The sequence below is a fragment of the Pseudoalteromonas sp. 20-92 genome, assembly GCF_030847595.1.
Taxonomy (GTDB): Bacteria; Pseudomonadota; Gammaproteobacteria; order Enterobacterales; family Alteromonadaceae; genus Pseudoalteromonas; species Pseudoalteromonas fuliginea.
This window is the reverse complement of the sequence record NZ_JANJGQ010000002.1, coordinates 230,687-288,357: the sequence shown is the minus strand read 5'-3', so window position 1 is coordinate 288,357 and position 57,671 is coordinate 230,687. Positions and strand designations below refer to the sequence as shown.

Genomic DNA, 57,671 nt, shown 5'->3' with positions numbered 1-57,671 from the left:
CAACTAAAAGGCAAACAATAATAAGCAAAAAGCGCATTATTGCTGCTCCTCACCGTCATCCTTTTCGTCTTTTTTCTCATCACTTTTAAGCTCAGTTTTAATATCTTGCATGATATCGCGACTCACTTTAGCTTTACTCTTTTCCTTTTTAAACACTTCAATACGTGAAGGAATAATACGGCGAGGGTAATTGTTGTTTTCAACATCTACATCAGCTGTTTCCCAACCTGGATCGACAGTCACTGATACAAGCGGCTTGTTTTTATCGGTAACAATCAGCTTTTGAACGTTTTTATAATTACGACGCCAAATTTCAGCAGGAATATAACGCTCTTCGGTTGTGCCATCTTCATATGTTAGCTCAAGTAATATAGGCATTACCAAACCACCTAGGTTTGAAAATTCCATTACATAATAGTTTTTATCTTCTTCTAAAGCGCGCTCAAGCGTTTTACGCTCCCACGGCTCTAAGCCTTTTAAAAACTTATTGTACGAGTTACGTTCTTTATTGGTTACAGTAAAGCGGTCGTTTTCGTCATAAAAGTCGGTAACATCAGGGTTTTGCTCAACCCATGTTTTTTTACCTTCGGCGCGGTTACGCTCAACAAATAATGACGTAGGCTTATCTGCTTCAATATCACGTAAACGGCTGTAATCAATATCAGGGTTTTTAGTGTCTAAACGTAGTTGATATACTTTATCTAAAGAGATATCAACATGGTCTGTGGTGTAAAACCAGCCACGCCAAAACCAATCTAAATCAACACCAGAGGCTTCTTCCATTGTGCGGAAAAAATCAGCTGGGGTAGGGCGCTTGTATTTCCAGCGCTGAGCATACTCTTTAAATGCAAAGTCGAATAAGTCACGGCCTAAAATCACTTCACGTAAAATATTAAGGGCTGCGGCAGGTTTAGTATAAGCATTAGGGCCTAAACGTAATACACTGTCTGACTGAGTCATAACAGGTACTTGGTTTTCAGACTTCATATAGCTCACTATATCGCGAGGCTCAACACCCCAAGGAATAGTAGGATCCCATTCACGACCAGCAACACCATCTAAAAAGCTGTTTAAGCCTTCATCCATCCACGTCCATTGGCGCTCATCCGAATTTACAATCATCGGAAAGTAAATATGGCCAACTTCATGAATAACTACGCCAAGTAAAAAGCGCTTTTCAGCTTGAGAATAAGTACGAGTACCATCATCTTGTAACTTAGTACGTGGACCGTTAAAGGTGATCATTGGGTATTCCATACCACCAACGGGGCCATTAACCGACTGTGCAGTTGGGTACGGGTAATCAAAAGAATACTTAGAGTACACTTCCATTGTGTGTACAACCGCTTCAGTTGAGTACTTTTTCCATAAGTCACCACCTTCTTTAGGGAAGAACGACATTGCCATAACTAAAGGCTGAACGTCACCACCTTGTTGATAACCTTTTGCATCCCACATAAACTTACGAGAAGACGCCCAAGCAAAGTCGCGTACGTTTTGCGCTTTAAAGTGCCACGTTTTAGTTTTGTCGGTGCCTTCTTTTTCGTTTTCTAGCGCTTCTTCTGCGTTAACAATAAACACAGGACGCTTAGATGTTTCAGCTTGCTTTAAACGTTTGCGCTGCGTACTTGTTAGTACTTTGCTCGCGTTATCAAGCTTACCTGTTGCCGATACAATGTGATCAGCAGGAACAGTAATCTCAACATCGTAATCACCAAACTCAAGCGTAAACTCACCAGAACCTAAAAATGCCTTGTTTGTCCATGCTTCGTAATCGGTATAAGCGGCTAAGCGAGGGAACCACTGAGCAATTAAGAATATGTCGTTGCCGTCTTCTTCAAAATGCTCGTAACCAGAACGTGCACCTACAGCATCTTCTTCAACAATGTTGAAGGCGAAGTTCATGCTAAATTCTACTTCTTTACCTGGTTTTAATGGCTCGTTTAAATCAACGCGCATTAAAGTATCAACAACAGTTACGCGCAGCTCTTTGCCGTCTTCGTCTTTAACACCACTAATAGTGTAACCAAGTTCGTTGTCGCTCATAAATTGCTGACGACGTAGCTCACCTAAACTTAATTTAGCAGGCTTTTGAGCTGGTAGGCTTTTTAAAGTGCTTTTAAATGTTTTTGTTGTTTCGGCAATAGAGTCACTTTTAAAAATATTTTGATCTAGCTGTAACCACAAATATTTAAGCGTATGTGGTGAGTTATTTTTATATTCAATACTTTGGCTACCCGTAATACGGTGCTTTTTTTCATCTAGCTTTACATCAATATCGTAATTAACACGTTGCTGCCAGTATTTTTCTCCTGGTTCGCCAGCCGCACTACGGTAAACATTTGGTGTTGGCAGAGCTTCGTCTAATTGACGAAACTTATCAACATAAGAACCTTTTGTTTGCTCAACTGAAGACGCCATAACAACACTCGACATTGCCAGTGGCAATACAAAAGCGCTCAGCGTAAGACCTATTTTTTTCATTGTTAGTCCTGATAAATTTTAGTAAGGGTACTTTGACAAAATAACAGCTTAGCTTCAATAAATTAGCGATAAAGTGCAGCTTTTATAAGGTGGTATTCACTAACGTTTTACAGCTTTTTATTATGTATAAAACTATGACTAAAATAAACGGGAGCAAAACTGTAAAGGGGGTTTACAAAAAACACAATTACTTAGTATTAAAACAGGAACAAACAACTCAATTTATAGAGTTCATCCCTAATTCATTACAACAAACTACAGTGTAGGTATATTTGTTAACTTACATTAACTTCAAATTACATTAGTAAAAACGGAGACTGCTATGAAATTTTATATTGTTAAAAAAGATCAGCAGCTCGAAGCTATTCCAGCTGAAGAAGAATTGCTTGAAAGTTACCAAAATAATAACTACAAATACGTAAATATAGTGTCGGCATGTAACAAACAGGATGCGCTAAAAAGGTTCCCATCCATACAAAAAAGTAATAAGAAACGCATTATTATTGGCGTAAATATTGCTGCAATCTCAATAATATTGGCTATTTATACGATAAATTAAAAATAGTTAATATTTTTATTGATCTTTAATGCTGTTTGTATTTAAAATCGCCCACCCTTTTATTTGAGGCAAATAAATTCGTCACATTTATCCTCAAATAAATATAGATTAGTAGCAATAAATGCGGTGGACTCATGGATTTTTATATCCTAAAAAAACAACAAGAACTAATTGCTATCCCGGCAAATGAGAACAACTGTAAACAGTATCTCGATTCTGGTTATTTTTACATTGATAAAGTAGCAGCATGTAACGAAGTTAATGCTTTAAAAGTGCTACAAACTAAGCAAACTAAAACACTAAAGTACCCACTAATTATGGCATTGCTAGCATTACCGATTATTTTTGTAGGCTGGTATAGTTTAACCTAATCTTAAAATGGTCCTTAGGCTTGCATCTTTAACTGCCTTGGGTATATTGGCGCTCTTACTGGTTTTTTAAGAGCGTGACATGAAAGTCCTCCACACCTCAGATTGGCACCTTGGCCAACAATTTTACGAACACGACCGCCGTGTTGAACATCAAGCCTTTTTTACATGGTTATTAGCCACTCTTGTTGAACAACAAATAGACTTACTTTTAGTTGCTGGCGATATTTATCATACCGCAACTCCAAGCGCTAGCGCCGAAAATCAGCTTTACCAATTTATTAAAGACGCCAAAAAGGCATCCCCACAATTACACATAGTCATTATTGCGGGTAATCACGACTCTGCGAATCGTATTTTGGCAGCTCAGCCATTACTAGCGCAATTTGATACACACGTAGTAGGGCGCTTTGATGTCGCAATACCCGATGAAACGGTTATTACCATAAATACCAATGGTAAACGCGCTGTAATCGTCGCTATGCCATTTTTACGTGCAAGCGATGTAAGTTTACTTAGCCAAACTGAAAGCGGTCCTAGTTATTCTCAAGGCGTTGCAAAAGCTTACGAGCTTGCACTAGAACACGCTACTAATATAAACGAGCAAAACTCACCATTAATAGTTATGGGGCATTTACACGCAAAAGGCGGGGATATCTCAAGTGATTCTGAGCGTAACTTAGTAATAGGTGGTGAGGAGTCTATTTCAGCCAATGTATTTGGTAAACAAGCCAACTATGTTGCCCTTGGGCATTTACACAAAGCGCAACAAGTCGCTAAAAGCGATATTATTCGCTACAGCGGCACACCTATCCCTATGTCGTTTTCAGAGCGTAACTACACGCACCAAGTAAACGTTGTTGAGTTTATTATTGATGAAAAACAACACATTAGTACAACTGTAAACCCCCTTTACATTCCGCGCTCTGCCGATGTAATTATTTTACCAAAAGGGGAGTGTGTACCATTGAGCGAACTATGCGAGCAAATTAAAGCGCTCGACACTGCACAAAATACAATAGCGCCTTATTTACGTGTAAAGCTTAAATCAAGCGATATCGACACCACCTTCAGAGAACAAATAGAACAAGCACTTGAAGGCAAACATATTAAATTTTGTGGTATTGAACGTGTACGTGAACAATCAGCGCAAAATGACAATAACACCGTATTTGAAGATTTAAGCGAAGTTGAAATGCTCAACCCACTAAACCTATTAGAACAAGCATTTGCAAACGATAAAGACATGGCAGGGCAAAGCGTACCCGATGAGCTAAAAGCACTTTTAAGTGACGTGATAAACGAGCTTACGGAGCAAGAAAAACTATGAAAATAACCGCAGTTCGTATTCATAATTTAGCCTCAATAGTTGACGCTGAAATAGACTTTACTAAAGCCCCATTAAAAGATGCAGGCTTATTTGCGATAACAGGCGATACCGGCGCTGGTAAAAGTACTTTTTTAGATGCGATATGTTTAGCCCTTTATACAAAAACAGCGAGGCTACGCGGCGATAAAGGTAACTTAATTGAGTTTAATGGCGACAGCATAAAGCTCAATGACGCGCGTAATTTACTGCGCAGAGGTACCTGGGAAGGCTACGCCGAGGTTGACTTTTTAGGACAAGATAAACAGCTTTATCGCGCGCGCTATACAATTTCACGCACTCATAAAAAAGTAACAGGCAAACTTAAAGTAGCAGAGCACACATTAGTTACCCTGCCAGACGAAACTTTAATAGCTGACAAAAGCCACACAATAAAAGAAGTTGAGAGCAAAATAGGGCTTAACTTTGAGCAGTTCTCCCGTGCCGTACTTTTAGCACAACATGAGTTTGCTGCATTTTTAAAAGCCACTGGCGATGAGCGAGCGCAGCTTTTAGAGTGTTTAACAGGCACCGATAAATTTAGCCGTATTGGCGTGCGTATTTTTGAGCGCCATAAAGAGCAAGTAGCAAAGCTTGAAGCGCTTAAAGCAGGCCTTCAAAGCTATACTCTGTTAACGCGCGATGAACTTGAGCTACAACAAACCAAGTTAACCGATTTAAAAGTGCAAACAGAACACACTAAAAAAGAGCTATCCAAAACCGAAAAAGCACTTAACTGGTATCAGCAAGCTACAGTGCTTGAGCAAAACTTACTGCAAGCACAGCAAACCCAGCAACAAGCAAGCTCAGCGCTTGAAAGTATCGTTGAGCAAAGCGAGCAGGCAAAACAAGCTAAACAAGCGCTTGAAATAAAAGATAACCGCAGCCGTTTTAATTTGTTAACCGATCAAAATACGGCGTTGGTTCAGCAAATAACATCACTTAAAAGTGTTGATCATTTAGCGGTAATTAACGAGCGTAATACCGCGCTTGCTAAGCATACCGAGCTACTTAATAACGCCAATGAGCAAAAACAAAATGCAGCGCCTATTATAGCTAAAGCGAGAGAGCTCGACAGCAGCATTGCTTTGCAAACTCAAGCTGTAAAAGGCACAGAGTCGCAAATAACCAAAGAGCAATCTCAATTAGATGAGTTCACACAGCAGCTTAAACAAAGCAATAACGAACTTGAATTTGCTAATACCGACTCAACTAAAGGCCAGCAATGGCTTAATGAGCATGCACAGCTGCATGTTTTAGCAAAAGACTGGAGCTACTATCAGCAAAGCTTCAATACCTACTTAAATGCACAGCAGCAATTAACCGCAAACGCTGCGCAAAGCCAAACTCTTAATAGCGAGCTTGCAGGTCAGAACGATCTTTTAAATGCGCAAAATAATAAAGTGCAGCAGTGCGAGGTGGCACTTAGTGGTGAGCAATCAACTTTACAGGCATTAAATACTCAGCTTAATGAATTTAATGCAGAGCACTGCGACGCGCAGTTAAAAAGTATTGATTACTTAAAAGAGCAGCGCGAGCGTTACGGGCAATTTAACGCAGAACTAAAACAAAGCACTCAACGCCAACAAGTACTTAATCAGCAGTTAAATGAAAGCCAGCAAGCCCATACTTTACTTAATCAGCATTTAATAACCAGCGAGCAAGCGCTTAAAGGTAGCGAGTACGCACTTAACCAAGCGCGCTTAAGAGCCAGCGAAAACGTAGAACATTTACGCACTGAGCTTCGCCCTAATGAGCCTTGTTTAGTGTGCGGTGCAACTGAGCACCCTGCGGTAAATCAAAATCAGCAATTAAATAACTTAATTACTGATTTTGAAAATGCTTTTAATATAGCTAAAAAGCAATTTGACCATGCACAAAGCGAGCTGCATAAGCATCAAACTCAACATGCCGTATTAACTGCTGAACACGGACAACTTGAGCAAATAATACAAACAGCAAAAGCCAAACAGCTCGACATTAAAAATACCATGCAAGGCGCACGCACAGAGCTTAACGACTTAACGCCTGAACAGCTTGAAGTAACTTATAAGCAATTAAACGATCAGAAAGCGCAATACTTTGAGCAACAAAAACGTCAACGTACACTGCAAACTAAAGTAAATGAGCTACAAGCAGCACTTAAAGCAGAGCAGCAAGTACAGCAGCAACTGAGTAATAAACACCTTGAGCTTACACACCAGCAAAACCAGTTAACGAGTAAGCATAGCGAGCTAAGTACGCAAATTAACGAGCTTGGTACAACGCTCAATAGCCAATTTGAAAACAGTGATTTTTGGCAACAACTTCAAGCCAATACACTTGAACTTAGCGAGCTGCACGAGCAGGTTACGCAGTACCAGCACACTCAAACGCAACTTGAGCAAAGCCAAAAATGCCAACACACAGCTAATGAGCAAATAAAGCAGCTTACCCCGCTTGTAAGCAAAAGCGAGCAATCGTTAAAAGTACTTAATGAAGAGTTTGTAAAAGCTAAAGCGCTATTAAACGCGGTACAAAGTGAGCGCTCAGCTTTATTTAATAATGAGCAAATAAGCGCAGACGACTACCAAGCAAAACTCACAAGTGAGCAAGAGCAAAAACAATCGCAGGTTCAAGCGAGCCAAAAAGCCTATGACGACGCTATAAAACAACGAGATGAGCACGCTATAACGCTTAAAAATGTGGAGCAACGCTTACTTGAAAACAGCCAAGAACTAGCAACACTTGAGGCACGTTATAACCAGTGGTTTACTGACTTTAAAGCGCAATATAGCAATGCAACGCACGAACAGGTCAAAATTTTACTAACGCTAAGTAGCGATACTATTAAAGCGCATTTAAATCAGCACGAGCAGTTAACTCAAGCGTTAACAGATGCAAACGCCGCATTAAAACAGCAGCAACTTACGCTTGAAAAACACAACAGTAGCGATAAACCAACGCAAAGTGCAGAGGCTTTAAGTACGCAATTAAGCAGCTTACACGAGCAACAAACGCAGCTGCAAAATTCATTACTAGCAACTAATACCGCTATTGAGCAACACAACCAAAACGCAAAGGCGCTTGAAGGTAAGCAAGTTGAGTTAACTACGCTTAAAACACAGGTAAAGCAGTGGCACTTGCTTAATAAAGTATTGGGCGATGCAACGGGTAAAACCATGCGTAACTTAGCGCAAACACAAACGTTAAAAATATTACTGCACTATGCCAACAGCCATTTAAAAACACTCAACAAACGTTACGAATTAACCGCCATAGCGCAAACGCTTGATATTGCGATTATTGACCGCGACATGGCCGACGAGCAACGCTCTGTAAATACGCTCTCGGGCGGTGAGTCATTTTTAGTATCGCTAGCGCTTGCACTTGGTTTAGCATCGCTTTCATCTAACAAAGTACAAATCAATTCTTTGTTTATTGACGAAGGGTTTGGTACGTTAGACAGCGAAACCCTAAGCATTGCAATGGACGCTTTGGATTCTTTGCAAGCACAAGGCAGAAAAGTAGGCGTTATATCGCACGTAACACAAATGAGCGAGCGTGTGGCCACTCAAGTGCATGTAGCCAAAAAGCCAGGTGGATATTCCACAGTTGAAGTTTTATAAGCAACATTACTGAAAACAAGGAGATACAATGCCAACGTTTACAGGCGAGCAAGCAACACAATACGATAGCCGCATAACCCGTGTAGTTCCTGGTTATGAATTATTACATCAGCTCACTAATGCGCAACTACAAGCAACGCTAAGCGACAATGCACATATTTTGGTAGTAGGGGCAGGCACAGGCAAAGAAGTGCTTGCACTGGCTGCACTAAACCCTACATGGCAATTTACTGCGCAAGATACATCAGCCGATATGCTTGCTATCGCACAGCAGCAATTTGATGAGCAAGGCATAACAAGCCGCGTAGATGTACATAATGGCCCAGTTGATAAGTTATCGGTTAAAGCCGATGCCGTTTTATGTTTATTAGTAATGCATTTTTTACAAGATAACGGCGATAAAAAAGAGTTATTAAAAGCAATTAAAGGAAGGCTTAAAAAAGACGCAAACCTTTATATTGCGGATTTAATGCGCCCCGAAACTTCATTTGAGCGCGAAGCCCAGCTTACAACGTGCGCGCAATTGGGTTTAACCGAAACCGGTAAAACACAAACAGGGCATGACTTAGAAAATGAGTTTTACCCGCTTGATAGAATGCGCTTTAGCGAACTGCTAAATGAGTGCAAATTTGGCATTCCGAAGCTGTATTTTAAAGCCCTAGGTTTTAGCGGATACGTTGTTTAGTTTGTACAAAACCAAACTCGCTATTAAGAACTATTAAACACCGAGTAAACTAGCTCGGTGTTTTTGTACAAATTTCACTACGACCTAGCACCGCGTTTGTGGGCAAAATATACAGTGAAATAGCGATTCAAAGTTAATAATAACCTGTAAAGTAAGCTCAGCCTTGCCTACAAAGGCAATCTCAATTAAAAGTTCAACTGTCTAAAATCGAACACACCCAATTTGTGAAGCCTATTTAGGTTACTTTTTAAAATGGTTTGGTATAAGCTCAAATACTCTATCTTTATTTTATCAAAGGATCGTTATGAAGTTTGAGCAATTATTAAATAATTTTGATATGGGTATCTGTGTCGAACAACTACAAAAAGAATCACTTTTAGACCTTGCTTTACTTTTTGTTACCGTGGATGGTTCTATCGCTGATGAAGAGCTAAATGTTGTTGAAGCATGGGCACATAAGATCGAGTGGAACTCAGCCATTGAGCTTGATAATTATATTGTAGATATGACCAGAAAATGTGTTTTAGCCGTGCAGAGCGGTGAAATAGATTCATTTATTCAACATCGGATGACACATATTATTGATCAACCAATGAGGGTATTTGTATTAGAACTTCTCAAACAAGTGATTGAAGCTGATGGCATTACCGATGAAAACGAGCTTAAAGCATTAAAAATTGTTGAATCGATAGTTTAATCAATCTTAATTATCAAAAAATCTCTCAGAGGCTGGGCTAAGTTCATAACCTCAGTTATGAGTGATTTAGTCATTAACATTCAAACTTCTCATAAAAAATAAGTTTTAATGATTAAAATCTGCAACCACTTCACACTCTAACTTATTATGGTTGTAGAATTAAATCGAATCTAATTACATTAAATAGCTTCAAATGTTACAGGCCGAATAGCAAACTATTCGGCCTGTAACATGTATCAATTAAGCTTGGTTTCTGGCCTACAATGCTTAATATGTGTTTTATGCCTAAGTACCCTTTTACACGTTTTATTTGTATTAGTAGGGCTTTCAACAGTACTATTTACACCACTTACTGGCACGCTACTGCAGCCAGAAAGAGCGATAGAAATTAATATTAATATCAGTACATGACTTTTCATTAGGTTACTCTCAATAACAGGCTACTAATTAGGCTTTATGCGTCTACAAAAATAACTTCACCAGTAATGAAGCCATCAACCGAGCGCTCAAACGCTTTACCTACAAGTTTGCCTGGTACTGGCTGAAAACCTGGCATCATTTCGCCGTAAACGCCCCATGCTTCTTCAAGTACGGTAGGGTTTACCACATTAATACGTGTGCCTCGTGGCATTTCTAGTGATACGCATTTTGCAAAGGTATCTATTGCGCCGCTGGTTGTTGCATCAGCAATCGCAAACGGAATCGGCTTAACGTTTAAAATACCGCTAATTAAAGTAAATGAACCGCCATCAGCAATGTACTTTTGACCAATGCGTACAAGGTTAATTTGCCCCATCATTTTGCTCATAATAGTGCTCATCCACTGGGCTTCGCTCATATCTGCAAATGTTTCGTACTCGCATAAACCTACGGTATTAACTACGGCATCAAAATGGCCTACTTTTTCATACAGCTCAGTAATTGACTGCTCACTGGTAATATCAACAATATGATCAACATCGCCAGAGCGACCCGCCGTAATTACTTTGTGCTTAGTTAAACCAGTTAATGCCGCTTGACCCATTTTACCTCGTGCGCCTATTAAAATTACTGTTTTCATTGTTTGCTCCAATCATTCAAATTAGTGTGTAGGGGCATAGTAAGGGGGCAGCTCAACAATTTGAAACAACCATTTTATGTAAGTGATACAAGAAAATTTGGTAATATGTTAAATTAAGCACCACTGCTTAAACGGTAAAGACAATTGCATGAACAAATTAGACAGGTTAGATATAAAACAACTACGTATATTTCAAGCGCTAATACGTGAAAAAAACGCATCAAAGGCGGCAAGTAAATTGGGCTTAACCCAGCAAGCAGTGAGTGAGCAACTTAAAAAGCTACGTGATGTGTTTAACGATCAGTTGTTTTTAAGAAAAACTACCGGTTTTGTGCCTACGCCATATGCTGAGGAGCTATCGGTAGATATAGACAAATTACTAAACGATTTCCAGACATTACTGGCCCCTAAAATATTTGACCCACAAACGGTTAATGGTGCGTTTGTAATAGCCGCTACAGACTACGCACAACAAGTTGTTTTGCCTACACTTGTAAAAGAGCTAAGAGAACATGCGCCCAATTTAAAGCTAATAATAAGAGACTTTGAACTCGATAGTCTGCACGATTTAATGGAAAGCGGTAAAGTCGATTTAGCGATAGCTTTCCCCGACTACATTCCAAGTACTTACCCCATTGTTAAGCTATTTGAAGAGCAACATATTTGCGTTACCTCACCTAACTCATCAATAGCAGGGACTAAACCAACGCTTGCACAAATAGCCAGTTACCCAAGCATTATTGCCTCGCCTTCGCGTCCAAATTTTAAAGGCTCTATTGACGATTGGTTTAAAAGCTTTGATTTAACACGCAATGTTGTTGTGTCGGCACCGTGTTTTTCTATTGTACCAATGTATCTAGAAACTACAGACTCCATCGCATTTTTACCCTCACGCGCAGTAAGCTCAGAGCTGGTAAAAATTGATTTACAACAGTTACCAGCCCCGTTTGACGTAATAGCCGCATGGCATCCGCGTTACAGTAAAAATCCACTGCATAAATGGGTGGTATCAAAGCTGGTTGTTGAGTGATACAAAAACTATTATTTGTAATAAAAATAAAGCGGATATTAGACAATTTAATAAAAATTTTAAGCCATGAGCATCATGAAATGTAGGTCGGTTAAGCGAAGCACCACCCGACGCTCCAATATCCACATCAATCAGATTGTTGCTGTGCCAGCAATTCTAACCAATCTCTCTAAGTGCTTTCATCGCGGCCTGTGCTTTGTCTGTTTGTACAAAAATATGGTCATGATAAAACGCAGCTACCACATTAGCGCTAATGCCATGCTCAGTCAGCTTTGCAGATACCGCAGCGGTTAAACCGACTGCCTCTAAGCTTGAATGTACATTAAGAGTAATTAAATTATATTTACCCTCGTAAGTAATACCTGCTTTATCGGCAGTTTCAGCTTTTAAAATAAGGGTTAGCCCTTCCTCTTCAACATAAGTGGCAAGTGGCTCTAAATGAACATAATCAGCCAATTTACCTGCTAAGCAGCAAAATATGTATTCACCTTGTTTTAGTTCTGGCTGCATTGATTTTAATAATTCGTTTAACTCTAAAATTCCGGCCATGGTCGTTCCCTACAATGTGTTATTTAACCTGAACTCTGGTTAAGAAAGTTACTAACGTATTGAATCATAATGATATTTAAATTTATTTCTCTAGCCAGAGATTTTCAGTGAAAGCAAGGCGAATTTACGCGTCAATAGCTGGCCTATTGCAAGTAAATTCAACACAGTTAGCGCTGAAAATAGCTGCTTGAGATAGATTTATTATCCAGAGTTTAGGTTATTTAGTCATTTTTAGCTGCGCGACTAGCTCGCTTAATCTCGCAATTTTTATATTACTTAGCTGCCTGTAATCAAAATACGGGCAAACAATAATGTTGTTACTGGTATCGATTGCAAACTCGTCGTCGAGCCAATCAAATTGTGCATGTAACTTACCTTGTTGTAATAAGTTTTTAGCGTGCGTACGCCCTGCAATTATGTGTAACTGGTTTTTATTGCTAGTAGCTTTATCTGCACACGTAATAGTAATGTTGGGCGCGCTAAATAGCAGGGCGGTTTTACTGTTTTTTTGCAGTAAAAACTCATCGCGATATTGTTGCCAAGTAGAGGCTTGTTTGGCAAATGAGTAATGCTCACTTGGCAGGGCAAATAGCACTTTTGCGTACACGTTAAACACTTTGCACCAACCATTACCGCAGTGCTGGTTTATGGTATTTATTTGCTCATTTATAACCGGCTCTAGGCATTCAAGTGTTTCAAAAAACGGCATTGGCGGCGCTTTTGCTACGTATACCGCCACGCTAAATTGCGTATCACCTAAGCCAACTAATTGGGTATTCAAGTTAGTTAGCCTTGTTTTGTGCTAAAATACGGTCGAGGTTATTTGCAAAGTTTTGGCGATCGGTTTGGCTAAGTGGCGGTGGCCCACCACTCATTTCTACGCCACTTGAGCGCATGGTATCCATAAAGTCGCGCACGTTAAGTATTGAGCGGATATTCTCGGTGGTATAAAGCTCGCCACGCGGGTTGAGTGCTTGCCCGCCGTTATCAATTACTTCACTTGCTAGCGGAATATCGCCAGTAATAACTAAATCGCCTTTTTCAATACGTTTTACTATTTCGTCGTCGGCTACATCAAACCCCGACGATACTTGAACGCGGCTTATGTATTTTGACGGCGGAATACGCATTGCGTGATTAGCCACTAAAATAGTCTCGATTTTCATACGCTCTGCAGCTCTAAAAAGTATTTCTTTTATAACAACAGGACACGCGTCTGCATCTACCCAAATTTTCATGCTATGGTCATTTTTATTGCTTTAGAATTAATATGATCCTATAGCAAATTTTTTTAATCGGCTAGCAAACTTTATACTCATCTATATTTAGATAATACGTACTATTTATGTAATTTAAAAAGGAGCTTACATGAAGGCTATTAAATACGGTTTACTTATTACGGGGTTGTTTTTTCTTAGTGCCTGCACCAGCCCTCCTGAGGGAATAACACCTGTTAAAAACTTTGATATACAAAAATATAAAGGCAAGTGGTTTGAAATAGCGCGTCTTAATCACTCATTCGAAGAAGGTATGGAGCAAGTTACCGCGACTTATTCAATTAACGACGACGGCACAGTAAAGGTCCTTAACAAAGGGTATTTAACGGATGATAAAAAATGGGATAACGCCGAAGGCTTAGCCAAGTTTGTTGAAGGCACTGACACCGGACATTTTAAAGTCTCGTTTTTTGGTCCATTTTATGGGGCTTACGTGATTTTTGAGCTTGACCAACCCGATTATCAATATGCATTTATAACCAGTTACAACAAAGATTACTTGTGGTTTCTGTCGCGTACGCCAACGGTTAGCAAAGAGCTTAAAGAACACTTTTTAACTAAAGCTAAAGAGTTGGGCTTTGCTACCGATGAAATAATTTGGGTTAAGCAATAAACAATGTAAAGCCCCTTTACAGTAGTAATAAAAGAGTCATCTAACTGTAAAGTAACTTAAATATATTATGGTTATATTGTGTGTACTTGTCGTGAGACAGCAAGTATTAGAAACACTGAATATCCCCTATTGTTGGCAAGCTATATAGCTTGCCATTTTTTTTGCCTAGGGCGTGTTGATCTTTGTGGATTGAAATCTGTTCAATCTAGGGGCGATTAAATCGCAGCGCGAGGTTTGTAACCTAGTGGGCTAAGTAAAAACCGAGCAACAAAGAGTTAATCGTCCCTAGAAAGAACCCTTTGGGCAGCGCATGTTTGGTATTTATGCTGCGTTATCGCCTATTTATGGGGAATAACCACACTACATAGGCTCTGCCTTGCCTAAATACCAAACAGTCTGCTGCAAATTCACCCACCAAAGATCAACACGCCCTAATATATAGGAAAATAACGGATCACGTTTTTACTAACTAAGGCTAGTTTAATGCTAAAAACAACCCACTTAGTACAATTAACACGCTATTTAAAACACTAAACCACTTTACGTAGCCTACTAAAAAATTATAAAAAACCATTATAATTAAAGCACTTAGGCTCATAAACCCGCAAAATAGTAATGCTCCATATCCATCTTGAGTAACTATACAAAGCACCAAGCTTAGTAAAATACTGATCCAAGCAGCTAATAGCAGCTTTTTACGTTGGGATTCTGTAGGGCGTTTTTTAAATACGTCTTTAAAATGATTATACTTAGCCAGCGCAAAACAGTTAAAACTGAGCAGGCATAGGCTAAAACCGAGTAAATCAATCATGGTTTTTGCCTTTTAAGGTTATTAGATTGACTAGGGCTGATTGTTTTTGAGTTGCTTTTAGCAGTACGTAATTTTTCGGTTTGTATAAAAAACAATATACTAAATAACAAAAACAGTGCATCAAAAGTAAATAAAGCCCACTGTTTGTGCATCAAATAGCTAACTATATTACCGTTAGTTGTAAGTGCATTAATAACCGGTACGCTTAAACATGCAACAGCATTTATAGCTGCCATAACTCGCCATTGCAGTGTGTCGCGCTTTATAAGTGCTAAAAGAGCAATCGCTAGCCATGTTAAAAAGAACGCGAGTATTTCTTTATCGGCGCGCTCTGCGGTAGTTGGGCTAAGTAGTCTGTTAGCAATAAAAAATGCACACGTTGCCAGTGGAAGTCCCATAATAGTGGCTAGGTTTAACCCTTCAACTAGTTTTAAACCAAACGAAGGTTTAACGTTATTTTTAGTTCGCTCGCGAATTCGCTTAGCCCACATAATACAGCCAGAGCCAATCATTACACAGCCTGCAATACCGCCTAATACGTATAACCAGCGCAACAACCACGTAGCTAAACGCCCTGTATGCATAGAATTAAGCGATTCGTAAAGCGCTTTGCTGCTAGTTAGCTCGTCATCAGTTTTAGCGACCATTTGCCCTGTAGCACCACTAAATATTAAGCGTGGTGCTTGGTCACGTAGTGTTTTACCTGCACTTATCAATACGGTAATTGTTGAAGCTGCCATATTTGGTTGGTTAACTTGTACGCGAGTAATATCTGCATGAGGCCACTTAGTATAAACCTGATCCAAAATACGTTGTATTGGCACCATTGGCAATTCGCCTTGGGCTTTATCGGTCATGGTGTTGCGAGGGGTTACATCGTTAAAAAAGCCACGTATGCCGTTATCGTAAGTTACTTTTGCAGGGTAGGGAAACAACATAAATATGAGCGTAATCATGCCAGTGTAGGTAATCATTAAATGAAAAGGCAGGGCTAGCACAGAGCTTAAGTTATGGGCATCTAACCACGTACGGCTACCTTTGTTACGCCTAAAGCTAAACATATCTTTAAAAATACGCTTATGAATAACCACGCCCGATATAATGGCAATCAGCATAAAAAAGCTAGCAAAGCATACAATCCAGCGTGCTGTTATTGCATCCATGTAATGTAAATCATAGTGCAACCGATAAAAAAAGTTACCACCTTTAGTATCTACAAAGGGCTCAAGCTCTTGCATGGTATTAGGGTTAAGCTGCGTGTTTTCAAACTTACTGCGGCGCTGACCTGGTTCTTTTGGCTTTGCATAACCATAAATTAAATAAGGAATACGCGGCTCAGGTAATGTAATACGCCAGCTTGATGAGTTAGCCCCATGGTTAGCTAAGTAATCAAATCCGGTAATTATTTGTTGTTTTTGCGCTTCTATACGCTGTGTTTGGGCTTGCACATTATGTATGGCTGGTTGATTCCACAACGTTATTTCGTCTCTAAAGAAGCTAAGAGTCCCTGCAAAAAATATTAAATATAATAACCAACAAACGAGTAACCCTACCCACGTATGTAGCCAGGTCATTGAGCGGAAAAAACTGTCTTTCATAGCCAACCCTTCAATACAGCTAATAAACAAATTTGCGCACTAGTCGTTAGTAAAATACTGATCCAAACTGTTTTTAATGATTTAATATAAAACGCATAAATAAAAACTAATGCATAAATTAGAATACTTAATGATACACACAGCAGTACCGCATCTGATTTGGTCAGCGGTAATAAAAAACTCAGCAAAGCGGTACTCGCAGCCGTAAAAGAATAGCCGCCAACAATGGCAATTAAAAAGCGTAAAAACACTGAAAAACGATAGCTAAAAATAGGTGATAGTTTAAAAAATTGCGATAACAACTCAATAACGCGTAGTTTAGTGGGCTGCGCACTCAGAGGGTGTGCCTGCATAATGAATTAATCTCTTATAAATACAGCGGGTGAAAAAATAAAGCATTATTATATAGCCTACAAATACAAAAGATAGTTATTATCATTCGTGATATTTAAGTTTGTCCAACCAAAAAATTTATTACTCACCTGCTCTCTGATAAAGTAATTTTTTAACATATTGAACCATAATGATATTTAAACTCACCGCAGTTAACGTTGAAAGTAACTGCTTGAGATAGATTTATTATCCAATAATTCAGGCTACTTAGTAAAATAGCGATCTCAAATAACATCAGTATATTTGATTAGCAACTAACTAAGGTTTAAGGTTGTTTATTAAACTTTAATAAGAGCTTTAATAACGATGAGCGATCACGAAAAACTAAATTATGTCGAGTTACCTGCTTATGATTTACCTGCTACTAAAACCTTTTTTAGCAATGTATTTAATTGGCAATTTACAGACTACGGCCCCGAATACATGGCGTTTAGTGGCCAAGGGCTTGATGGTGGCTTTTTTAATGCGCCGCTTAAATCGCTAACTCAAAACGGTGCTGCGCTATTGGTTTTTTATAGTAACGACATTCACGCCACGTATAAAAAAGTACAACTCCATGGTGGCACAATATTAAAACCTATTTTTGAATTTCCGGGTGGTTGCCGGTTTCATTTTGCAGAGCCGAGCGGCAATGAATTTGCTGTATGGGCAGAGAAACATTAGGTTTTAAAGGGCCTGTAGAGCGAATGAGCTTAAAGATCACGATTTTACTAACTAACGCTCGTTTTAATTAAAATAAACCGATTTTTTACCAACTCATTTATCCTAAATGGCCATTTAGGATAAATATTAAGCATTTAAGGCCAAGTAGACATGAATAGTCACCAATTAATAGAGCAAGTTAGTAAATGCGTGATCTGTGAACCTGATTTACCTTTAGGGGCTCGCCCTGTTATACAATTTAACCCAAACGCACGTATTTTAATTGCAGGCCAAGCACCTGGAATAAAAGTTCACGAAACAGGCGTGCCATTTAACGATGCAAGCGGTAATCGCCTACGAGAATGGCTTGGGCTAACAAAAGATGAATTTTACGATGCCAATAATATAGCCATTTTACCTATGGGCTTTTGTTATCCTGGTAGGGGGAAGTCGGGTGATTTACCACCTCGAAAAGAATGCGCACCTACATGGCGCGAGCAATTATTGGCTGCACTACCAAATATTGAGCTGACAATAGTGCTTGGTAAATACGCACAGGCGTATCACTTACCGGACACTAAAAAAACGCCACTTACGGAGTTAGTAAAATCGTGGCGTGAGTATTGGCCAAACTATTTAGTGCTTCCTCATCCCAGTCCGCGCAATAATATATGGCTTAAAAAGAATCCATGGTTTGAGCAAGATGTACTTCCAGAACTAGATAAGCACGTTGCTGCTATTTTAAATAAGTAATACTTCTAGTTATTGTAAAGGGGCGTTATACCAATCCGCAATAATACTTAATCATTTTGCGGGGCTAAACGTGTCGCTACCTGTGTTAAAAAATTCTCATTTACGACTGCATGGATGCAGAAGGTAGAGCAATGCAGGAGCAATTGCCGAGAACAACTAAATAGCGAATTTTTTGCCTAGCTATCAACACGTTTTTACATCCTCAAAATAGATCACTTAATTAAGCGAATTGGTATACAGTTAACTTAAAAATTAACACTCTAATTAAAAACAATAACAAACGAGGTTACCTAATTTGAATGCATCTATATTAACTGAAGTAATACTTCCGCTCGCCCTTGCACTTATTATGTTTGGCATGGGACTTGGGCTCACTACAAACGACTTTACCCGGTTATTTAAAAGCCCACTCGCCATCGTTATGGGTTTAATTGGCCAACTTGTAGCAATGCCTTTATTGGCATTAGGCCTATGCTATTTACTTAACTTATCAACACCTATAGCCATTGGTTTAATGATATTAGCCGCTTGTCCCGGCGGCACCATGTCAAATGTAGTAAGCCAGCTCGCTAAAGCTAACTTAGCACTTTCGGTAAGCTTAACAGCCGCTTCCACCGCTATTAGTATAATAACAACACCGTTTATTATCGGCTTTGCTATGAGCCAGTTTGCGCCAGCAGATAACGCTAGTTTTTCTATTTTGACGACATCACTTGGGTTGTTTTTTATTACCTTAGTGCCTGTTGCTGTAGGTATTTGGTTACGCCATTTTAAAAATGATTTTGCTATTAAAACAGAACCGTTTTTTAGACGCTTTTCATTGTTTTTTATGCTCATTATGATTGCCGCATTGGTAATAAAAGAGCGCGCTTTATTAGTTAGCTCATTTAACGATGTATTTTGGGCATGTATAGCACTGAATATAGGCTCGATGATTGTAGGTTGGTTAATTGCTAAGTGTTCAAAATTAAATTTAACCGATTCACTAACGCTTTCTATTGAGGTTGGGATTCAAAATGCATCACTGGCTATTTTAATTGCGATTAGTTTTTTAAATAAACCAGAATACGCAGTTACTGGCGGTATTTATGGCCTGGCAATGTTTATAGGGCCGCTGCTGTTAATTGGCGATTAAAGCTTAAAAACAAACGCACAATGTAGTTATAGCTAAAAAGCAGGGCTTATTATTGCTTGTGTAAGCTCTGTTTATTCTTAGAATTTACTTTACACGGACACATTTCACTCTCCAAGCTTGGACCTGTTAACCTTTGCGGATTAAAGTTTACTCTATCTAGGGATTATTTAATCACGAGACTCGGTAACTGCTCCTGCGTCATGATCATATCCTTTACAACATCCATATAGGCAACAGGTCGCCCCCAAGGACGCTCCCAAAGAGCAGCCGCATATTTGACATTTATGTTGCATTATTGCCTATATAAGCAGATTAGTGTAAACATGCCCTAGACATCTACAAATATAAATTCATTATTAAACTTTGCTGTAGACTTAAAACAAATCCACTTGAGAATGATTTTTAAGTGTCGTTATAAGCTGCACTTAACGCTTAAATATACTTTCTACTTGGCTGCGTAGCCATATTAATGCATCGTCTTTATCTGTATTTTGGTGCCAATATAAGTGCTTATAAATAGTAGGCATAGTGGTTGGTACTGGACGCGCAATTAAAGTTTCATCAAGTAGCTGACTTGCCACCATGGAGGGCAAAGTCAGTAAAAATGGTGAATTTTTTATTACCTCTTTTGCTGAAAAATACGTTTGACAACGTATAGCAACCTCACGATTTAAGCTTAACTGTAATAATGCTATATCCTCAATAACCGTACCCGTTGGTCTGTTAGATACAGCTACATGTTTGGCAGTTAAGTAATTATCTATATTTAATTGGTTTTTAAGTGAGTGATCTTTTTTCATTAATACACAAAAGTGATCGCTCGAAAGTACGGCATGGCTAATAGGTGATTTAATTGCTCTGGCTACATCTATTGCTATATCAATTTGATGATTAGCCAATTGTTTGTGCATATCATCACGGTTCAATTTTACGCTGGCAAGCGTTGCCTTTGGCGCGTGTTCAGCAAGTATTAGTTGTAGTTTAGGCAGTACTATTGGCTCAATAGCATCGTGCAGCGCTATTTTAAAAGTTTGAGCGGTAGTGGCTAAATCAAACTCACCACACGCTTGTAATACTTGGCGTAACTTTTCGAGTAAATCTATTAGCGCAGGCGCCATGCGTTGACACGCAGGTGTTGGCAGCATTAATTGCCCTTGGCGTTCAAATAAAGGATCGTTCAATACGCTGCGCAGGCGTTTAATCGCATGGCTTACCGCTGAAGGGGTTATATATAAAACCTTGGCTGTTTCGCTCATGTTTTTCTCAAAGTACAAACTCTCAAATATTTTAAGAAGATTTAAATCGAGCTGCTGAATATTTTTAGCTTCTATCATTCGAGTTTACGCCCTTTAATTTATGAATATAATTCACATTTGATTGGTAATATATTTCATTTAATTCATTGGATCGAATGTTTTATGCTGAATTTAGGTTTTAAATAAACAGAGCAACCGTATGAACTTTGAGCCAAGCCAAAAGAGCCAAGATTACTTAAATCGTGTTAAAGCATTTATGCAAGATCACGTACTCCCTGTTGAGCAAACAGTCGTTGCGCACAACCACGCAAAAAATAGCACAAACGACTGGACAAGCTGGCAATTAGCACCTCAGATTGATCTATTAAAAGCAAGAGCAAAACAAGCTGGGCTTTGGAATTTATTTTTACCCGATAGCACGTTAGCACAAGGTTTGAGTTGCCTTGAATATGCTCCCATTGCAGAGCAAATGGGGCATTGTTTATTTGCATCAGACGTTTTTAATTGCAACGCCCCCGACACCGGCAATATGGAAGTGCTATATCACTTTGCAAACGATGAGCAAAAACAGCAATGGCTAACACCATTACTAAACGGTGAAATACGCTCTGTATTTGCCATGACCGAACCCGATATAGCTTCCTCAGACGCAACAAATATGCAGGCAACAATAGATGTTGATGGCGACGACCTAATTTTAAATGGTAAAAAGTGGTGGACTACAGGACTTGGCCACCCTAATGCGCAAGTGGCTATTTTTATGGGGCTTTCTAACCCCGAAAACGATAAACACAGTCAGCACTCAATGGTACTTGTGCCGCTAAATACGTCGGGTGTAAATATTAAACGTATGCTAAGTGCTTGTGGTGATTTTGACCCTCCATACGGGCACGGCGAAATGGAATTTAATAACGTACGCGTACCAAAACAAAATCTTATTTTAGGCTTAGGTAAAGGCTTTGCTATTGCACAAGGACGTTTAGGGCCTGGGCGTATTCATCATTGCATGCGCGCTATTGGCGCAGCAGAGCGCTGTTTAGAAATGATGATTAAGCGAGGTATGTCGCGCAGTGCTTTTGGTAAGCAGCTTATAAAGCTCGGTGGTAACTTAGAGCGAGTAGCACAAGCGCGTATGGCAATCGATCAAGCTCGGCTACTTACTTTACATGCAGCATGGAAAATAGACACCGTTGGTGTTAAACACGCCATGACCGAAATATCGAGCATAAAAGTAGTGGTACCAAACATGTTGCAAATGGTGTCTGATATGGCTATGCAAATATTTGGGGGGGCAGGGGTGTCGAGCGATTTCCCTATCGCATCGTTTAATGCAATGGGGCGTATTTTACGCCTTGCTGATGGCCCCGATGAAGTACATATGGGTATGGTTTCTCGCCTCGAAATAAACAAATACCGCTAAGGCTACCACATGAAAACAAGACTCATAATAACAGGTGGAGCAACAGGGCTTGGTAAAGCATTAGCACTAAGTTATGCAAATAACTTAGGCGCCAACTTACAAATTTGTATTGCCGATATAAACGCCGAGCGCGCAGCAGCGACAATTGCCGAGCTGAAAACATTAAAAGCCGATGCGTTTTATTACGCCTGCGATATAACTAAGCAAGCTGATATAGAGAGCTTGCGCGATATAATACAAACCAAATGGCAAGGCGTAGATATTGTTATTAATAACGCCGGCGTTGCTACCGGCGGTTCACTTGAGGGCGAGACAATTGAGCAATGGCAGTGGATCATGGATATTAATCTGCTTTCGGTGGTGCGTGTTTGTAAAACCTTTTATCCCGTATTTAAACAACAAGGTAAAGGTTACTTTATTAACATTGCCTCACAGGCTGGTCTTACGCCTATTCCGTTTATGAGTAGTTACAATGCAGTAAAAGCTGCCGTGGTTAGCTTTAGCGAAACCTTAAAGCTTGAATTAGTTCACGACAACATTGATGTGAGCGTTGTGTGCCCCAGCTTTTTTAAAACCAACTTAAACGAATTAATGCGCACAAGCGAGCCTGCTATGCGAACCATGCTTAACCATGCGTTTGAACGCTCCCCAATTAATGCCCAGCAAGTGGCTGATATTATTTACACGCAATCACTCAAACGGCCATTTTTAATTTTGACCCATAAATTAGGTAAACAGGCGTTTTTAATGAAAAAGCTCTTACCTGTTGAGTGCTACATTAAAAACATGCTGAAAAAAACACGTTCTATGCAGCGCTTAAAATCAAAATAATAAAAGGCCAACGATGAACACACAATTATTAGATCAAGCCAAAAGCGTACGCCAAGGCGAAGAGCTCGATATACAAAAAGTAAATGTCTGGCTTAAGCTGCACATGAGTAATTTAAGCGGTGAGCCAAGTGTTACGCAATATGCCGGTGGCGCGTCAAATTGGACCTACAGCCTTGACTACCCAGAGCAGTCGCTTATTTTACGCCGTGCCCCAAAAGGCACTAAAGCCAAAGGCGCTCACAATATGGGCCGTGAGTTTAAACTACAACAAGCACTAAAACCGGTTTACAGCTACGTGCCAACAATGAAAGTATTTTGCGAAGATCAGCGCATACTCGGCACCGACTTTTATGTAATGGAAAAGCTAACCGGCATTATTGCGCGTAGAAATTTCCCGCGCGAACTAACTACAACACCTGAGCGCACAAAACAGCTTTGCGAAAATGTACTCGACTGCTTAATAGAACTACACAAAGTTGATTACAAACACGCTAATTTAAGTCACTTAGGTAAAGGCGAAGGATATACACAACGCCAAATTAGCGGTTGGAGTGAGCGCTTTATAAAAGCAAAAACATGGAATGTCCCCAGTGGTAAAAAAGTCATTAAGTGGCTTCATAATAATATGCCTGCCACTGAGCATATTTGTATTACTCATAACGATTTTAGATTTGATAACGTTGTGCTTGATGTCAACGACTACACCAAAGTACGGGGTATTTTAGATTGGGAACTCGCCACACTTGGCGATCCATTAATGGATTTGGGTAACACACTCGCGTATTGGGTAGAGCCTGGGGATGACTTTTTAGCGCAAGCTACACGCCGACAACCAACACATTTAAAAGGCATGCTGACACGAAAAGAAGTTGTGGCTTATTACTGTAAAAAAATGAATATTACAGTCGACGATTTCACTTTTTACGAAGTGTACGGCTTGTTTAGATTAGCAGGCATAGTTCAGCAAATTTATTATCGTTATCATCATGGGCAAACAACAAATCCGGCATTTAAAAACTTTTGGGTATTTGTGCATTACCTTTTATGGCGCTGTAAAAAAGCCATTAACAATCAAGGAAACGCCTAATGTGTATTTTATATTTAGTACGCCATGGGCAGGCAAGCTTTGGCGCAGATGATTACGATAACCTTTCGGTAAAAGGGCAACAACAAGCTACATTAGTGGGCGAGTATTTAGCGCAAAAACAACTCATACCCGATGTAGTAATTACAGGCACTATGCAGCGCCACAATCAAACCGCAGAACTCAGTTTAGCTTCACTTAATAATACGTCCGCTGTAATTAATGATGCGCGCTTAAATGAGTACGACCACGAGCATATTTTAGCGGTTTCTAATCCTGAGCTTACCACTCCAAGCCAAATACGTGCCGTGCTTAGTAAGCAAGCCGACCCAATGGAGTATTTTAAAACAGTATTTATTAACGCCATAGAGCAGTGGATGTTTAATCCTGACAGCACGATCTATAAAGAGTGCTTTAATGCTTTTTGTGCTCGAGTATTGGGTGCGCTTGAAAAAATAGCCAAAGAACATGATGGTAAAAAAGTCATTATTTATACGTCAGGCGGGCCTATTAGTATTATTACCAGTCATTTAATAGGATTAAAGCTTGAGCGCTTTATTGATATTAATTGGGGTTTAGTTAACGCAGGTGTTACTAAAGTTGTGGCGCGAGGCAGAGGATCAAGCCGTAAGTTAGGTATAAGCAGCTTAAACGAGCATCACTTTTTAGAGCAATACCCACAACAAAAATTAATTACCTATACCTAAGGAGCAAATATAATGCGCAAAAATATACTAATAACAGGTGCAAGTTCCGGCTTAGGAAAAGGCATGGCAAAAGAGTTTGCTAAAAAAGGCTGTAACCTTGCTCTATGCGCTCGCCGATATGAATTATTAGAGCTGTTAAAAGCCGAACTTGAGCAAGTAAATCCTAACATTGCCGTCAGCATCAAAGTGCTTGATGTAAACAACCACGAGCAAGTGTTTTGCGTGTTTAAAGCCTTTAATGAAGAGTTTAACGGGCTTGACCGCATCATTATAAATGCAGGAATGGGTAAGGGCGCATCTATTGGTACAGGCTATTTTACTGCCAATAAACAAACCGCTGAGACCAACTTTGTAGCAGCATTGGCGCAGGCCGAAGCTGCAATGGAGATTTTTAGAGCGCAAAACCACGGGCACTTAGTGACTATTTCGTCAATTAGCGCAGTGCGTGGTTTTAGACGCGCTATGACGGTATATGCAGCGACCAAAGCTGCAATAACATCACTGAGCGAAGGCATTCGCATAGACGTAATAAATACACCAATAAAGGTAAGTTGTGTGCACCCCGGTTTTATTAGAAGTGAAATAAACGAAAAAGTAAAAACAGTGCCCTTTATTGTCGCTACTGAAACAGGCTGTAAAGCACTTGTAACAGCTATAAATAAAGAAAAAGCCAACAGCTTTATACCAACGTGGCCGTGGGCATTTTTACATTGGATTTTACGTATAGCCCCGCTGACTACACTTCGTAAAATGTCTTAAATAAACTTAAGCCCACAAATTGTTGTGGGCTTAAGTTTATAATTGCAAATAACCTAGCAATATATTAACAAAAAGAAATCCTCTTGCCTTACACCTGCAATAAAAACATACGTTTTTTGCTTTAAAAACAACCACAAATAAATTAACTAACTTTTATTGCTAATGATTTTTTCTTATTTACCATCCTTAAAGTTGCATTTGTTAATAAAACATTTAAAAAATGCACTTCCTGTGTTTAAATTGGCGCCAACGGATTACGAGTTCTTAGAAAATGAGATTAAACAAGGACGTAATACAATAATAATTATTTAAATACGGAAAAATTATGAATAAAAAAATTTTTGCAGCAACCGCTTTACTTGCTATGACTTCGACTTCTTTACTTGCATCTAGCGAAACATTACAAGCAAGTGTAAATGGTTGGAGCGAACCAACTTTTTTAGAAAATAACAAAGTACATTTTGGTAAAATTCGTTTAGCTACAGGTTCTACTTGTACAATGGATAATGCTGGCGCAGTAACGGGCGATTGTGATGCTTCAGACGCAAACATTCAATTAGGTGGCGTAACTGTTTCAGGTTTGGCTCCAAATTCAGCAATGAACATCACTGTATCAGGCAGTACAAGTGCCAACCTTACTTTCGCTCCAGTAACGACTGCCACTGATGGTACTTCAACTGTAACAACGGCTAATACTGTTGCTTCTGCATTTACAACTGATGCAAGCGCAACTGATATCGTAATCGGTGTTTATGGTGATATGACAGTAGCTGCCGATCTTACAGCTGGCGATGCTTATGAAGTAGACTACACTGTCGATGTATCTTTTCAGTAATATTATTTCTTATATTATTATAGCCCTAGGCTACTAATAATATAAATTGTGTGGAGCTTAATGCTCCTCATTTTTTGCTTTATCATGTTGTTGAGTTGTCTCATGAGTTTTAAATTTTTTCGCTGGGCAACACTTTGCCTGACTCTTCTATTACCTCAAATTTGCAGTGCTAATCTTTCTCTATCTGAATATCGTTTATATTTTGATGGACGAACTAAAAATAATTCATTAATGATCAGAAATACATCTGATAAAAACCTCGACTTTAAGCTTAGTATCACGCACAAAGACATGACCGAAGAAGGGTCACTAATAGATGCAACACCTAAGCAAGTAGAGGGTCGTTCTGCTGCTGGCATGTTACGCTTTTCTCCACGCCGAGGTTCTATAGCGCCCAAAGGCATGCAAGCGATAAGAATGACGGTACGAAAAAAAGCAGAATTACCCGCAGGAGAATACAGAGCGGTACTTAAAATAGTTGCGTCAGAAGCACCAGCCCCTAATTCAGAAGGAATAACAATACGCCCTAAAATATCTTACAGCGTTCCGGTAATTGTGCGCCATGGGCAGTTAGAAGCTGATTCACAACTAATCAACCCGCAACTAATTAGCCAAAATGGTCGACCAACCGTTACGTTTTGGCAAACGCTAACGGGAAATCGTTCGTTATATGGCAATTTTGAACTGCTAGATAGTAATAACTTGTCTGTTGGGGAAGTAACAAACGTAGCCGTTTATACGCCTTTATCGCGTCGTAAAGTCTATATTTCGTTGCAACAGCCTGTTGTCGGTCCGCTTACACTTAAATACAAAGAAAATCCCCAATATGGTGGCAATATTGAGTTAGAAATACCCGTTAATATTCAATAACACGTGTTTAAGCTAAACGCATTGCGTTATGGCGCTTTAATTAGTTTGTTGCTCATTGTTATTGCGCCTCAAACATTAGTCGCTAATGAGCTAACGCCTCTTCATCAATGGGCTATTGATGAAGAGGCGTTCGTGATCGTAAATGTAAAAGTAAATGGCCGATCGGTTGTATCCGACTTAGAAGCTTACTACACGCCATCAAATAAGCTGTTGCTACCAATAAGTGTTCTTAAATCAACGATGGGCATTAACTTTAGCGTTACCGAAAATAGCTTAACTGCAACAGTTGACGCAACTGAGCTAACGCTAAGTTCAACTTTGCTAACAAAACAACCGGTAACACCAACAGCATCTTTTTGGGCTAAAGATGATTACGACTACTACATAGACTTATCCGTTATTAATACGCTTTTAGAAACCGACTCAATATTTGATTACTCGCTCATGCAAGTCACCTTTATGAGCGATTTATTAAGCACCACAAATGATAAAAAAAGCATAACTGTCACACATAAGCAGGTTATAGCCCCGCAATATGATCACTTTATTGAAGATCAATACCGTTTACTAACATACCCAATTTCTGAGTACACGGTTTCATCAAGTGCCACATCTAAGCAAGCACGTTATAAGGGTTTAATTAGGCTCAACAGCTATTTTGATTTATTTCACCATCGAGCAGAGGTTCGGTTTAATAAAAATGAAAACAGCGATAATACGTTTTTTAAAATTAGCAAAGATTTTAGTTTGACCGAGCAAGATCATTCATTAGCTCGCATTCATTATCAATTGGGTGATATTCAATCTCAATCAGATCAGCTGACGACAGCTTCAAGCCAAGGCAGAGGTATTTATATCTCGAATGCCGATCCACGCTCAGCACAAAATTTTTCGTCAATAACCATTGAAGAACCCGCTTTACCCGGTTGGCAAGCTGAGCTATATCGCAATGGGCAATTTTTAGCGACCACACAAGCAAATGACGATAATTTAGTTAAGTTTATCGATATAGAAACATTTTATGGCAATAATATTTTTGAAATAAAGCTTTTTGGCCCCCAAGGTGAGCAAATTACACGCACTCAAAAATACACGATAGGGCAGGATGCCCTATCACCAGGGAAAATAAGCTATCAAGTTGAGTTAATTGAAACAGATAAAAGCGTATTTGATAACAACCAAAATACCCAAAATACATTTAGTGACACGTTTAAAGCCAGTGTTTCATATGGGATCAGTGAAAATTTAACCTATGATGCACAAATCACCCAACTAGCATCTGATGAGCGCTCTCGCTATATATCATCAGGATTAAATATACTTACGGAGCATGGCAGCTATCGATTTTTATCTAGCAAACAACTCAATGCTGGCAGCGCTTATTATGCAGGCTTTAGGGGCTTGTTCTCTAATGATTTTTATAACGACGTAAACGTCAATTTAGAATATACCGCCTTAGATGATTTCTCGAGCGCATTGTTTTTACCACAAAATAATGTGCTTAAAAATAAATTATCAATTAGTTTAAATGGTCGTTCTGATTCGTTTGACTCTTTAAACTGGAATATGAAATGGCTTAACGAAAATCGTGAAAATAAATCAAACAACAATACATTTTCATTAGGTATCAATAAAAATCACATTGGTGGTACATGGGCTGGACGCCTGTTTTATGATGAGCAAGAAGATGAATTAACCAATCAACTTTATTCATCTATTGATATCGCTTCTTGGAAGTGGACAAATACACTCGATTGGCTGCCTATAAATGGGGGAAAGCTTGTTAGCCTGCGTAGTAATTTACGTTGGCCGCAAACACAACAGACCTTTAACCAAACCCAGTTATCGTATAACCCTGATTCATCAGCGACCGCGCAACTAAGCCATCAGTATACTTATCGCTATGATATTTTTAATGTTCAAGTCTCAGGCCAATACGATAGTCGTGGTGATTGGCGCGTGTCATTAGGTTTAAACGGCACATTTAGCTTTGATCATCTTGAGTTAGATATGATATTTGACACCCCACGAGCTCTTAGCGGCGGACAGCTTGAAGCATCTGCTTTTATTGACTGGAACGAAAATCGAGTATTTGATCAAGGTGATGAAGCATTAGAAGACGTTCGCTTTACCGGTAATTATTTATGGCGAAATAAATTCACCAACAATACAGGTAAAGCGCTACTGCCAAGTAGTCACGGCGGGCAAATTTTAGAGGTCGATTTACGCACTTTACCTAATCCATATTTGCAACCTGTACTTGGAAAAATAAAAACCTACGCTCACCGAGGAGGTCAGACTAAAGTTGATGTACCAATGGTTATTTTTAATGAAGTAGAAGGGACTGTTTATTTTGAAAATAACGATAAAAGTAAGCCTGTTTCAGGCGTAACCGTTTTTTTAAAGCAAATTAATGGCGACAAAGAATACACAACAACTACCGAGTACGACGGGTATTATTATTTTTCTAATGTGAGTCAAGGAAACTACAAAATTGAAGTTGAAGCAAATACATTAAATATAAAAAACCTCGTTACTAAAAACTTACCAGAGCGCGTTGTTACCTCAAAAACAGGTGATACTATTATTCTAAAAGATATCGTTCTGCAACCTAAAAACAATGCAATAGACTCAATAGAGTTAGTTGATAAGTTATCAGAAAAGTCTTTTTTTGTTCAGCTTGGTGTATTTAAAAAATTTGAATCGGCAGTAATAGTAGCAAAGGAAATTGACTCAAAAGCGCATCCTTTAAAATTATATAAACATCAAACCCGCAACAGTTACTATTTAGTAACAGGCCCTTATGCAAACGCCCAAGACGCGCAAACAACAATTAACGATGTCTACTCAACGCCTGCATTACATGGCAGCTTTATGGTCGACGCTAGACGTTATACATCTACAGATTGGCAACTAATGCACGCATGGGGAGAGCAAAAAAGTGATACGAAAGAGCTCTATTATTGTCAATATGCCGCGTATACCTCTAAAAAAACAATAAAACCTCAATTGATAAAAGCTGATTTTCCACTGTTCACTATCAACAGAAATATTAATGGTAAAAAATATTTTTTATTACTCTCAGGCCCACATATTGAGCAACCACAGAGCGCATGTAGCGCTTTAACTAGTCGGCAAATAAACGAAGGCTCTACACCAATAAAAAAATCCTGGAGCGACTTATACAAATAACCTTAAATTAATGAGTTATTTGGCGCTTAAAATACTCATATATTAATTAAAATTAGTATTATTGAGCTGTAAAGTATGTCGTTTGTGAGAGGCCATTTTTGTCAAGATGCGTTATACACCTTATTTCGCAGCGTGCACCCGCCGATTCTGCAATCCAATTGGATTGAGACTGTTTTTTTATATAACAAGCAGAATAAAATGCATCTTCTTTTTGTGCAGAAACAACAGCACAACGCGCATAATTACCAAGCTGCAATACTTTTATTGGAAATATTTGCTCCTGAGCAATAACTCCAGCACTAAAAGCTTGGGTTGATTTTGCGTACGTGGATACCGAAAAATACCCAGTAAAAATAAAGAATAAACCAATAACCACATGCCATTGCTTCATACATTACACCTAAAAATACAGATAATTAAATTGTAGAAGTAAATAAACTTTATGCATCTGTTTATAAATTATTTTAGGCATTAAAAAAGGTGGCAAAAGCCACCTTTTTATAAAACAAAAACTTATAGAAGTGCAAAAAGCTTTTTAAGTTGTGGCATGTACTCGCTCACAAGCTCAAGGTTACTTTCGCTAACGACTGGCTCACTTGATTTAGCGGCACTTGATGCGTTACCTAATGAGCCCATTAGCGAGCTAGCGCCTTTGTCTTTAACACTTTTCATACTTTGAAAACCACCCATTAGTTTATCTGCTGTTTCTTTATTTTCAGTAGATAAGCCAGATTTAAGGTTTTCGATGTAAGCCATAGACACTTCAGAACCGACAGTAATTAACTGCTCTGGAGTAAAACCGTAACGACTCGTTACGCCTTCAAAACTTTTGTATAAGTCTTGCTCTTTAATCATGCTAAGCGCGCTGTTAGCTAGTGAACCTTGCTCTGATGTTGTTTGGTCAGCCGACGCACCTAACATGCTTCCTAGGTCCAGCCCTTTTAGAGAATCTTGAGCGCTCGCCCAACTTGTTACCGCTGGTAGTGCTTTCATGTAGCTTTGTAAATCACCTTCAGTGATATCTTTTGCAACACCAGAGAAGCTCATTGCTAACAAACTAAGTGATACGAGTATTTTTTTCATGCAGGCATTTCCTATTATCGTGGAGCTATTATTATATGAAGCCCTAAATAGATAGGGCAGTGCAATTAGAAACTAAATAATTGCATATGCCAATACATAATAATGTATTGGCGAATTTTACAGTACAATTCATGGGAGTTGACCTAAAGTACTACGATTTTAGTTGATTCACCCTAAGTCAATGTACAAATGATATAATGCATTTTTGACAACGAGAGCTGAACACAATGTTAACAATTTCAAATACAGTCACAATTGATGAGTGGGAACTAGAGCTTACAGCTATTCGCTCTCAAGGTGCCGGTGGTCAAAATGTTAACAAAGTAGCAAGTGCTATACACTTACGTTTTGACATTAACCGCTCTAAATTACCTGACTTTTACAAAGAACGCTTACTCGCTTTAAAAGATTCTAGAATCACTAAAGATGGCGTTTTAATAATTAAAGCCCAAAGCCACCGAACCCAAGAGTTGAACAGAGATGATGCACTTAAGCGTTTAAAAGATCTTATTTTAAGTGCAACCGTGGTGAACAAGGCTCGAAGAGCCACCAAGCCAAGTAGAAATTCTCAGCGCAAACGCATGGATAAAAAAACCAAGCACGGCCAAAACAAAGCATTGCGTGGCAGTGTGAAAATTTAACTGCTAGGCGCACAGCTTGCTGGCGTGTAAAAACGCAGTTTTTAAAATGGCTTAATAATTAAAATTTATTTAATCAAAGGTATGATGGCGCGTTGCACTAAAGCGATTAAGTAAATGATGCATAACATATACAGCACATAAACTTAAAATAATCGCCACCGATACCGAACTAAATCGATACAATGCACTGTAAATTAAGTCTTGTCCTGGGCCCAACGACTGCCCAAATAAAATACCAAATGTGGTTAATACACCAAACCCTATACCTGGTATACCGCCGCCTAAAATATGGAATCGTGCAAATACAAACGATAAAATCCACAATATAGCCACCGGAAACAGTAAAAAATCGCTATGGTTGTACAAAAACAACTGTGATAACAGCGCTGCATTGCAACCAATCAATGTACCAATTGCACGTTGCCAGCCTGCCATACCTGCTGCTTTCCAACACAATGAAAATAAAATAAGTACTGAGGCCGCTTGTGCTGAAATTGAATCTTGTAAATCAAGCACCTGAAAAACCACAAACGAAAGCGTTGCCACACTGGCGCAAAGTAGCACCTCATGGCGAATGCTTTCTTTAGGTTTAGCTGGCATTACTCGACTGGGCCTTGCCGTTACATCAGGAAACACCCCATGCATTATCGCGGCAATAATCACAGTTAATAGGATAGCCAAACCGTTACTTAAAATCAGCGGATAAATACTACTACCTTGATCAACATAGCTCGAAAAATGCAGTTGAATTGAAAGGCTAACCACGCCTAAAGCACCAAATAAAAAGGCGCTACCGCTACTCATTTTATGAAATAAAAAACAAAATATGCCAAATACAAGTAGCGTCATAACGACAGGAAAATGAGAAAATAGCCCCTGTATTACAAGTACTATAAATGCACTAAAAGCCGCCGACGCTATAAATTGATTGATAACACCTCGGCTTAATGTAGGCACCATACCGAGTAACAACATAGGATAAACAGTAAAAAATATACCGTTTGGCCAATTCATTAACTTACTAATGGCAAAACCGATAGTACATCCGCCGGCTATACGCAGTGCTTGGCGAAGGCCATTAGAATCTAATTGTGGTCCTTGGCTAACAACTTGAGTCATACCTCCTCCATTAATAAATGTAGTGTAACCAACTAATAAACCTAATTTGCGCTGCGCCAAACCACTGCCCAATAGTTGACTCTGGCAATAATTGCACTGTAGCACGTGCACCACTTGGCATATTTTCAATTAAATTTTGGTTGTTAACTAATTTTAGATGAATACGTTGTCGCTGCGCATCGCGCACCCAGCGGTTACTGATCTCTGTAGTACTGAGCAAACCATTGGCACTTAACTGACCATTGCTTACACCGGCCTCAAACGCCTCAAGTGTCGCGTCATAAACCTCTCCAGGGCGACTATCAAAAACGACTTTTGCTAGGCTACCGCGCTTCATGTGCAGCAGTGACTTTTCTCTAAAATCGGCAACTAAGTCGGCTTTTTTAGCCACAATCGCTAATAACGGTTTACCTGCAACGGCATATGCACCATCAAGCAATTGTAAGTTAGCAACTATGCCATCACTCAATGCACGCACTTGCGTATACGATAAATTCAACTCAGCTTGCGCTAACTGATTTGCAGCATGGCGCATTGCTAAGTTTTTATCACCTGACTCGCCACGGGCTAAAATAGCTTCCGATAATTGCGCCTCATACGCTGCTACATTTGCTTTGCTTGCTTGATAATTAGCACGAATACTTTCAAGCTCTTGCTCTGATATGGAGTTTTGTTTATAGAGCTTTTCGCCTCGGCTTTTTAATAATTTTTGCTCATGTTGTTTGGCTTTTGCAGCACTTATTTGCGCCTCAAGCGCTTTTACATTTGTATCGAGTCGTTTGTTTTGTAATTTAGCATCGTCAAGTGCCAGCTTAGCTTGTTCGTACGCTAAGTTGTAAGGTCCTTGGTCAATATGAAACAAAATATCGCCTGCTTTCACAGGTTTGTTATTACTTACTAATACACTAGTTACTCGGCCACTTATTTGTGGCGATATTTGCACAACAGGATGATACACGCGCGCTTGAGGCGTTACAGGTAAAAAAATATCAGCCATTAAATAGTAAATAAACACTAAAACAAACCCAATGAGGGAGAGTCTTACATAGCGGGCAAATTTTTGATCAGGTGTCATTTTTAGCCTTTGTTTGAGATTTAATGCAATTGAGTGCGTTTTCTTCCATTTTTACCAAGCCGTATGCCATTGCATCTAATTGTGCATGACTAAAACCATTATATAACTGCGCTTTAATATCTGTTATTCGCTCATTTAAGGTGTGTAAAATGCTGCGACCTTGCTCGGTAAAATAAAGCTTTTTACTGCGTTTATCGTGCTCATCTACGCGGCGCACAATCAGCGATTGCTCTTCTAACTGTTTGAGCGTGCGCGTAAGCGACGGCATCTCTATGCCTAAGCTCTGTGAAAGCGCTAACTGGGTAACGCCCTCTTTGAGCATATTTATATGCATTAAGGCAGTCCAGCGCGACTGTGTTAACCCTAAAGGCTCAACAGCAATAGTTACCGCTTCACGGCATAAGCGATGCACACGGCCCATATTGCCGCAAAGTGTTAAATCAAGAGTTTCATAAAATGGAATGTTTTTAACCATAGCGCACTTAATTAGTTAGCAGGCTAACTATAATATCACTACTTAATAAACAACGTAAATATATTAGTTAAAAATGGATTAAAGATGTGCAGTAAGGCATAAAGCGAGGTGTCTCAAAATAAAAGCCGAATTTGTAGGTGCGAATTCACTTCGCGCTTGCCTCCCAATAAAAATATAAGCGAGGTATAAAACCTCACCTACCTAAAAATAAAAGCCGAACTTATAGATGCGATTTTACATCACGTTTGCCTGCAAATAAAAAATATAAGCGAGGTATAAAACCTCACCAACATAAATAAACGCCGAGCTTGTAGGTGCGAATTCACTTCGCGCTTGCCTTTCAATAAAATATAAGCGAGGTATAAAACCTCACCTACATACATAAACGCAGTGCCTGTAGGTGCGAATTTACTTCGCGCTCAAGTAACTTATCTATTACTTAGCGCTTTATAAAAGCACCTTAAAAATTAAGTAAATTAGCGGGAGAATATTGGTCGGTAAGCACTTTCGTATCAGCAGGCCAATCTTGACCGTCTTTTGTAAAATGCATAAATTCGCTAATTGCTTTTATATCAATGCCGTATTTTGCCAAGCGAGGCTCAAGTATTTTAACCTGTGCCTTTATTTGCTCGTTAGTTGGCGGCGCTTTAAGTCCCGCTAAAATAATACGGTTACTACGATTTTCACGGCTTACATTTATAAAGTCGCCAAATACAGCGTGGTAAGTTGCCGATTCATGCTCATAAAGCTTACTACTTGAAAATGTATTTGCAGCTATAACACCACCTTCGGCCAATACGCTTTGTACCTCTTCAAAAAACTCTTTAGTGAGTAAATGCTCCGGAATATAGTCGCCATTAAAGGCATCTAAAATTATCCAATCGTACATTTGCTTTTTAATAGCGGCGCGTTTTATAAAAATACGGCCATCTTGCACGCTTGATGTCACTAAATCGTTTTCTATAAAGTTAAAGTAATCGCGGGCAACTTTAGTCACTGCGGGGTCTATTTCTACATTATGAATTTTTGCCTCTGGATATAGTTCATGAATAACATTAGAAAGCGTACCTCCGCCTAACCCTATAATAAGTACATTTTTAGGGTTATCGGCTACTAAAAGGCTGGCAAAAGTAAGTTTAGTGTAGTTAAAAACAAGTTTGTCGGGGTCATTTTTGTACATGCAGCTTTGGCTTGTTTGGCTGCTTTTAGTATTAAATTTAAGACAACGTAGGTCGCGAGTTTCTTCAACAATAATATTACGGTAAAGCGAGCGCTCTTCATGAATAACATTGCTAAACGTCGATCCCGAAAACACGATTAACAGCAGTAAAAAATATTTAAGCATGAGCAAGCTCCTTGTTATTCACCAAGCTATTAACAACAATAGCCACTAAACCAAGTGACCCAAGCGTTAAAGCAAAAGCGCCAATAATTGTATTTACGTCAAACGCGAGCACAAAGTAAAAAGAGGTGATAATAGTACCCAGCGCACTGCCAAGCGTACTTACAAAGTATAAACGCCCCGCTACTTGACCACTTTTATCGCTATCGGTTACCAATAAACGTACTGAGTAGGGCGAAATCATACCTAAAATAACGGTTGGAATAAAAAATAATGCAGTTGAAGCTAACAGCGAACCATAACGGCTATCTTCAATATGCGTGAATATAAACTCCATTATTGGCTGCGAAAATAACGTAATAGGCACCACCATAATGCTGGCGACTAAAAATATTAAACCATATTTAGTAAGCGATGCATTTTTAGTACTTAGCTTACCGCCAAGTAAATAACCAAATGATAAGCTGAGCATAAACACCGTTATTATGCTGCCCCAAATATGTACACTGCTCCCAAAAAAAGGCGCAAGTATTCGCCCTCCTAAAAGCTCAATCCCCATAATGCAAAAACCACTGCAAAAGGCTAAAAAATAAATTAATGCGTTTGTTTTTAAAGTCATGTAATTATCGTTTTGTAACTTAATAAAGTTTCATACTAACGTGATGCCACCAGAGTCGCCAGTGTAATAATTAGCCGTTTGCAGGAATAAAAAAGAGTATTGCTTATTAATTTTTTGTGCTATCGCTTTTGTTACAACATAACTTGTTGTGTTGTCGGTTAATTGTAGTTATATATTTTCACTTAATTAAGTGATCTATTTTGAGGCTGGAAAAAAGTGTTGATAGTTAGCAAAAAAATTTACTATTTAGTTGTTCTAAATGAGATCTTTTAACGCAAGTAGCGCCACCTTTAGCCCCGCAAAATGATTTAGTATTATTGCGGGTTAGTATTTTTAACCACCTTACTTATTTTGTAATGTAGTTTTCATCCTAAAGCGCTTTTATAAAGAATGCATAAGTTTATTAAGCCAACCATCGGCCTTTGATGGCTTGTATATCATTACAATGCTTTCACTGTAGTGACTGTTAACCCCCTTTACAGTTAATTTTGTAAGCCCTAAATCGTCAATTACAAAGTTAGGTAAATACGCTAACGCCAAGCCACTTTGTACCACCTCTATTAATGCACTGTAGTCACTACATCTAAATACAATATTGCGCGGGGCAATGTGATCTTGCCAGCCGTCGGAGCCTATACCTTGCTCTAAGCCGCATAACGGCGAAAACAAAGGACATACAAAAGCAGCGTGCAGAAGTTGGTTTTTATTAAGCGTTAATGCACCTTTTTGTACTAGTTGATGCGAAGCATGCGCTGCCACACTAAACCCAGTTTTAAATACATCAACCGCCACAAAATTAGTATGTGAGCTATTATTTAATGCCTCGCGAGTAACTAGCGCAATATGCGCCGAGCCCGACGCTACTTGGCTTATGGCTTCACCTTCAAACACATTATTAATACGCACCGAGCAGGGAAGGTGGCTAAGAATTGTAAGCAGGTTTTTAAGGCCACTTTTAAGTAAAATGGCAGGGCCTACAATAACCGCATTAAATTTATGATTATCGCTTTTAAAACGGCTAGTAAGCTGCTGGTAATTATGAACTAGGTCGCTACTGTGCTTAACAAACTCTTTGCCTTTATCATTAAGTACTAAGGTTTTACCTACACGGTTAAACAGCTCCGTGGCTAAGTTTGCCTCAACCTTTTTTAGCGTTTTAGACAGCGCACTTGGGGTAATATTAAAATGCTTAGCGGTTGTATGCAGGTTTTGCGAACTCGCCATATGAATTACTTTTTCAATGTCATCTAAATGCATAGCGCCAAACCGTATTGATTAAAAGGAAACAACTGACAACTTATTATCGATTATTTATACATAAAAATCAGCTTATAGTAGCGCTATATTTATTTTTGAGCATTAACATGAAACACATACTGCTACTTTTTATTTTATTGTCGAGCGCAGCGCTTGCAAACACACCTCAACACAACCCACATAAAGCCCACAGCTACGTGGGGTTTCATGGTATGGCGCTTATATTAGCGGACGATAAAGTACTGGCTAGCCACATGCCTTTATACGCCGCTCCACACGACTATCAAATAGTGTATGAAGTAACTACAAGTAACACCCACTTAAAAACAATCAAACGTGTTTTAAAAAAAGCAGCAAATGAGCAACGTCAGATCACTATTTTACCAACTAAGTTTGACCTAAACTTATTGATAAATAAACAGACACCCACCTTAAACGTAACTGTATTTAACGGCCATTTTGAACGCGGTGGCAAAGCACTTTTTACAACCAAGCTAACTTTTAAAAACCCGCTATACGTTGAAAAGATAACGACCAATAAAGCTCATGAAAATACGTTTGAGTTAATAAAGCTAACAGCGCAACAAGGCTTGATAATTCATAAAATACAAAGCAAGCCAAGCTATGACTCGTTAAGCTTAGTGCCGCTTAAGAGAGGTGAATATAACGGAGAGTTGAAATGTGATACTGCATTAAATACTTCGGTAAATACCGATATTAAAAGCAAGCTAGAGATATGTTTTAACAACGTACCAAGCTATTTAGAAACAAAAGACTTCGCAGTTAATTAATTTATAAATAACCCTATATACAAAAACACTCACCGTTAAATATTGCCGCATACAACACACCTTTTTGGCGCAAACAAGCGTTATCGGGCAGTGCCCGCAATAGCGTCGCTAGATACATATACAGCGACGCCACTGCGCCAGCACCATACAGACAGTACAAAATGGCCCGTGGTATCAAAGCTTAATAGCTATTGATAGTGAATGGCCGGTGCAATTCCCTAGCTATGTTGCTGGTGCGGTTGATGCAGCAAATATAGGCACTGAGCAGTATTTGAAAAGAGTTAAAGTGTGTTTTGTAATGGCTGATACTTGAGCTTAGATTTTAATGGATAGCTCATAGCTTTAGTTGATGGGCAGTTATGAGCGAATAGCGGACATTCAAGCGAGTCGTCATTAACTTAGTAAGAATAAGAGGAAGCTTTCCTCTTTTTTACATGTTTATATAAGCTACAGAACGCATAATATTTATAGCTGGAAATAACTTACACTATTTGCTATTAATAGCGTAAGTTATTAAATGAGGAAATTTTTTAGTAAAAATAGTGAAGGTTTCCTCTGGAAAAGCTGTTATGAGGAGAAATATGAAGTACTTCTTTATTAAGCAAATGATACTTGCCCAAACTGTCGCGTTGAAAATTGATGAGCCAGAATTTGAAAAATTAAAATCCTCTAGAGAAGTTCTTTTATCTGCTAAGGCCATTGAAGAAAAGTATGATCTTCTTGTATCAAATTTCTTAGAACTGGAAAAGGAAATACTGTCTCAACTAGCACAGAAAATGATTTTTGTTCAAGATTCATACCAGCACTTTTATGAGCTTAATAGTATTTTGAATAGAAGAGTAGTGAATTTACTTACTTCTACGAAGTTGTATTACGATCAGATTGAAAAGCATGTTCGCACTTGCATGAAAGACCAAAAAAAATTTGGTACAGAGGCTAAGAGTTACTTTAGCGATGAGTATGATGCTCATTTTGAGTATCGATTTATGGAAGCTTTAAGAAACCATGTTCAACATTATGGTTTAGCTGTTCATTCACTTTCATTACCCAGCAAGTAGGTTGGTGAAGGTGAACAGAAACAACTAGTTAATCAACTGAAAATATTTGCAACGAAAGATGAACTGTCACAAGATAAAGAATTTTAAAAAACCATTTTTCGTGAAATGCCAGAAAAAGTAGAGTTGATTAAAGCAATTAGAGTTTACGTAGGTTGCTTTAGTAATGTGCATAAACGAATTAGAGAGCTAACACAGGCAAATGTATCATCATCTCGAGCAAATATTGAAGCCCTCATTTATCGTTATAAAGAAGCCAATTCTGGAGATGCGATAGGAATATATGCATATATGGTAGAAGCTGATGACTCGACAGCAAAACCTATTGAAAAGTTTGTATTATTTCTAGATTGGGATAACGTGAGATTGCATCTTAGAGAAAAGAATCATTATTTCCCTAATATAAGCCAATGGCATATCAGCGAAAGTTGCTTATAACAATAGATTATGTGACACAAACTGCACGTCGAATAAATACTAAAGTGTTGAGTAATTATCAGGTAATGGAGTACTAGGTTATGTTCAAGAAGAAAAGAAGTATTAAATTGGGGAAAGGGGTAAAACTCAATTTAGGAAAAAAAGGTATAACAAGCCTTTCAGTAGGCGGCAAAGGCTTAACGGCGAATTTCGGCTCAAAAGGAGTTAAAACTACTGCTAATATCAGAGGCACAGGGGTTTCTCAGTCTGCAACATTTTTTGAAGATAAAAACCAACAAGCGCCTACGTCTCAAAAAAATGACGATAACTCACAAAGAAGTGTAGGGATCTTATTGAGTATAGGAATATTAATTCTTCCTTATATTTTTGCGTGGTTATTACTCCGCTCAGGTTACAGTACTTATTCAAGGGTAATTAGCTTTGCATGGATGGCATTTTTAATTTATTCATTGTTTACAGGCACAAACACTTAACAAAGCTTTAATTTGACTGCTTTTCGCTGAGCTTCAGGTAGTAAATTATTGCGGGGGTTAACTGTACTAGGTAAGCCGATATGATCTCAAATCAAGATTCTGAAAAAATGCTTACACCGTGGTTATCTGTGATTGGTTTGATTACGGTAATGTGGACCCCAGTAGAAAGAAAAATTGATGAGTGTGTTTTCATTCTTAGTTTACTAAATGGTTGTGGTAAGAGACCAGGAAGTCTTACTCGTAAATTGGAATACATAAAAAGCAACCTACCAGAAACAGCTATTTATTCACCAAATTTTGATGAGATTATTGATATTACAAAGGGAACTGCTCAAGTTAGAGATGTATGTGTTCATGGTGTCATTGAAACTTATGATGAAAATAAAATGGTGATAGGTAAAGTCCAAGCTAAAGCCTGCGACTTTAATGTTGAATATTTTACTTATGACCAAGTACGCCTTTTTTCAGCCGGTAGTAACTTAACTACTTTGTTAGAAATTTGGAGTAAACTTGCGACTGACTTAAATAATATAGCAAATGACGCCATACAAGAGATTATTGTTGCACCGCCCGCTTATAGCACTTCCCAGCCATTCGATAACACAAAATGTTTATAAGGCATTTTACTTTAATTATTGGTTTTTGGTGCCACAGTTACCGATAATCAGCCCTTTAGGTAATAGAAAAAATATCAGCAGGCACCTTTGAATTTAAAAATAACCAGTCTAAAACCATTGCGGTATGTAGAGAAATACTTCGGGTATTTTCAGGGAATATACTGGGATTGTAGAATCCATATACCGCTACTTTCTGGCTCTTCAATAAAACAAAAAGACCGCAGTAATAAATACTGTGGCCTTTGTTTTTAGCTAAGAGCTTTTTTAAGCTAGGTGCGACTTAATAAGCACCTGCGCTGTAAATTAGCTCGTAGCTGTGGCTGTAAATTTCAAGGATGTTGCCAAACGGGTCTTCCATGTAGATCATGCGGTATGGCTTTTCGCCAGGGTAGTAATAGCGCGGGGCTTGCATACGCTTTTTACCGCCAGCTGCTACAATACGCTCTGCTAAGCCTTCTACATCAGGGTCTTGAACACAGAAATGGAAGATGCCTGTTTTCCAGTATTCAAAGTTGTCTTTTGGGTTTTCTTGGTTTTTAAATTCAAAAATTTCTACACCAATACGATCGCCCGTTGAAAGGTGCGCTATTTTGAATTTTTCCCATTTTTCACCAAATACTTCGGTACACATTTCGCCAATGGGGCTTTTGTCTTCGGTTATTAAAGTGGGTTCCATAATGGTGTACCAACCCATAACCTTAGTGTAAAACTCAACGGCTTTTTCAACGTCGGGAACCGAAATACCAATGTGCGAAAAACTACGTGGGTATGTATGACTCATAATGCTTCCTCTTTAACGTGTGACTTATCTTGTGACTCGTTGATGGAGTTAGTTTACGAATCGACAAACATTAAGTAAAATTATCATTAATCATCATTTTGAGTACGTTTTGTAATGATAAATCCGACATGGTTAAACACATTTTGCACCTTGGTTGAGGTAAATCACTTTACTCAAACGGCTGAACGCTTATTTATGACGCAATCTGGTGTAAGCCAGCATATTAAAAAGCTAGAGCAACAAGTTGATTGTGCTTTACTTGAGCGCCACGGTAAGCAGTTTTCACTCACGCCACAGGGTCAGAACTTATATCAGCAGGGTAGCCAACTTATCAAAGACTGGCAGTTTTTAGAGCAGCAATTAAAAGATGATTCACCTTTTAGCGGAGCAGTAAAAATTCAATCGCCGGGCAGTTGTGGTTTAAAGTTTTACAATCAATTATTAGCACTGCAATGTGAGCATAAAGCACTAACTATTGATTACCGCTTTGCGCCAAATGTGAGTGTGGAGCAAGCTGTGGCAAATTACAGTGCCGATATTGGCTTTTTAACCCAAGCCCCTACACTTAGCGAAGTGATCAGTTATAAAATTGATAAAGAAGCGCTATTACTTATTACACCTGCGGGTATAAATACACCGAATTGGCAAACACTGTGTGAGCTGGGTTTTATTGCTCATCCTGATGCAAACCATCATGCGCAACTACTACTTAGCGAAAACTACGATGAATTTGAACATATTGAGCAAATAAAGCAGACGGGGTTTTCCAACCAAATTAGCTTAATACTAGAGCCTGTAAGTTTAGGCTTAGGTTTTACGGTATTACCTGCCAATGCGGTAGGTGCTTTTAATAAGCCTGAGCTTATTAAAACGCACTATTTAGCCAATCCCGTTAATGAGACTATTTATGCATGTCACCATCGAAATAGGCCACTGGCAAAACGGATGAATACAGTGATTGAGTTAATTAAGTCAAGTTAAGGTAAATACCTTATTTTTGTCTTTCGTCGTATTGAGTATTAAGCTGAATACCTTTTTCATAGCGCTGATTCATCGCAGTATCTGAACGGTTAAAATAATATAACCACTTCATGTACTGATTAGTTAAAGCCTGTCGATAGAGTCCGTTAACTTGAAAGCGTATCGCAGAGGTTTCGCTAATAAACGGTAGACGCTTTGCTTTACATTTGAGTTTAAGCCGTAAACATAGCTCTGTATCTTCAAAAATATCTATTAGCGGCAACATACCTACGTCGAGTAGAAGTTGTTTTTTTGCAAATAAACAATGGTCTAAATAATACACTCCCCGTTTATCACCGCGAATATAATTAGAATACCAAGAGGTAAACTGAAGTAATGGATGGCGTATATTAAATTTATGGGTAAATGCCCCCCACGACATCTGATCTGCGTGTTTGTTTAACGCATTCAACCCTGCAATATCAATTATGCTACGAGGGTGATGAAGCACAATTGTGTCAGCATTTGCTTGCACAATACCCGCATTGAGCCGGCCTGCTCGTGATGCTATATCGGTTCTAATTAAGCACACGCCCGCAGCATTAATTATATCGATGGTGTTATCGGTGCTTCCCCCATCCACACAAATTATTTCGCAGTTTTTTAAATGTTGATACGCCTTGAGGATCCGTTGTAAATACCCTGTTTTTTCTTCATTTAAAGTAGGAATAATAATACTTAACATACTTTTATAACCTCATAGTTCAGAATATTACTCATGAAAACTCACTTTAGCGAGCGAGAATAGATCATTAATTGTATGTAATAGAGCTTTACGTGCTGGGCGAGTATCTGACTGTAGATCAATAAATAATTTTTTAAGATCGCTGACATAATCAATATCGTAACCTGGTAAGCAATACTTCACCGATAATTTATTCTGCCTACACTGTTGTGATAATGATTGTGATAATTCATTCGTGCTCCAAGGTAAATGGGTTAATACTGGCCAAGGTACTTTGTTAGCCATAATGATGACGCCACCATCATCAGCGTGATGCAAAGCTACGTCATTACTTTGTAATGCACTAATCGTTGCCTCAAAATATTGATGGTTAAGTATTGGAGCATCAGTACCTATGAACACTAGTTGCTCATGCCCTTGTGCTCGCAGCTGATTATCAACATAGTTTAATCTATCGCCTAAGTTGCCTAACTGCCCAAGCGGTAATTGCGTTATTACGTGGGCATTACTTATTAAAGAATGCGCCCACTGAATATCGCTTTCGCTTGAACAAGCAATAACAACAGGCCCTTGCCAATTATTAGCATCTTCTATTGCGCATGCTAATAATGCATGTGCAATTTTAAGTGCGCATTGCGCATTCGAGCCTTCAGCAAGCCGCTGCTTACCTTGATTGAGTTTAGGCCGTTTACAAAAAACAACTAACGTCGCTTGATTTATAACTAATCTAATTGTTTGTTTTGACGCTTTATTACTTTGGTTTATTTTATTCATTTTAATCATTTTAATCACAGCTCACGTAGCACTAATAATTTTGTAATTCGCATTTATAACTAGGGCTTGTTTATCTTTCTAGGCTGAGTTTGCAGCCGTATGTTTGGTTTTTAGGTAGGGCTGAGCCTATGTGGTGTTGTTATTTCCCATAAAGAGGCAATAACGCAACATCAATGCCAAGCATGTACTGCCCTTAGGTCGTCCTAAAGACGACTTACTCTTTGTTGCTCGGTTATTACTTAGCCCACGCTTATTCATACTCACTACCTTTAAGCTGCGCTGTATTTTTAACTCTGGATTGGCGAATAAATAACGTTGCAATCATGGATAAAATACCGATACCAGCTTTAATTGAGCCCATTACTGTGCCGCTAATTTTTGATTGTCCTATTCGCACTTTAGAGTCAACAGCGTATTCGCTCACTTGCATACCAAGAATGATCGCTTTAACCTGCATTTCTACAGTCCAGCCAAACGAGGTATCAGCCATATTTAAAGTGTGCAGCGACGAGAAGCGAATGGCCCTAAATGGCCCTAAATCAGTTATTTTTTGCTGCCAAAATAGTGTTATTAAGTGGCTAGATAGCCAGTTACCAAAGAGTTGTGGTTTAGTTAAAGCTCCATTTTCAATGGTGCCTAAGGTTCTTGATCCAATAGCAAGATCGTCACCATTAACAATCCCATTTAGTAATGAAAGGGCTTGATCTACAAAGCAAGAATCATCACCATCTACAAAAAGTACAATATCGCATGAGGGAAGCTTAGCAATAGCGGTTAAGCAGGCAATACCATAACCAGGTGTACTTTGATGAACAACTTGAGCACCATTAGCGGTTGCTACTTTTGCAGTGTTGTCTGTGGAACCATTGTCACAAACAATAACGTTATCAATAACCGCCTGCTCATCAAACATTAAAGTAATCAAATTTCTGACCACAATGGAAATAGCTTGCTCTTCGTTAAGAGCAGGAATAACAACAGCAACTTTATGACCTTTATACATTTTTAATCTCAATAATGTTAACGCCGCCACGTGATTCTTCAGACATTTGCACAGGGCTAGCTGCGAGTGTATCTTTTTTGATAATGGCGGAAGTTTTTCGGTTTATTTCAGCAAAAGACAATGTGCCTGTTGGGCAGGTTTGTACACAGGCGGAGCAACGAACGCATTGTGGATCGGTCATTGGTTGGCCTTTACTTGCAAAAGCCATAACATCAATGCCTTGATGGCATACAGTTGTACATTGATTACAACTAATACATTTCGATTTTTCACTAACAATAGCAAAGCGACCAAAGCGACTGTATATATGCATTAATGCCGCTAATGGACAAGCAAACCGACACCATGTACGCCCTGAATATTTAAAATAAAGGCCAAACCCTAAAATACCGGCTAATAAAATATCAACAACCCACTTATAACTAAATGCGTTTACTAATTGGTAGTCCTTGTTCTCGCCTTTTAAAAACAGATTAAACATATGGTTCATCCATGACTCAGGGTATATCCACCCTAAAACACGAATGACTAATAACACTGCAGCTATTAATAAAATGAACTGACCAAGCATATTTAGCTTATTCCACTTAGAACCGTGTGGCATTTTATGGCGTTGCTGATCTCCCATAGTTTCAGCCATAGCACCGCAAGAGCAAATCCAACTACAGTAAGCGCCTTTGCCCCACTTCATCACAATAATTGGAATAATAACGAATGTTTGAATAGCCCCAATAACTAACCAAGCAACTTGGGGAGTGTCGGTAAATACGGTATACACACCTAACGGCCAAGCGAAGATAAAACTATATGCATGCCAATAAGCGCGTGGGTGTCCCCATTCAGGCCATGTATGCGTCGCAAGTTCTTGCGCTGAGATATAACTGGGAAACAACGCATCGGCAAAGCTTTTGCCTATTCCTGCATCAAATACACCGTTATAGCCAAGTAATGGTAAAATTATTTCTGGCAATAAAAATAATGGAAACAATTGAATAGCAAACAAAACTGACGTTTGTACTGTTACATAAGGTGTTTTGCGTCGTTTAATTCGTTGCCAACCAAAAATACCAATTAATAGGGTATAAAGAACGGTGTAGTAAAACGAACGACTTTTTAAAGAAACCGCTATTGTGCCAATTAAGGTACTGCGATCATTCACTTGCAACTGCCACCATTCACCAAAGCCTGCTATTAAGATTGGCATTTGATCGGGATAAGAAAAAGTACTCCAAAATGAATTTAAAAAACCATAGCCTTTCCAATCGTATAATGCAGTTAATGCGACTAAAAACAGGGCAAAGAAAGCCCAGCCAGACCATGTGCTTTCACCACTGATATTGATTTTTGAACGTCTGAAGAAGTCTAGCGGGGCTTCACGACCAGTCGCTAACAACATGCTATCGTTATCTAATATTTCATCTGTACCATCTTTATTTTTTAACTGCACAGACCGTGGTGAAATTTTACTGACTTGAGTCGCCATTTTAAGCGTCACTTTGTCATCTTTTACTAATTGTGTTACTTGTTCGACATTCTCTGGTTTTGCCCGGTTAAACTGAGTTTGTCGATAAGATAAAGTAACTTTAGCGCCTTCCTCTGCTGTTGCAATCGCAGCCTCTAATGCGCTATCACCTCCGCCAACGATTAATAGTTCTTTATCTTTATAGTATTGTGCGTCAATAAAACGATTTGCTACCTTTGGTAAATCTTCACCTTCAACATTTAATTTTCGATAATTTCCAGAGCGCCCAATAGCAACAATCACACGGTGAGCCACTAAGCTATCACCATTCTCTAAAGTAACACGTAGTTTGTTGCCCTCTTTATTTACATGGCTAACTTGCGCCAGTTTAGCTTCAATACTGTGGGCAGTAGTTTGCTCTTTAAGTTCGCTCAACAGGTTTTCTTTATGACTTACTTTATTTGAAAATTGTAATTCGCCTTCAGGCTTCATGTCAGTGGGGTAAGTATAAATAGGTTTATTATTAGGAAAATTTTCAATCGTTGAAAATGGTTTATTACCTTCTAACAACGTAACATTAAGCTGCTGTTTTTTACCTTCAATAGCGGCAGAATACCCACTAACACCACCACCAATAACAATAATATCTACAACATCAGCTGTTTGCGTACGGGTACTAAAAGTAGTATCAGCAATAATGGAGCGAATAGCTTTAGCGCCCGTATCGCTGGAGAATTTAAGTAAAGGAATACCCGTTAAATCACCAACAACATACACACCTTTAATATTGGTTGTGCCATCGGCATTCACTAATGGTTGCTTTTCTACAGTGCGATCAGGCCATTGTCCGTGCAACCAGTGATAATAATTATTAATAATATTCAATTTGTATATTCCAATATAAAGTTTTATGTTTATGAATTATCAATGTGATTCAGCTTTGAAGTCTTTTTGATGCCGTGATAAATCAGCCTCAATAACGTTAACGCGTATAAAACACCTAAAAGTACAACAGGCCAAAGCGCAGGTTGCCATTGTTGACAGCAAAGGAAATTACCGAGCACTTCGTATGTCATGGGCATAAGTAATAACCAAGTAAGTAAATAAATATTTGGGCGCAAGGCAAGCAAGGGAACTAACGGGAGTAAATACCAAGGAAAAAGCACAGGGCTTAACATAAGAGGTAAAGCCAAGGCTGCTTGCATACAAAAATAAATAACCGATGTACTCATGTAGCGGGCTTTACTGTATCTAAAACTTGTATAAGCAATAAACAACACCGCAATAACTCCCATAACAAAAAGCGCTAAAACAACCTGAGAATTAGTTAATAGAGAATCAAGTGCAGTAAAAATAGGGGACGCATTACGCCATTTTTCAAAAAACACACTAATACTGCCTACGGGTACGTACCCAAGCGCAATGGTAGTACCATAAATTAGCGCGACAGTCGTAACCCAGCTGAGCACCAACATTAGAGCGGGTTTTAATGATTTTTGTAAAAAAAATAATGGCAGTAATAACATAACGGGTAAAATTTTCAGCGACATACCAATACCAATAGCGATACCGCAATATAAAAGTAATTGTCGCTGCCAAAAATAAATTGCGACAACAACTGCCAATGCAGAAAAAGCATCTATGTGTAACCCAACACCTGTTTCTAAAATCAGCAGTGGCGACAACGCAACAAGTGCTAAGTTATTTAATTTGTTGGCCTTTTTTAATACTAAAGCCGACACATACACCGTTAATAACCCTGCAAGTAATAGCAAAAACCGCCATACCAACTGTGCCTTTTCAACTCCAAATGATGATGAAAAAGTAAATAAAGCTAACGCTAATGGAGGATAAATAGTGACATAAGCTGCATGCTCTTTAGGTGGTTGCCACTGTTCTCGCAATTGTGTTAATTCAATCGCGTCATGGCTGATGCTATAAGGGTCGTAGCCTTCATATGCTATTCGCCCATCAAATAGGTAACGACTTGTGTCATTAGAGGTATAAGGCTCAACGTCAATCAATACAATACGCATTAGAAAAGCGGTGATTAGTAGCAGCTTATAATTTTTTAAATAACGTGATTTAGGAGATAAAGACCAAGCTACCAACATAAAAAATGCCATTAAACAATATTGAATAATGGTATAAACTCCAATACTGCTAACAGGAAATTCAGTATTGCTTTGCGACGTATTTGCTAAAAAATAACTCGAAAAACTCAGGGCAATTAAACTAGCTAAGCTTATAAAATAAAGCCAAGATTTACTTTTAGTTGTGAAACTTGGCTTAAACAATTGCAGGTTCATTTTAAGCGTGTCTAGATAGCTGATAATGACTATAAAAGCTATTAACTGCAGACATAACAAACCCAAGAGCTAACAACGATACAAATGGCAATATAAACCAATATTGGTAAATAACAGCCCACACTAAAACTACGACATAGATAGCTGCAACTAAAAATTCAAAAATGGCACCTTTAGGAGGTAAAGGTTTATAGTGCGGCTTATTTTTAAAGCCCTGCGAAGCTTGATTTTCACTTTTATAAGTATGTTCTGCTTTTTGTAGTTCACCTGTTTTAGGTGTGCGGACAAATTCACTTTCTTTGCCCATTAAAGCTTCAAAACCAGCCTTAGAATTATTAATTGCCAACTGTATACCTAACAATACTAAGTTAGGTAATTTTGCTAATGCACGTATTTTTGAGCGACCTAAAACTACTTGACCAAAATATAGGTATGCAATGTGTCCGCCTGAAGACATCAATAATAAGGCAATATCAATCCACCAAACGTTTATGTAATCATATTGCGCACGTAAATATAAGCTAGGTAATAAGAAAAATAATGTATCTAGCATCATGACTAAATAAGCTAGGTTATTTGATAAATGAAACGTTGATTCAAGTTTTTTAACAAGAGGTATTTTTGCTTTCCATACTGTTTTTAGCATTTTAAGCATGACTTGTACGCCACCTTTAGCCCAACGGTACTGCTGAGTTTTAAACGCATTCATATCAGCAGGCAGCTCACCTGGACATGTTATATGATTTAAATACTGCATTTTCCAACCAGCTAGTTGAGCTCTATAACTTAAATCTAAATCCTCAGTTAAAGTATCAGCACTCCAATGGCCTGCATCAATAATGGCTGAAGTACGCCAGATACCTGCAGTCCCATTAAAGTTAAAAAGCATATCACTCGCACAGCGCACATGCTGTTCTAACCCAAAATGAGCATCGAGCATTACAGCCTGTGTTTTTGTTAATAAGCTACTACGACGATTTAAATGCTCCCATCGCAACTGCACCATGGCAATATCAGTTTGAGTGAAAAAATGAATACTTTTTAATAATGTATCCGGAGTAGGTATAAAGTCAGCATCAAAGATAGCAATAAATTCACCATCGGCCGTTGTCATTGCCTCTTTTAATGCACCAGCTTTAAAACCATGACGATTGGTTCGCTGTACGTGCTCAATATTTATGCCTTGTAGCTTATAATGCGATACACGTTCAGCAATAACCTCACTTGTATCGTCATTAGAATCATCAACAATTTGTATTTGTAAACGATCAGCCGGATACTCCAATAATACAATTGAATCAACAATCCTTTTGGCAACTAACCTTTCATTATAAAGTGGAATTTGAACTGTTATCTTTGGTAATTTCTCAAACATTTTAGGTGATTGAGGTGTAAAATTTCGATATTTAAACCATCGAAATACCATAGACAAACGGTGCAAACCAAATAAAGATAAAATAGCTAATAATAAAAAATGAACAACAAGTACTAACGAACCAATTAACGACATAATTTAATAAACCTTAGTAATACCAAATTGAATATTATTACCTTGCAGGATATTGCTACCGTAAATTTCACGTGTAAAAGTAAGCTCAATACCAAAGCCAGCTAATGACGAGTTTTTATCAAAATTCCAACCTGTAGCCAGTTCAAATTTTCCTGAGTCAAACTCTAAAGGATTTGATAAATTTGCAGCATTGATTGAAGTTGACGAATCTGCATTTTCTGCACTTAATATTCCGTCAAGTTTGGCACGCATATAAATGTTTTTATTAACGTTAAAACCATACTCAAGCAAGTATCTGTATTCGTCAGAAGGCTCTGCGGTACGAACTCGATAACCAACTTCAGCCCCAATATAACCAAACTTATCCAGCCCTTTGCCTAACAATATTTTGGCTTCGTAGTCTTCTTGGTTATTTCCTAACCCATCATCCTCATCATATAAAAAAGGGGTTTTAACTAAAAAAGAAGTAGATAGAACAAAAGGTTCTGCCTGCCATTGATATCGAATACCAACCTCGGTATCACCAAAACCGCTGGCGCTACTTGTGCCCGTTACAGAATCTTCTTGTTCATAGCTTTGATGTAATAATGAGCCATAAATAGAGAAGTTATTCCCTAAACCATGCTCCAAGTAAAGTGATGTATTTTGCCCTTCAAAACGCTCAAAGGTTGGGTTGTTTCCACGATATTTGCTCGACGTATAATCAGCGTAACCTAACTTAATATAACCACTTCCTTCTTCACCAACCCATGCCCCAGCCGACACGTTAACTGACGCTAAGCTGATAGATAGAGCGATGGCTGAAAAAGATATTCCCTTTAATATGTAACTTTTTTCATTGTGATCTTTTTTAAATTTCATTTTTATTTTCCACTAATTTATTAAATTTAAATTTTGAAGTAATTAACTAAATTTTTATCGTGATTTTCAATTAGCATGTTTTATTTCGCTTTAAGTTTAAAAAACCAGACGTTTATAAAATAAATAATGCTTATTTATAAAAAAAATCAAAAACTGATAATTTTTTTAATTAATCTAAACCTGTTGATATCAAGTAATGCTGCTGTTCTAAGCTAAAACCTAAAGTTTGTTATTTAATTTAGGAACATTATGGAAGGTAAGTTTCGCAACTGTGTCACGAATTAATCACAAAATTATCACATTTTATCAATAGGGAATGAGCGCTCTGATATAAGCTCTAATTCAGATGAAAGAGGGCATTAATTGCGCTTATTAATACAGAGATTAAGTTAAGAGGGTAGGGGTAAAAAACTAGACGAGTAAATAAACACTTGCTAAAAAATATAGCATTAATAGTGGTTCAAACGTAAACCCCCTTTACACCTAAAATGCACAAGCACCAAAGGTATAAAGGGTATGATTAAAATTAGTTAACGCTTTCTAATTTTACTTTTAAATCGAGTAAATCGGTTGCGATTGTATTTGGCTGTATTTCCCACGGATCGAAAATAGACTCTTCAGATCGTTGAATCCACGCTGCACGCATACCATGTGATATAGCACCGGTTACATCAAACGGATTACTTGATACAAGCCACGTGTTTGCGCCTGTCGAATTGGTTTCGCGTAAAAAGTGGCTATAAACCCCTGGGTTTGGTTTAAAGGTTTTAACATCGTCGGCACTTACTACCCCTTCAAAAAGCTCACTAATGCCAGCGGTTTCTAATAAGGTATGAACTGCGTCGGCAGCCCCATTTGAAAATGCAAACAAACGGTAGTCTTTTGCTTTTAGTTGCTCAAGACCTGCTTTTACATCATCGAACGCAGGAAGCGTTTTATAAAGCTCTAGCAGTTGCTCTTTTTGATCTTCACTTAACTCGGTTTTGTGCGCTAAGCAGGCGTAATCGAGTGCGTGTTTTGTACATAGCGAAAAGGGAATATAATTTTGCATTAATCCACGTCTAAATGAATACTCTAATTGCTTTTCGCGCCATGTATTTGAAAATGCTTGGGCGTTATCGCCAATCATGTCGTCGAGTAAGGACAGTACGCCGTGAGTGTTTATTAGCGTACCGTATACGTCAAATGCAAGTGTAGTTGCCATGTTTGCTCCGCAATAAAATAAATTAAGTTGGTTTTAGAGTACTTGCTTACAGCTTAACTTAATTTGAACGAACGCTCAATTTAATAAAACTTGTATGCATCAAGCGCTAAAATATCCATTTCGATGTCTTTATGTATTTTTTCAACTTGACCGTCACCACTACCAAGCGCAGCAAAAAGAGGTAAAAAGTGCTCTGCAGTAGGGTGGTTAAATAAAGCATTGGGTGCTTCATTTAAATAGTTAAGTAACGCTTGGGTGTTTTGCGTTATTAACTTTTGCTCAACCCAATGGGTAAACTCATTAACCATTTGAACACGGTTAGGTGTAGCGGGGCTTTTAAATATTTCACGTAGATTGTGACTAATACCGCCTGAGCCAATAATTAATACGTTATCGCTGCGCAATGGTGCAAGTAACTGTCCGTATTTATACATCGCTTTAGTGCCAAGACGTGTATTAATAGATACCTGAACTATAGGAATATTAGCTGCTGGGTACATTAAGCGCAGCGGGATCCACACACCATGATCCCAACCTTGCTTGGCACTTTGCACGGCTTTAATACCCGCCTTGTAAAAGTACTCACTAATAGTATTAGCAAGCTTAGGGTCCCCCGGTGCTGGGTATTGAATTTCATATAGGGGCTTGGGGAAGTTATAAAAGTCGTGAATAGTCTGCGGCGCATCTCCCGATGTAATAACTATATCGTGCGCTTCATCAAAGTGAGCAGAAAACACCACAATAGCTCGTGGTTTACTAAGCGTTTGACCTAATGATACAAGAAAATCTGACGTAGCCGATTGCTGTACAGCCATCATTGGCGAACCGTGAGATATAAATAAAGCGGGCTGAGTCATGCTAAAACCTTAAACAAATAGATGTGTTATTAAGCACTATATTAGTTTTTATTTTGACGATAAATATGGTATTTATTTATACATTATCAATAAAGTATTGTTAAAGATGGATAAACTCACCACCATGAAAACCTTTTTGGCCGTTGTGCAAGAAGGATCGTTTTCAAAAGCGGCCGATAAGCTCGATATTTCTCCGCAGTTAGTCAGCAAATATATTTCTGCGCTGGAAGATAATCTACACACGCGTTTATTACACCGTACAACGCGAAAAGTAAGTGTAACAGAGGCTGGGAACCAATATTATCAGCGTTGTCAGCAGGTGCTTGTTGATATTGAAGACATGGAAAACTCACTAAATAACTTAAGCGAGAATGTTTCGGGTATGCTTAGTATTAGTGCACCTATGTCATTTGGTACTAAGCATTTAGCAGGTTTGCTGGTTGATTTTCAAAAGCAGTATCCAAATTTAAAGTTAGACTTACGGCTCACAGACCAATATGTAGACATAGTAGAGCAAGGTATTGATATTGCGCTGCGCATTGGCGTATTAAAAAACTCAACGCTCATAGCTAAAAAAATTGCCCCTATACACCTAGCGGTATTTGCGTCACCCGATTATTTAAAACACCATGGCACGCCACAAACGCTTTTAGATTTACAGTCGCATAATTATTTACGCTATTCCCTTAGCGAGCCCACAAAACGCCTATTTGGAGTTAATGAGCTAAAAAGCGAGCTAAAGCTTGAAAGTAACTTTGTGGCTAACAATGGTGACTTACTACTAAATACAGCCATTGCGGGAGGTGGTATTGCTATGCAGCCCACATTTATTGCAGGCGAAGCGCTGGCTCAAGGTAAAGTAGTGCGCATTTTACAAGACTATGAACCCGACCCAATGGGACTCTACATGGTGTATGCTAATAGACAGTTTTTACCGAGCAAAGTGCGTGCTTTTGTTGATTTTGCGAGCGACTTTTATGGCGATACCCCATACTGGGACTTAGGGGAGTGATATGTCGATTACAAACAGTTGTATAAGTAGTTTTACTTGGGCCTGTTATTTTTTATGCCACTGATATTCCATTTGTTTTGCTGTTAAGCAAGCAAATTCATCAGTACTGCACAATGCGACTAATTGCAGGCTCATATCTATGCCAGCCGAGATCCCCCCTGATGTGATAAATTGATTATGCTGCACCCAACGTTTATCACTAATTACATTTAAATCAGGAAATAATAACGCCAATTCATTTTGATCTTCCCAATGCGTTGTTACATTTAAGCCATGTAATAAATCGGCTTTTGCGAGCAAAAACGCGCCCGTACATACAGACGCAACACGAGTAGCTGTTTTTGCACTTTTACTGATCCAATCAATCACCTGCTTTTTATTAAATTCGGCGGTGTGATCGCCACCTACCACAATTAATAAATCAATATGAGGGTGATGTAAAAAGTTGTAATGGGGGTTTACACTAAAACCTCCGCGCGCTATTACAGGCTTACTTTGCTCCGCAATAAAAAATACATTCCAGTTATTTTCAGCTAAACGCTTAGCGGTACTGAAAACTTCAAAAGGGCCTGAAAAGTCGAGTACTTCTGCGTTATCATAAATATAAATGCCTATATTCATTTAGGTCTCAAAAAGCTCAAATTAATATGAAGCTTTACCTTAGCCTATAAAATCATCATTGGTGTATTATTTTAATTTAAAAAACCCTACTTAGCCTCAACATTAAGCTCATGAGCAAAGCGTTTACGGTAACGCTTAGTTAATTTAACCGAACGTAGTTGGTCGCCAATTAAAGTAAATACAGGTGAGGCATTTATTTTTACGGGTTTGCCTTGGCCTATACGGCGTATTTGTCTTTTAACCAGTGCCATAGTGGCAAGTCCTGCGAGGGTTTTATCTTGCCAAGTAACATTGGGTAACACGGCTGATTGCAGTGGCTCATTTTGCCATTTGTTTGGTAAATTTGGTTGGTATGCAAGCGCAGTGGCAATACCCACGAGGGCAACGCCACTTTCAATCACGTTGTTGGCAATAGATAAGCGACTAATACCGCCTGTAGTCATTATTGGGACTGATGAGCGTTGGCTAATCGCTTTTGCAAACTCTAAAAAATACGCTTCGCGGGCAAGCGTGCGCTGATCACCTGTTTTTCCTTGCATAGCAGGTGCTTCGTAACTACCACCCGAAAGCTCTACAAAATCAACATTGAGTTTATTCAATAAGTCCACTACAACTTGCGCGTCACTGGGTTCAAACCCACCTCGTTGAAAATCAGCAGAGTTTAACTTTACCGAAACCGAAAAGGTAAGTGAGCAAGTTGCTTTAATACTGCGGGTTATTTCGAGAAGTAAGCGAGCTCTATTTTGTAAACTTCCTCCCCATTTATCGTCGCGCTTATTGGTTAGTGGCGATAAAAACTGAGCCAGTAAATAACCATGCGCTGCATGTATTTGTACGCCATTAAAACCTGCTTTTTCAGCTTGCTGCGCAGTTTGTGTAAAGCGGGTAATAACATCGTCAATATCAGTTTTCGTCATCGCTTTTGGTACGCCAAACAAGTGCGAGTGCTTACCCATATTAAGTGCAACACTTGACGCTGATAGAGCCTTTCCACCCATTTTTTTAAATACTTGCCTACCAGGGTGATTAATTTGCATCACCACTTTGCAATTATTTTGCTGCGATAAACGAGCAAGCTCTGCAAAGGCAGTAATATCGGTATTTTTTTCAAGCACAAGGCCGCCAGGGCCTGTCATCGCTAAATGATCAATCATTACATTGCCAGTAATAATTAGCCCAGCTCCCCCCACTGCCCATGCGCTATAAACATTTTTGAGTATTTGGGAGGGCGTTTGATCCTCTTGCGCAAGGTTTTCTTCCATAGCGGCTTTGGCAATACGGTTTTTTAATACTAAACCACTTGGCAAGGTAAAAGGGGTAAATACAGGGTTACGCATAGTTATGGGCTAATTAAATTGACATTAAAGCGACTATAACCTTAAAGTTAGCTTGAAGGTCAACCTACTAAGTTTATGTAAAGTGGAGTTATTATTAGTTATGAAAATAGGCGAACTTGCAAAACTTACCAACATACCCGCCAGTACTATTCGCTTTTACGAAAGCAAAGGGTTATTAACACCAACCACTCGCAGTGCTAATGGTTATAGGCTGTACACCCAACAAAACTTAGAAAAATTGCAGTTAATTAAATTTTCACAAAGCTTGGGGTTTTCACTCAACGAAATACCTTTATTACGTAACGAAAACGACGAGCTAAACCACACAGTAATAATTGAACGTTTAGAAAAAAAACAAAAAGAAGCTGACATTTTGATTGAGAAAATGCAGAAAAAGTCACAACGTATTGGCAGTTTAACTACGTTACTCAACTCTTATTGGGATAAAGGCGAATGCCTGCCAGAAGGCAAATTGAATGAATTACTAAAAGTGATAGATTACGAATAAATGAATACAGCTTACTAAAATAAGCTGTATTTTATATTACTTAAGCTTTTTAATGCCAATTAATACACAGATGGCACCGCCAATAATACCCGCCCATGCTTCTATTGGTGTATCACCACTGAATGCACGGCTTAACTGCGAAACCGCCGCATCATACACG

General features: G+C 38.7%; 58 protein-coding genes and 1 pseudogene (2 of these 59 running past the window's edge). 28 read left to right on the top strand and 31 right to left on the bottom strand.

All coding sequences use genetic code 11. The features are described from left to right. Nucleotides 1-37, bottom strand: partial view of a DUF6702 family protein gene (locus tag NRL14_RS03270; protein ID WP_007376678.1) — the start only. Its footprint begins 458 nt before the window's first position; the window shows 37 of its 495 coding nt (coding positions 1-37); its start codon is at nt 35-37; its stop codon lies off the left edge, out of view. Then, complete coding sequence (locus NRL14_RS03265; RefSeq protein ID WP_033041155.1) at nt 37-2,484, bottom strand: M1 family metallopeptidase; 2,448 nt, start codon at nt 2,482-2,484, stop codon at nt 37-39. The genes NRL14_RS03270 and NRL14_RS03265 overlap by 1 nt, the downstream gene beginning before the upstream one ends. 322 nt (nt 2,485-2,806) lie before the next feature. Here NRL14_RS03265 and NRL14_RS03260 point away from each other — a divergent pair, with 322 nt between their 5' ends. From NRL14_RS03260 to NRL14_RS03235, 6 genes are all read left to right on the top strand, one after another. After that, entirely contained in the window at nt 2,807-3,043 is a 237-nt protein-coding gene (locus NRL14_RS03260) for a hypothetical protein (RefSeq protein ID WP_033041157.1), read from the top strand. Between the two features lie 134 nt (nt 3,044-3,177). Beyond that, nucleotides 3,178-3,414 carry a hypothetical protein gene (locus NRL14_RS03255; protein ID WP_007376681.1) on the top strand — a complete coding sequence of 79 codons (237 nt, stop codon included), beginning with the start codon at nt 3,178-3,180 and terminating at the stop codon, nt 3,412-3,414. A 79-nt stretch (nt 3,415-3,493) separates the two neighbouring features. Next, on the top strand, nt 3,494-4,741 hold the full coding sequence (locus NRL14_RS03250; RefSeq protein ID WP_306723995.1) for an exonuclease SbcCD subunit D C-terminal domain-containing protein: 1,248 nt from the start codon (nt 3,494-3,496) through the stop codon (nt 4,739-4,741). Then, nucleotides 4,738-8,385: an AAA family ATPase gene (locus NRL14_RS03245; protein WP_306723994.1), complete on the top strand. Its 3,648-nt coding sequence runs from the start codon at nt 4,738-4,740 to the stop codon at nt 8,383-8,385. Before NRL14_RS03250 ends, NRL14_RS03245 begins: the two co-directional genes overlap by 4 nt. A gap of 28 nt (nt 8,386-8,413) precedes the next feature. Further along, on the top strand, nt 8,414-9,070 hold the full coding sequence (locus NRL14_RS03240; protein ID WP_306723993.1) for a class I SAM-dependent methyltransferase: 657 nt from the start codon (nt 8,414-8,416) through the stop codon (nt 9,068-9,070). A 304-nt stretch (nt 9,071-9,374) separates the two neighbouring features. Then, complete coding sequence (locus NRL14_RS03235; RefSeq protein WP_007376685.1) at nt 9,375-9,767, top strand: hypothetical protein; 393 nt, start codon at nt 9,375-9,377, stop codon at nt 9,765-9,767. Between the two features lie 454 nt (nt 9,768-10,221). Here NRL14_RS03235 and NRL14_RS03230 read toward each other — a convergent pair whose 3' ends face one another. Continuing rightward, nucleotides 10,222-10,827 (bottom strand): short chain dehydrogenase, encoded by a 606-nt coding sequence (locus NRL14_RS03230; RefSeq protein ID WP_149606732.1) that lies wholly within the window; start codon nt 10,825-10,827, stop codon nt 10,222-10,224. A gap of 148 nt (nt 10,828-10,975) precedes the next feature. Here NRL14_RS03230 and NRL14_RS03225 point away from each other — a divergent pair, with 148 nt between their 5' ends. Further along, on the top strand, nt 10,976-11,857 hold the full coding sequence (locus NRL14_RS03225) for a LysR family transcriptional regulator (protein ID WP_306723992.1): 882 nt from the start codon (nt 10,976-10,978) through the stop codon (nt 11,855-11,857). 156 nt (nt 11,858-12,013) lie between these two features. On the opposite strand, the gene NRL14_RS03220 is transcribed toward NRL14_RS03225, so the two are convergent. From NRL14_RS03220 to NRL14_RS03210, 3 genes are all read right to left on the bottom strand, one after another. Then, a complete protein-coding gene (locus NRL14_RS03220; RefSeq protein ID WP_306723991.1) occupies nt 12,014-12,406 on the bottom strand; it encodes an ACT domain-containing protein in 393 nt (130 codons plus the stop codon). Between the two features lie 217 nt (nt 12,407-12,623). Beyond that, nucleotides 12,624-13,187 (bottom strand): hypothetical protein, encoded by a 564-nt coding sequence (locus tag NRL14_RS03215; protein WP_306723990.1) that lies wholly within the window; start codon nt 13,185-13,187, stop codon nt 12,624-12,626. Between the two features lies 1 nt (nt 13,188). Next, nucleotides 13,189-13,644 carry a YaiI/YqxD family protein gene (locus tag NRL14_RS03210; RefSeq protein ID WP_007376692.1) on the bottom strand — a complete coding sequence of 152 codons (456 nt, stop codon included), beginning with the start codon at nt 13,642-13,644 and terminating at the stop codon, nt 13,189-13,191. A gap of 130 nt (nt 13,645-13,774) precedes the next feature. Here NRL14_RS03210 and NRL14_RS03205 point away from each other — a divergent pair, with 130 nt between their 5' ends. Further along, nucleotides 13,775-14,296, top strand: a complete 522-nt coding sequence (locus tag NRL14_RS03205; protein ID WP_306723989.1) for a lipocalin family protein — start codon at nt 13,775-13,777, stop codon at nt 14,294-14,296. 475 nt (nt 14,297-14,771) lie between these two features. Here the strand turns inward: NRL14_RS03205 and NRL14_RS03200 are convergent, their stop codons facing one another. Genes NRL14_RS03200 through NRL14_RS03190 form a run of 3 tightly spaced genes read right to left on the bottom strand, consistent with a single transcriptional unit; the run spans nt 14,772 to nt 17,058 of the window. After that, on the bottom strand, nt 14,772-15,107 hold the full coding sequence (locus NRL14_RS03200; RefSeq protein ID WP_306723988.1) for a DUF3325 domain-containing protein: 336 nt from the start codon (nt 15,105-15,107) through the stop codon (nt 14,772-14,774). Beyond that, nucleotides 15,104-16,705 (bottom strand): PepSY domain-containing protein, encoded by a 1,602-nt coding sequence (locus NRL14_RS03195; protein ID WP_306723987.1) that lies wholly within the window; start codon nt 16,703-16,705, stop codon nt 15,104-15,106. Before NRL14_RS03195 ends, NRL14_RS03200 begins: the two co-directional genes overlap by 4 nt. Continuing rightward, nucleotides 16,702-17,058 carry a hypothetical protein gene (locus NRL14_RS03190; protein ID WP_007376696.1) on the bottom strand — a complete coding sequence of 119 codons (357 nt, stop codon included), beginning with the start codon at nt 17,056-17,058 and terminating at the stop codon, nt 16,702-16,704. The genes NRL14_RS03195 and NRL14_RS03190 overlap by 4 nt, the downstream gene beginning before the upstream one ends. A 346-nt stretch (nt 17,059-17,404) precedes the next feature. Between NRL14_RS03190 and NRL14_RS03185 the strand changes: the two genes are divergently transcribed. The 3 genes and pseudogenes from NRL14_RS03185 to NRL14_RS03175 all read left to right on the top strand — a co-directional run bounded on the left by NRL14_RS03185 (nt 17,405) and on the right by NRL14_RS03175 (nt 19,654). Beyond that, nucleotides 17,405-17,761 (top strand): VOC family protein, encoded by a 357-nt coding sequence (locus NRL14_RS03185; RefSeq protein ID WP_306723986.1) that lies wholly within the window; start codon nt 17,405-17,407, stop codon nt 17,759-17,761. 150 nt (nt 17,762-17,911) lie between these two features. Beyond that, nucleotides 17,912-18,493, top strand: coding sequence for a uracil-DNA glycosylase family protein (locus NRL14_RS03180; protein WP_306723985.1), 582 nt, complete (start codon nt 17,912-17,914; stop codon nt 18,491-18,493). 295 nt (nt 18,494-18,788) lie between these two features. Next, nucleotides 18,789-19,654 (top strand): annotated as a pseudogene (locus NRL14_RS03175) (bile acid:sodium symporter family protein). 399 nt (nt 19,655-20,053) lie between these two features. On the opposite strand, the gene NRL14_RS03170 reads toward NRL14_RS03175, so the two are convergent. Continuing rightward, nucleotides 20,054-20,962, bottom strand: coding sequence for a LysR family transcriptional regulator (locus NRL14_RS03170; protein WP_306723984.1), 909 nt, complete (start codon nt 20,960-20,962; stop codon nt 20,054-20,056). 121 nt (nt 20,963-21,083) lie between these two features. Between NRL14_RS03170 and NRL14_RS03165 the strand changes: the two genes are divergently transcribed. The 8 genes from NRL14_RS03165 to NRL14_RS03130 all read left to right on the top strand — a co-directional run bounded on the left by NRL14_RS03165 (nt 21,084) and on the right by NRL14_RS03130 (nt 30,582). After that, the gene (locus NRL14_RS03165) at nt 21,084-22,304 is read left to right on the top strand and encodes an acyl-CoA dehydrogenase family protein (protein ID WP_306723983.1); all 1,221 of its coding nucleotides are present in this window, start codon (nt 21,084-21,086) and stop codon (nt 22,302-22,304) included. Between the two features lie 9 nt (nt 22,305-22,313). After that, a complete protein-coding gene (locus NRL14_RS03160) occupies nt 22,314-23,135 on the top strand; it encodes an SDR family oxidoreductase (protein WP_306723982.1) in 822 nt (273 codons plus the stop codon). A gap of 13 nt (nt 23,136-23,148) precedes the next feature. Next, the gene (locus tag NRL14_RS03155) at nt 23,149-24,222 is read left to right on the top strand and encodes a phosphotransferase family protein (RefSeq protein WP_306723981.1); all 1,074 of its coding nucleotides are present in this window, start codon (nt 23,149-23,151) and stop codon (nt 24,220-24,222) included. Beyond that, a complete protein-coding gene (locus NRL14_RS03150; RefSeq protein WP_306723980.1) occupies nt 24,222-24,926 on the top strand; it encodes a histidine phosphatase family protein in 705 nt (234 codons plus the stop codon). The genes NRL14_RS03155 and NRL14_RS03150 overlap by 1 nt, the downstream gene beginning before the upstream one ends. A gap of 12 nt (nt 24,927-24,938) precedes the next feature. After that, nucleotides 24,939-25,685 carry an SDR family oxidoreductase gene (locus NRL14_RS03145; RefSeq protein ID WP_306723979.1) on the top strand — a complete coding sequence of 249 codons (747 nt, stop codon included), beginning with the start codon at nt 24,939-24,941 and terminating at the stop codon, nt 25,683-25,685. A 325-nt stretch (nt 25,686-26,010) separates the two neighbouring features. Continuing rightward, nucleotides 26,011-26,520 carry a hypothetical protein gene (locus tag NRL14_RS03140; protein WP_007376707.1) on the top strand — a complete coding sequence of 170 codons (510 nt, stop codon included), beginning with the start codon at nt 26,011-26,013 and terminating at the stop codon, nt 26,518-26,520. 102 nt (nt 26,521-26,622) lie between these two features. Further along, entirely contained in the window at nt 26,623-27,390 is a 768-nt protein-coding gene (locus NRL14_RS03135; protein WP_306723978.1) for a hypothetical protein, read from the top strand. A gap of 3 nt (nt 27,391-27,393) precedes the next feature. Continuing rightward, the gene (locus tag NRL14_RS03130) at nt 27,394-30,582 is read left to right on the top strand and encodes an SdrD B-like domain-containing protein (protein ID WP_306723977.1); all 3,189 of its coding nucleotides are present in this window, start codon (nt 27,394-27,396) and stop codon (nt 30,580-30,582) included. A 58-nt stretch (nt 30,583-30,640) separates the two neighbouring features. On the opposite strand, the gene NRL14_RS03125 is transcribed toward NRL14_RS03130, so the two are convergent. After that, on the bottom strand, nt 30,641-30,973 hold the full coding sequence (locus tag NRL14_RS03125) for a hypothetical protein (protein WP_033040836.1): 333 nt from the start codon (nt 30,971-30,973) through the stop codon (nt 30,641-30,643). Between the two features lie 122 nt (nt 30,974-31,095). After that, a complete protein-coding gene (locus NRL14_RS03120) occupies nt 31,096-31,665 on the bottom strand; it encodes a hypothetical protein (RefSeq protein ID WP_033040837.1) in 570 nt (189 codons plus the stop codon). A 227-nt stretch (nt 31,666-31,892) separates the two neighbouring features. Here NRL14_RS03120 and arfB point away from each other — a divergent pair, with 227 nt between their 5' ends. Continuing rightward, entirely contained in the window at nt 31,893-32,306 is a 414-nt protein-coding gene (gene arfB, locus NRL14_RS03115; RefSeq protein WP_007376712.1) for an alternative ribosome rescue aminoacyl-tRNA hydrolase ArfB, read from the top strand. A gap of 69 nt (nt 32,307-32,375) precedes the next feature. Here arfB and NRL14_RS03110 read toward each other — a convergent pair whose 3' ends face one another. The 6 genes from NRL14_RS03110 to NRL14_RS03085 form a co-directional block, all read right to left on the bottom strand. Next, complete coding sequence (locus NRL14_RS03110; protein ID WP_306723976.1) at nt 32,376-33,425, bottom strand: DUF2955 domain-containing protein; 1,050 nt, start codon at nt 33,423-33,425, stop codon at nt 32,376-32,378. Between the two features lie 10 nt (nt 33,426-33,435). Next, nucleotides 33,436-34,500, bottom strand: coding sequence for an HlyD family secretion protein (locus NRL14_RS03105; protein ID WP_008139130.1), 1,065 nt, complete (start codon nt 34,498-34,500; stop codon nt 33,436-33,438). Beyond that, nucleotides 34,490-34,975: a MarR family transcriptional regulator gene (locus NRL14_RS03100; protein ID WP_007378789.1), complete on the bottom strand. Its 486-nt coding sequence runs from the start codon at nt 34,973-34,975 to the stop codon at nt 34,490-34,492. Before NRL14_RS03100 ends, NRL14_RS03105 begins: the two co-directional genes overlap by 11 nt. A 460-nt stretch (nt 34,976-35,435) precedes the next feature. Beyond that, entirely contained in the window at nt 35,436-36,320 is an 885-nt protein-coding gene (locus tag NRL14_RS03095) for a spermidine synthase (protein ID WP_306723975.1), read from the bottom strand. Beyond that, nucleotides 36,313-36,936: a fused MFS/spermidine synthase gene (locus NRL14_RS03090; protein ID WP_033015969.1), complete on the bottom strand. Its 624-nt coding sequence runs from the start codon at nt 36,934-36,936 to the stop codon at nt 36,313-36,315. The genes NRL14_RS03095 and NRL14_RS03090 overlap by 8 nt, the downstream gene beginning before the upstream one ends. A 381-nt stretch (nt 36,937-37,317) precedes the next feature. Next, a complete protein-coding gene (locus NRL14_RS03085) occupies nt 37,318-38,193 on the bottom strand; it encodes a LysR family transcriptional regulator (protein ID WP_306723974.1) in 876 nt (291 codons plus the stop codon). Nucleotides 38,194-38,300: 107 nt separating this feature from the next. Between NRL14_RS03085 and NRL14_RS03080 the strand changes: the two genes are divergently transcribed. The 5 genes from NRL14_RS03080 (at nt 38,301) to NRL14_RS03060 (ending at nt 41,567) form a co-directional block, all read left to right on the top strand. After that, nucleotides 38,301-38,984, top strand: coding sequence for a hypothetical protein (locus tag NRL14_RS03080; RefSeq protein ID WP_306723973.1), 684 nt, complete (start codon nt 38,301-38,303; stop codon nt 38,982-38,984). Between the two features lie 581 nt (nt 38,985-39,565). Then, nucleotides 39,566-40,042: a hypothetical protein gene (locus NRL14_RS03075; protein WP_306723972.1), complete on the top strand. Its 477-nt coding sequence runs from the start codon at nt 39,566-39,568 to the stop codon at nt 40,040-40,042. 105 nt (nt 40,043-40,147) lie between these two features. Then, nucleotides 40,148-40,477: a hypothetical protein gene (locus NRL14_RS03070; RefSeq protein ID WP_306723971.1), complete on the top strand. Its 330-nt coding sequence runs from the start codon at nt 40,148-40,150 to the stop codon at nt 40,475-40,477. A gap of 80 nt (nt 40,478-40,557) precedes the next feature. Further along, nucleotides 40,558-40,950 carry a DUF4236 domain-containing protein gene (locus NRL14_RS03065; RefSeq protein ID WP_306723970.1) on the top strand — a complete coding sequence of 131 codons (393 nt, stop codon included), beginning with the start codon at nt 40,558-40,560 and terminating at the stop codon, nt 40,948-40,950. An 80-nt stretch (nt 40,951-41,030) separates the two neighbouring features. Next, entirely contained in the window at nt 41,031-41,567 is a 537-nt protein-coding gene (locus NRL14_RS03060) for a hypothetical protein (protein WP_306723969.1), read from the top strand. A 280-nt stretch (nt 41,568-41,847) separates the two neighbouring features. Here the strand turns inward: NRL14_RS03060 and NRL14_RS03055 are convergent, their stop codons facing one another. Then, nucleotides 41,848-42,348: a lactoylglutathione lyase family protein gene (locus tag NRL14_RS03055; RefSeq protein ID WP_007378784.1), complete on the bottom strand. Its 501-nt coding sequence runs from the start codon at nt 42,346-42,348 to the stop codon at nt 41,848-41,850. A gap of 114 nt (nt 42,349-42,462) precedes the next feature. On the opposite strand from NRL14_RS03055, the gene NRL14_RS03050 reads away from it, so the two are divergent. Continuing rightward, a complete protein-coding gene (locus tag NRL14_RS03050; protein ID WP_306723968.1) occupies nt 42,463-43,329 on the top strand; it encodes a LysR family transcriptional regulator in 867 nt (288 codons plus the stop codon). A gap of 10 nt (nt 43,330-43,339) precedes the next feature. On the opposite strand, the gene NRL14_RS03045 is transcribed toward NRL14_RS03050, so the two are convergent. From NRL14_RS03045 to NRL14_RS03005, 9 genes are all read right to left on the bottom strand, one after another. After that, entirely contained in the window at nt 43,340-44,053 is a 714-nt protein-coding gene (locus NRL14_RS03045) for a glycosyltransferase (RefSeq protein ID WP_306723967.1), read from the bottom strand. 27 nt (nt 44,054-44,080) lie between these two features. Continuing rightward, entirely contained in the window at nt 44,081-44,827 is a 747-nt protein-coding gene (locus NRL14_RS03040; protein ID WP_149614980.1) for a DUF2064 domain-containing protein, read from the bottom strand. Between the two features lie 250 nt (nt 44,828-45,077). Further along, nucleotides 45,078-45,830: a glycosyltransferase family 2 protein gene (locus NRL14_RS03035; protein ID WP_306723966.1), complete on the bottom strand. Its 753-nt coding sequence runs from the start codon at nt 45,828-45,830 to the stop codon at nt 45,078-45,080. Further along, nucleotides 45,823-48,177 (bottom strand): NAD(P)-binding domain-containing protein, encoded by a 2,355-nt coding sequence (locus NRL14_RS03030; RefSeq protein WP_306723965.1) that lies wholly within the window; start codon nt 48,175-48,177, stop codon nt 45,823-45,825. The genes NRL14_RS03035 and NRL14_RS03030 overlap by 8 nt, the downstream gene beginning before the upstream one ends. A 29-nt stretch (nt 48,178-48,206) precedes the next feature. Further along, the gene (locus NRL14_RS03025) at nt 48,207-49,406 is read right to left on the bottom strand and encodes a glycosyltransferase 87 family protein (RefSeq protein ID WP_242401486.1); all 1,200 of its coding nucleotides are present in this window, start codon (nt 49,404-49,406) and stop codon (nt 48,207-48,209) included. Between the two features lie 196 nt (nt 49,407-49,602). Next, nucleotides 49,603-51,111 carry a glycosyltransferase gene (locus NRL14_RS03020; RefSeq protein WP_007378777.1) on the bottom strand — a complete coding sequence of 503 codons (1,509 nt, stop codon included), beginning with the start codon at nt 51,109-51,111 and terminating at the stop codon, nt 49,603-49,605. 3 nt (nt 51,112-51,114) lie between these two features. Further along, complete coding sequence (locus tag NRL14_RS03015; protein WP_007378776.1) at nt 51,115-51,972, bottom strand: hypothetical protein; 858 nt, start codon at nt 51,970-51,972, stop codon at nt 51,115-51,117. A 526-nt stretch (nt 51,973-52,498) separates the two neighbouring features. Further along, nucleotides 52,499-53,176, bottom strand: a complete 678-nt coding sequence (locus tag NRL14_RS03010) for a haloacid dehalogenase type II (RefSeq protein WP_008134396.1) — start codon at nt 53,174-53,176, stop codon at nt 52,499-52,501. 80 nt (nt 53,177-53,256) lie between these two features. After that, on the bottom strand, nt 53,257-54,033 hold the full coding sequence (locus tag NRL14_RS03005; RefSeq protein ID WP_008134397.1) for a class III extradiol ring-cleavage dioxygenase: 777 nt from the start codon (nt 54,031-54,033) through the stop codon (nt 53,257-53,259). A gap of 106 nt (nt 54,034-54,139) precedes the next feature. Between NRL14_RS03005 and NRL14_RS03000 the strand changes: the two genes are divergently transcribed. Beyond that, nucleotides 54,140-55,045, top strand: a complete 906-nt coding sequence (locus NRL14_RS03000) for a LysR family transcriptional regulator (RefSeq protein WP_306723964.1) — start codon at nt 54,140-54,142, stop codon at nt 55,043-55,045. Between the two features lie 45 nt (nt 55,046-55,090). Here the strand turns inward: NRL14_RS03000 and NRL14_RS02995 are convergent, their stop codons facing one another. Both NRL14_RS02995 and NRL14_RS02990 read right to left on the bottom strand, forming a co-directional pair. Then, the gene (locus tag NRL14_RS02995) at nt 55,091-55,666 is read right to left on the bottom strand and encodes a DJ-1/PfpI family protein (RefSeq protein ID WP_306723963.1); all 576 of its coding nucleotides are present in this window, start codon (nt 55,664-55,666) and stop codon (nt 55,091-55,093) included. Between the two features lie 86 nt (nt 55,667-55,752). After that, nucleotides 55,753-57,003, bottom strand: coding sequence for an NADH:flavin oxidoreductase/NADH oxidase family protein (locus tag NRL14_RS02990; RefSeq protein ID WP_306723962.1), 1,251 nt, complete (start codon nt 57,001-57,003; stop codon nt 55,753-55,755). Nucleotides 57,004-57,103: 100 nt separating this feature from the next. Between NRL14_RS02990 and NRL14_RS02985 the strand changes: the two genes are divergently transcribed. Further along, nucleotides 57,104-57,511 (top strand): MerR family transcriptional regulator, encoded by a 408-nt coding sequence (locus NRL14_RS02985; protein WP_306723961.1) that lies wholly within the window; start codon nt 57,104-57,106, stop codon nt 57,509-57,511. Nucleotides 57,512-57,547: 36 nt separating this feature from the next. On the opposite strand, the gene NRL14_RS02980 is transcribed toward NRL14_RS02985, so the two are convergent. Beyond that, on the bottom strand, nt 57,548-57,671 hold the 3' portion of the coding sequence (locus tag NRL14_RS02980) for a DUF3185 family protein (protein WP_306723960.1). Its footprint extends 68 nt past the window's final position; the window shows 124 of its 192 coding nt (coding positions 69-192); its start codon lies off the right edge, out of view; it ends in the stop codon at nt 57,548-57,550.

What these genes read in the sequence shown, in the direction of transcription:
- NRL14_RS03265 (WP_033041155.1), bottom strand. Translation starts at nt 2,484, where the DNA reads ATGAAAAAAATAGGTCTTACGCTGAGCGCTTTTGTATTGCCACTGGCA.
- NRL14_RS03260 (WP_033041157.1), top strand. Translation starts at nt 2,807, where the DNA reads ATGAAATTTTATATTGTTAAAAAAGATCAGCAGCTCGAAGCTATTCCA.
- NRL14_RS03255 (WP_007376681.1), top strand. Translation starts at nt 3,178, where the DNA reads ATGGATTTTTATATCCTAAAAAAACAACAAGAACTAATTGCTATCCCG.
- NRL14_RS03250 (WP_306723995.1), top strand. Translation starts at nt 3,494, where the DNA reads ATGAAAGTCCTCCACACCTCAGATTGGCACCTTGGCCAACAATTTTAC.
- NRL14_RS03245 (WP_306723994.1), top strand. Translation starts at nt 4,738, where the DNA reads ATGAAAATAACCGCAGTTCGTATTCATAATTTAGCCTCAATAGTTGAC.
- NRL14_RS03240 (WP_306723993.1), top strand. Translation starts at nt 8,414, where the DNA reads ATGCCAACGTTTACAGGCGAGCAAGCAACACAATACGATAGCCGCATA.
- NRL14_RS03235 (WP_007376685.1), top strand. Translation starts at nt 9,375, where the DNA reads ATGAAGTTTGAGCAATTATTAAATAATTTTGATATGGGTATCTGTGTC.
- NRL14_RS03230 (WP_149606732.1), bottom strand. Translation starts at nt 10,827, where the DNA reads ATGAAAACAGTAATTTTAATAGGCGCACGAGGTAAAATGGGTCAAGCG.
- NRL14_RS03225 (WP_306723992.1), top strand. Translation starts at nt 10,976, where the DNA reads ATGAACAAATTAGACAGGTTAGATATAAAACAACTACGTATATTTCAA.
- NRL14_RS03220 (WP_306723991.1), bottom strand. Translation starts at nt 12,406, where the DNA reads ATGGCCGGAATTTTAGAGTTAAACGAATTATTAAAATCAATGCAGCCA.
- NRL14_RS03210 (WP_007376692.1), bottom strand. Translation starts at nt 13,644, where the DNA reads ATGAAAATTTGGGTAGATGCAGACGCGTGTCCTGTTGTTATAAAAGAA.
- NRL14_RS03205 (WP_306723989.1), top strand. Translation starts at nt 13,775, where the DNA reads ATGAAGGCTATTAAATACGGTTTACTTATTACGGGGTTGTTTTTTCTT.
- NRL14_RS03200 (WP_306723988.1), bottom strand. Translation starts at nt 15,107, where the DNA reads ATGATTGATTTACTCGGTTTTAGCCTATGCCTGCTCAGTTTTAACTGT.
- NRL14_RS03195 (WP_306723987.1), bottom strand. Translation starts at nt 16,705, where the DNA reads ATGAAAGACAGTTTTTTCCGCTCAATGACCTGGCTACATACGTGGGTA.
- NRL14_RS03190 (WP_007376696.1), bottom strand. Translation starts at nt 17,058, where the DNA reads ATGCAGGCACACCCTCTGAGTGCGCAGCCCACTAAACTACGCGTTATT.
- NRL14_RS03185 (WP_306723986.1), top strand. Translation starts at nt 17,405, where the DNA reads ATGAGCGATCACGAAAAACTAAATTATGTCGAGTTACCTGCTTATGAT.
- NRL14_RS03180 (WP_306723985.1), top strand. Translation starts at nt 17,912, where the DNA reads ATGAATAGTCACCAATTAATAGAGCAAGTTAGTAAATGCGTGATCTGT.
- NRL14_RS03170 (WP_306723984.1), bottom strand. Translation starts at nt 20,962, where the DNA reads ATGATAGAAGCTAAAAATATTCAGCAGCTCGATTTAAATCTTCTTAAA.
- NRL14_RS03165 (WP_306723983.1), top strand. Translation starts at nt 21,084, where the DNA reads ATGAACTTTGAGCCAAGCCAAAAGAGCCAAGATTACTTAAATCGTGTT.
- NRL14_RS03160 (WP_306723982.1), top strand. Translation starts at nt 22,314, where the DNA reads ATGAAAACAAGACTCATAATAACAGGTGGAGCAACAGGGCTTGGTAAA.
- NRL14_RS03155 (WP_306723981.1), top strand. Translation starts at nt 23,149, where the DNA reads ATGAACACACAATTATTAGATCAAGCCAAAAGCGTACGCCAAGGCGAA.
- NRL14_RS03150 (WP_306723980.1), top strand. Translation starts at nt 24,222, where the DNA reads ATGTGTATTTTATATTTAGTACGCCATGGGCAGGCAAGCTTTGGCGCA.
- NRL14_RS03145 (WP_306723979.1), top strand. Translation starts at nt 24,939, where the DNA reads ATGCGCAAAAATATACTAATAACAGGTGCAAGTTCCGGCTTAGGAAAA.
- NRL14_RS03140 (WP_007376707.1), top strand. Translation starts at nt 26,011, where the DNA reads ATGAATAAAAAAATTTTTGCAGCAACCGCTTTACTTGCTATGACTTCG.
- NRL14_RS03135 (WP_306723978.1), top strand. Translation starts at nt 26,623, where the DNA reads ATGAGTTTTAAATTTTTTCGCTGGGCAACACTTTGCCTGACTCTTCTA.
- NRL14_RS03125 (WP_033040836.1), bottom strand. Translation starts at nt 30,973, where the DNA reads ATGAAGCAATGGCATGTGGTTATTGGTTTATTCTTTATTTTTACTGGG.
- NRL14_RS03120 (WP_033040837.1), bottom strand. Translation starts at nt 31,665, where the DNA reads ATGAAAAAAATACTCGTATCACTTAGTTTGTTAGCAATGAGCTTCTCT.
- arfB (WP_007376712.1), top strand. Translation starts at nt 31,893, where the DNA reads ATGTTAACAATTTCAAATACAGTCACAATTGATGAGTGGGAACTAGAG.
- NRL14_RS03110 (WP_306723976.1), bottom strand. Translation starts at nt 33,425, where the DNA reads ATGACTCAAGTTGTTAGCCAAGGACCACAATTAGATTCTAATGGCCTT.
- NRL14_RS03105 (WP_008139130.1), bottom strand. Translation starts at nt 34,500, where the DNA reads ATGACACCTGATCAAAAATTTGCCCGCTATGTAAGACTCTCCCTCATT.
- NRL14_RS03100 (WP_007378789.1), bottom strand. Translation starts at nt 34,975, where the DNA reads ATGGTTAAAAACATTCCATTTTATGAAACTCTTGATTTAACACTTTGC.
- NRL14_RS03095 (WP_306723975.1), bottom strand. Translation starts at nt 36,320, where the DNA reads ATGCTTAAATATTTTTTACTGCTGTTAATCGTGTTTTCGGGATCGACG.
- NRL14_RS03090 (WP_033015969.1), bottom strand. Translation starts at nt 36,936, where the DNA reads ATGACTTTAAAAACAAACGCATTAATTTATTTTTTAGCCTTTTGCAGT.
- NRL14_RS03085 (WP_306723974.1), bottom strand. Translation starts at nt 38,193, where the DNA reads ATGCATTTAGATGACATTGAAAAAGTAATTCATATGGCGAGTTCGCAA.
- NRL14_RS03080 (WP_306723973.1), top strand. Translation starts at nt 38,301, where the DNA reads ATGAAACACATACTGCTACTTTTTATTTTATTGTCGAGCGCAGCGCTT.
- NRL14_RS03075 (WP_306723972.1), top strand. Translation starts at nt 39,566, where the DNA reads ATGAAGTACTTCTTTATTAAGCAAATGATACTTGCCCAAACTGTCGCG.
- NRL14_RS03070 (WP_306723971.1), top strand. Translation starts at nt 40,148, where the DNA reads ATGCCAGAAAAAGTAGAGTTGATTAAAGCAATTAGAGTTTACGTAGGT.
- NRL14_RS03065 (WP_306723970.1), top strand. Translation starts at nt 40,558, where the DNA reads ATGTTCAAGAAGAAAAGAAGTATTAAATTGGGGAAAGGGGTAAAACTC.
- NRL14_RS03060 (WP_306723969.1), top strand. Translation starts at nt 41,031, where the DNA reads ATGATCTCAAATCAAGATTCTGAAAAAATGCTTACACCGTGGTTATCT.
- NRL14_RS03055 (WP_007378784.1), bottom strand. Translation starts at nt 42,348, where the DNA reads ATGAGTCATACATACCCACGTAGTTTTTCGCACATTGGTATTTCGGTT.
- NRL14_RS03050 (WP_306723968.1), top strand. Translation starts at nt 42,463, where the DNA reads ATGATAAATCCGACATGGTTAAACACATTTTGCACCTTGGTTGAGGTA.
- NRL14_RS03045 (WP_306723967.1), bottom strand. Translation starts at nt 44,053, where the DNA reads ATGTTAAGTATTATTATTCCTACTTTAAATGAAGAAAAAACAGGGTAT.
- NRL14_RS03040 (WP_149614980.1), bottom strand. Translation starts at nt 44,827, where the DNA reads ATGAATAAAATAAACCAAAGTAATAAAGCGTCAAAACAAACAATTAGA.
- NRL14_RS03035 (WP_306723966.1), bottom strand. Translation starts at nt 45,830, where the DNA reads ATGTATAAAGGTCATAAAGTTGCTGTTGTTATTCCTGCTCTTAACGAA.
- NRL14_RS03025 (WP_242401486.1), bottom strand. Translation starts at nt 49,406, where the DNA reads ATGTTGGTAGCTTGGTCTTTATCTCCTAAATCACGTTATTTAAAAAAT.
- NRL14_RS03020 (WP_007378777.1), bottom strand. Translation starts at nt 51,111, where the DNA reads ATGTCGTTAATTGGTTCGTTAGTACTTGTTGTTCATTTTTTATTATTA.
- NRL14_RS03015 (WP_007378776.1), bottom strand. Translation starts at nt 51,972, where the DNA reads ATGAAATTTAAAAAAGATCACAATGAAAAAAGTTACATATTAAAGGGA.
- NRL14_RS03010 (WP_008134396.1), bottom strand. Translation starts at nt 53,176, where the DNA reads ATGGCAACTACACTTGCATTTGACGTATACGGTACGCTAATAAACACT.
- NRL14_RS03005 (WP_008134397.1), bottom strand. Translation starts at nt 54,033, where the DNA reads ATGACTCAGCCCGCTTTATTTATATCTCACGGTTCGCCAATGATGGCT.
- NRL14_RS03000 (WP_306723964.1), top strand. Translation starts at nt 54,140, where the DNA reads ATGGATAAACTCACCACCATGAAAACCTTTTTGGCCGTTGTGCAAGAA.
- NRL14_RS02995 (WP_306723963.1), bottom strand. Translation starts at nt 55,666, where the DNA reads ATGAATATAGGCATTTATATTTATGATAACGCAGAAGTACTCGACTTT.
- NRL14_RS02990 (WP_306723962.1), bottom strand. Translation starts at nt 57,003, where the DNA reads ATGCGTAACCCTGTATTTACCCCTTTTACCTTGCCAAGTGGTTTAGTA.
- NRL14_RS02985 (WP_306723961.1), top strand. Translation starts at nt 57,104, where the DNA reads ATGAAAATAGGCGAACTTGCAAAACTTACCAACATACCCGCCAGTACT.